The organism is Stenotrophomonas sp. 21LCFQ19 (genome assembly GCF_056861425.1).
The window spans coordinates 1-53,322 of the sequence record NZ_JBSPUF010000012.1 but is presented as its reverse complement, the minus strand read 5'-3'; the positions used below and the strand labels follow the sequence as shown (position 1 = coordinate 53,322).

At 63.5% G+C, this 53,322-nt stretch carries 67 protein-coding genes and 1 riboswitch (1 of these 68 only partly in view); of the genes, 34 read left to right on the top strand and 33 right to left on the bottom strand.

Translation table 11 applies throughout. From position 1 onward, the window contains the following. From AC13FW_RS14095 to AC13FW_RS14055, 9 genes are all read right to left on the bottom strand, one after another. Positions 1-1,164 carry the 5' portion of a phage portal protein gene (locus AC13FW_RS14095; RefSeq protein ID WP_482989471.1) on the bottom strand. The gene continues 363 nt to the left of window position 1, outside the view, so only the first 1,164 of its 1,527 coding nucleotides appear in the window; the start codon lies at positions 1,162-1,164; its stop codon lies beyond the left edge, outside the window. Further along, on the bottom strand, positions 1,161-1,436 hold the full coding sequence (locus tag AC13FW_RS14090) for a primosomal replication protein PriB/PriC domain protein (RefSeq protein WP_482989470.1): 276 nt from the start codon (positions 1,434-1,436) through the stop codon (positions 1,161-1,163). Before AC13FW_RS14090 ends, AC13FW_RS14095 begins: the two co-directional genes overlap by 4 nt. 85 nt (positions 1,437-1,521) lie before the next feature. Next, positions 1,522-1,857 carry a hypothetical protein gene (locus AC13FW_RS14085; RefSeq protein ID WP_482989469.1) on the bottom strand — a complete coding sequence of 112 codons (336 nt, stop codon included), beginning with the start codon at positions 1,855-1,857 and terminating at the stop codon, positions 1,522-1,524. Further along, positions 1,854-3,923, bottom strand: coding sequence for a phage terminase large subunit family protein (locus tag AC13FW_RS14080; RefSeq protein WP_482989468.1), 2,070 nt, complete (start codon positions 3,921-3,923; stop codon positions 1,854-1,856). Before AC13FW_RS14080 ends, AC13FW_RS14085 begins: the two co-directional genes overlap by 4 nt. Next, positions 3,920-4,438, bottom strand: coding sequence for a terminase small subunit (locus AC13FW_RS14075; protein WP_482989467.1), 519 nt, complete (start codon positions 4,436-4,438; stop codon positions 3,920-3,922). The genes AC13FW_RS14080 and AC13FW_RS14075 overlap by 4 nt, the downstream gene beginning before the upstream one ends. A 425-nt stretch (positions 4,439-4,863) precedes the next feature. Further along, a complete protein-coding gene (locus tag AC13FW_RS14070; RefSeq protein ID WP_482989466.1) occupies positions 4,864-6,258 on the bottom strand; it encodes a virulence-associated E family protein in 1,395 nt (464 codons plus the stop codon). Next, positions 6,255-7,301, bottom strand: a complete 1,047-nt coding sequence (locus AC13FW_RS14065; RefSeq protein ID WP_482989465.1) for a CHC2 zinc finger domain-containing protein — start codon at positions 7,299-7,301, stop codon at positions 6,255-6,257. Before AC13FW_RS14065 ends, AC13FW_RS14070 begins: the two co-directional genes overlap by 4 nt. A gap of 211 nt (positions 7,302-7,512) precedes the next feature. Then, positions 7,513-7,707: a hypothetical protein gene (locus AC13FW_RS14060; protein WP_482989464.1), complete on the bottom strand. Its 195-nt coding sequence runs from the start codon at positions 7,705-7,707 to the stop codon at positions 7,513-7,515. Continuing rightward, positions 7,704-8,291 (bottom strand): hypothetical protein, encoded by a 588-nt coding sequence (locus AC13FW_RS14055; RefSeq protein ID WP_482989463.1) that lies wholly within the window; start codon positions 8,289-8,291, stop codon positions 7,704-7,706. Before AC13FW_RS14055 ends, AC13FW_RS14060 begins: the two co-directional genes overlap by 4 nt. 35 nt (positions 8,292-8,326) lie before the next feature. Here AC13FW_RS14055 and AC13FW_RS14050 point away from each other — a divergent pair, with 35 nt between their 5' ends. Together AC13FW_RS14050 and AC13FW_RS14045 are read left to right on the top strand one after the other, a co-directional pair. Further along, the gene (locus tag AC13FW_RS14050) at positions 8,327-8,512 is read left to right on the top strand and encodes a hypothetical protein (RefSeq protein WP_482989462.1); all 186 of its coding nucleotides are present in this window, start codon (positions 8,327-8,329) and stop codon (positions 8,510-8,512) included. 101 nt (positions 8,513-8,613) lie between these two features. Continuing rightward, complete coding sequence (locus AC13FW_RS14045; protein WP_482989461.1) at positions 8,614-8,928, top strand: hypothetical protein; 315 nt, start codon at positions 8,614-8,616, stop codon at positions 8,926-8,928. 5 nt (positions 8,929-8,933) lie between these two features. Here AC13FW_RS14045 and AC13FW_RS14040 read toward each other — a convergent pair whose 3' ends face one another. Then, a complete protein-coding gene (locus AC13FW_RS14040) occupies positions 8,934-9,116 on the bottom strand; it encodes a hypothetical protein (protein WP_482989460.1) in 183 nt (60 codons plus the stop codon). Positions 9,117-9,432: 316 nt separating this feature from the next. Between AC13FW_RS14040 and AC13FW_RS14035 the strand changes: the two genes are divergently transcribed. The 13 genes from AC13FW_RS14035 (at position 9,433) to AC13FW_RS13975 (ending at position 15,405) form a co-directional block, all read left to right on the top strand. Continuing rightward, positions 9,433-9,999, top strand: coding sequence for a hypothetical protein (locus AC13FW_RS14035; protein WP_482989459.1), 567 nt, complete (start codon positions 9,433-9,435; stop codon positions 9,997-9,999). A 432-nt stretch (positions 10,000-10,431) separates the two neighbouring features. Next, positions 10,432-10,779: a hypothetical protein gene (locus tag AC13FW_RS14030; RefSeq protein WP_482989458.1), complete on the top strand. Its 348-nt coding sequence runs from the start codon at positions 10,432-10,434 to the stop codon at positions 10,777-10,779. A 233-nt stretch (positions 10,780-11,012) separates the two neighbouring features. Then, the gene (locus tag AC13FW_RS14025) at positions 11,013-11,423 is read left to right on the top strand and encodes an Lcl C-terminal domain-containing protein (RefSeq protein WP_482989457.1); all 411 of its coding nucleotides are present in this window, start codon (positions 11,013-11,015) and stop codon (positions 11,421-11,423) included. 31 nt (positions 11,424-11,454) lie between these two features. Further along, complete coding sequence (locus AC13FW_RS14020) at positions 11,455-11,688, top strand: hypothetical protein (protein ID WP_482989456.1); 234 nt, start codon at positions 11,455-11,457, stop codon at positions 11,686-11,688. 196 nt (positions 11,689-11,884) lie between these two features. Next, positions 11,885-12,169: a hypothetical protein gene (locus AC13FW_RS14015; RefSeq protein WP_482989455.1), complete on the top strand. Its 285-nt coding sequence runs from the start codon at positions 11,885-11,887 to the stop codon at positions 12,167-12,169. Continuing rightward, a complete protein-coding gene (locus AC13FW_RS14010) occupies positions 12,166-12,375 on the top strand; it encodes a hypothetical protein (RefSeq protein ID WP_482989454.1) in 210 nt (69 codons plus the stop codon). The genes AC13FW_RS14015 and AC13FW_RS14010 overlap by 4 nt, the downstream gene beginning before the upstream one ends. Then, positions 12,372-12,506 carry a hypothetical protein gene (locus AC13FW_RS14005; RefSeq protein WP_482989453.1) on the top strand — a complete coding sequence of 45 codons (135 nt, stop codon included), beginning with the start codon at positions 12,372-12,374 and terminating at the stop codon, positions 12,504-12,506. The genes AC13FW_RS14010 and AC13FW_RS14005 overlap by 4 nt, the downstream gene beginning before the upstream one ends. 295 nt (positions 12,507-12,801) lie before the next feature. Then, positions 12,802-13,092, top strand: a complete 291-nt coding sequence (locus AC13FW_RS14000) for a hypothetical protein (protein WP_482989452.1) — start codon at positions 12,802-12,804, stop codon at positions 13,090-13,092. Then, positions 13,089-13,331 carry a hypothetical protein gene (locus AC13FW_RS13995; RefSeq protein WP_482989451.1) on the top strand — a complete coding sequence of 81 codons (243 nt, stop codon included), beginning with the start codon at positions 13,089-13,091 and terminating at the stop codon, positions 13,329-13,331. Before AC13FW_RS14000 ends, AC13FW_RS13995 begins: the two co-directional genes overlap by 4 nt. Continuing rightward, entirely contained in the window at positions 13,328-13,615 is a 288-nt protein-coding gene (locus tag AC13FW_RS13990; protein WP_482989450.1) for a DUF6378 domain-containing protein, read from the top strand. The genes AC13FW_RS13995 and AC13FW_RS13990 overlap by 4 nt, the downstream gene beginning before the upstream one ends. Then, positions 13,612-14,184 carry a hypothetical protein gene (locus AC13FW_RS13985; protein WP_482989449.1) on the top strand — a complete coding sequence of 191 codons (573 nt, stop codon included), beginning with the start codon at positions 13,612-13,614 and terminating at the stop codon, positions 14,182-14,184. The genes AC13FW_RS13990 and AC13FW_RS13985 overlap by 4 nt, the downstream gene beginning before the upstream one ends. Further along, complete coding sequence (locus tag AC13FW_RS13980) at positions 14,181-15,173, top strand: hypothetical protein (protein ID WP_482989448.1); 993 nt, start codon at positions 14,181-14,183, stop codon at positions 15,171-15,173. The genes AC13FW_RS13985 and AC13FW_RS13980 overlap by 4 nt, the downstream gene beginning before the upstream one ends. Before the next feature lie 10 nt (positions 15,174-15,183). Beyond that, complete coding sequence (locus AC13FW_RS13975; RefSeq protein ID WP_482989447.1) at positions 15,184-15,405, top strand: hypothetical protein; 222 nt, start codon at positions 15,184-15,186, stop codon at positions 15,403-15,405. A 3-nt stretch (positions 15,406-15,408) separates the two neighbouring features. Here the strand turns inward: AC13FW_RS13975 and AC13FW_RS13970 are convergent, their stop codons facing one another. After that, entirely contained in the window at positions 15,409-15,552 is a 144-nt protein-coding gene (locus AC13FW_RS13970; RefSeq protein ID WP_482989561.1) for a hypothetical protein, read from the bottom strand. Here AC13FW_RS13970 and AC13FW_RS13965 point away from each other — a divergent pair. The 11 genes from AC13FW_RS13965 to AC13FW_RS13915 all read left to right on the top strand — a co-directional run bounded on the left by AC13FW_RS13965 (position 15,490) and on the right by AC13FW_RS13915 (position 21,180). Further along, positions 15,490-15,732 carry an Lcl C-terminal domain-containing protein gene (locus AC13FW_RS13965; RefSeq protein WP_482989446.1) on the top strand — a complete coding sequence of 81 codons (243 nt, stop codon included), beginning with the start codon at positions 15,490-15,492 and terminating at the stop codon, positions 15,730-15,732. The two genes, AC13FW_RS13970 and AC13FW_RS13965, sit on opposite strands and share 63 nt — an antisense overlap. A 35-nt stretch (positions 15,733-15,767) precedes the next feature. Further along, positions 15,768-16,211 carry an Lcl C-terminal domain-containing protein gene (locus AC13FW_RS13960; protein WP_482989445.1) on the top strand — a complete coding sequence of 148 codons (444 nt, stop codon included), beginning with the start codon at positions 15,768-15,770 and terminating at the stop codon, positions 16,209-16,211. Positions 16,212-16,235: 24 nt separating this feature from the next. Beyond that, complete coding sequence (locus AC13FW_RS13955) at positions 16,236-16,676, top strand: four helix bundle protein (protein WP_482989444.1); 441 nt, start codon at positions 16,236-16,238, stop codon at positions 16,674-16,676. Further along, on the top strand, positions 16,673-18,022 hold the full coding sequence (locus AC13FW_RS13950) for an RNA-directed DNA polymerase (protein WP_482989443.1): 1,350 nt from the start codon (positions 16,673-16,675) through the stop codon (positions 18,020-18,022). Before AC13FW_RS13955 ends, AC13FW_RS13950 begins: the two co-directional genes overlap by 4 nt. Beyond that, complete coding sequence (locus tag AC13FW_RS13945; protein ID WP_482989442.1) at positions 18,019-18,546, top strand: hypothetical protein; 528 nt, start codon at positions 18,019-18,021, stop codon at positions 18,544-18,546. The genes AC13FW_RS13950 and AC13FW_RS13945 overlap by 4 nt, the downstream gene beginning before the upstream one ends. Beyond that, entirely contained in the window at positions 18,543-18,830 is a 288-nt protein-coding gene (locus AC13FW_RS13940; protein ID WP_482989441.1) for a hypothetical protein, read from the top strand. Before AC13FW_RS13945 ends, AC13FW_RS13940 begins: the two co-directional genes overlap by 4 nt. Before the next feature lie 4 nt (positions 18,831-18,834). Next, complete coding sequence (locus tag AC13FW_RS13935; protein ID WP_482989440.1) at positions 18,835-19,092, top strand: hypothetical protein; 258 nt, start codon at positions 18,835-18,837, stop codon at positions 19,090-19,092. Further along, positions 19,085-19,690, top strand: a complete 606-nt coding sequence (locus tag AC13FW_RS13930) for a hypothetical protein (protein WP_482989439.1) — start codon at positions 19,085-19,087, stop codon at positions 19,688-19,690. Before AC13FW_RS13935 ends, AC13FW_RS13930 begins: the two co-directional genes overlap by 8 nt. Before the next feature lie 213 nt (positions 19,691-19,903). Next, the gene (locus AC13FW_RS13925; protein ID WP_482989438.1) at positions 19,904-20,254 is read left to right on the top strand and encodes a hypothetical protein; all 351 of its coding nucleotides are present in this window, start codon (positions 19,904-19,906) and stop codon (positions 20,252-20,254) included. 462 nt (positions 20,255-20,716) lie between these two features. Further along, positions 20,717-20,923, top strand: a complete 207-nt coding sequence (locus tag AC13FW_RS13920) for a hypothetical protein (RefSeq protein ID WP_482989437.1) — start codon at positions 20,717-20,719, stop codon at positions 20,921-20,923. Next, positions 20,920-21,180, top strand: a complete 261-nt coding sequence (locus AC13FW_RS13915) for a pyocin activator PrtN family protein (protein WP_482989436.1) — start codon at positions 20,920-20,922, stop codon at positions 21,178-21,180. The genes AC13FW_RS13920 and AC13FW_RS13915 overlap by 4 nt, the downstream gene beginning before the upstream one ends. A gap of 25 nt (positions 21,181-21,205) precedes the next feature. On the opposite strand, the gene AC13FW_RS13910 is transcribed toward AC13FW_RS13915, so the two are convergent. The 4 genes from AC13FW_RS13910 to AC13FW_RS13895 form a co-directional block, all read right to left on the bottom strand. Further along, positions 21,206-21,583: a hypothetical protein gene (locus tag AC13FW_RS13910; RefSeq protein WP_482989435.1), complete on the bottom strand. Its 378-nt coding sequence runs from the start codon at positions 21,581-21,583 to the stop codon at positions 21,206-21,208. Next, positions 21,583-22,065 (bottom strand): hypothetical protein, encoded by a 483-nt coding sequence (locus AC13FW_RS13905; RefSeq protein WP_482989434.1) that lies wholly within the window; start codon positions 22,063-22,065, stop codon positions 21,583-21,585. Before AC13FW_RS13905 ends, AC13FW_RS13910 begins: the two co-directional genes overlap by 1 nt. Then, positions 22,062-22,808, bottom strand: a complete 747-nt coding sequence (locus AC13FW_RS13900; RefSeq protein ID WP_482989433.1) for a TIGR04255 family protein — start codon at positions 22,806-22,808, stop codon at positions 22,062-22,064. The genes AC13FW_RS13905 and AC13FW_RS13900 overlap by 4 nt, the downstream gene beginning before the upstream one ends. Positions 22,809-23,304: 496 nt before the next feature. Next, entirely contained in the window at positions 23,305-23,652 is a 348-nt protein-coding gene (locus AC13FW_RS13895) for a DUF3307 domain-containing protein (protein ID WP_482989432.1), read from the bottom strand. 295 nt (positions 23,653-23,947) lie between these two features. Between AC13FW_RS13895 and AC13FW_RS13890 the strand changes: the two genes are divergently transcribed. Both AC13FW_RS13890 and pncA read left to right on the top strand, forming a co-directional pair. Continuing rightward, a complete protein-coding gene (locus tag AC13FW_RS13890; protein ID WP_343229761.1) occupies positions 23,948-24,280 on the top strand; it encodes an SMR family transporter in 333 nt (110 codons plus the stop codon). Positions 24,281-24,658: 378 nt separating this feature from the next. Further along, the gene (pncA, locus tag AC13FW_RS13885) at positions 24,659-25,279 is read left to right on the top strand and encodes a bifunctional nicotinamidase/pyrazinamidase (RefSeq protein ID WP_481614663.1); all 621 of its coding nucleotides are present in this window, start codon (positions 24,659-24,661) and stop codon (positions 25,277-25,279) included. Positions 25,280-25,307: 28 nt separating this feature from the next. Here pncA and purU read toward each other — a convergent pair whose 3' ends face one another. Beyond that, entirely contained in the window at positions 25,308-26,159 is an 852-nt protein-coding gene (gene purU, locus AC13FW_RS13880; RefSeq protein ID WP_482989431.1) for a formyltetrahydrofolate deformylase, read from the bottom strand. Positions 26,160-26,257: 98 nt separating this feature from the next. Beyond that, a complete protein-coding gene (locus AC13FW_RS13875; protein ID WP_296247555.1) occupies positions 26,258-26,521 on the bottom strand; it encodes a DUF2798 domain-containing protein in 264 nt (87 codons plus the stop codon). Positions 26,522-26,660: 139 nt separating this feature from the next. Here AC13FW_RS13875 and AC13FW_RS13870 point away from each other — a divergent pair, with 139 nt between their 5' ends. After that, positions 26,661-27,599, top strand: a complete 939-nt coding sequence (locus tag AC13FW_RS13870) for a LysR family transcriptional regulator (RefSeq protein WP_482989430.1) — start codon at positions 26,661-26,663, stop codon at positions 27,597-27,599. A 37-nt stretch (positions 27,600-27,636) separates the two neighbouring features. On the opposite strand, the gene AC13FW_RS13865 is transcribed toward AC13FW_RS13870, so the two are convergent. The 5 genes from AC13FW_RS13865 to AC13FW_RS13845 form a co-directional block, all read right to left on the bottom strand. Then, entirely contained in the window at positions 27,637-28,746 is a 1,110-nt protein-coding gene (locus AC13FW_RS13865) for an NADH:flavin oxidoreductase/NADH oxidase (RefSeq protein ID WP_482989429.1), read from the bottom strand. Positions 28,747-28,820: 74 nt separating this feature from the next. Continuing rightward, positions 28,821-29,681: an NAD-dependent protein deacetylase gene (locus tag AC13FW_RS13860; RefSeq protein ID WP_482989428.1), complete on the bottom strand. Its 861-nt coding sequence runs from the start codon at positions 29,679-29,681 to the stop codon at positions 28,821-28,823. 11 nt (positions 29,682-29,692) lie between these two features. Then, entirely contained in the window at positions 29,693-30,097 is a 405-nt protein-coding gene (locus tag AC13FW_RS13855; RefSeq protein WP_282267570.1) for an acyl-CoA thioesterase, read from the bottom strand. 431 nt (positions 30,098-30,528) lie between these two features. Continuing rightward, positions 30,529-31,548: a ribonucleotide-diphosphate reductase subunit beta gene (locus tag AC13FW_RS13850; protein WP_282267574.1), complete on the bottom strand. Its 1,020-nt coding sequence runs from the start codon at positions 31,546-31,548 to the stop codon at positions 30,529-30,531. Positions 31,549-31,720: 172 nt separating this feature from the next. Further along, positions 31,721-34,030 carry a ribonucleoside-diphosphate reductase subunit alpha gene (locus AC13FW_RS13845; protein ID WP_303749945.1) on the bottom strand — a complete coding sequence of 770 codons (2,310 nt, stop codon included), beginning with the start codon at positions 34,028-34,030 and terminating at the stop codon, positions 31,721-31,723. A 271-nt stretch (positions 34,031-34,301) separates the two neighbouring features. After that, a riboswitch (cobalamin riboswitch) is annotated at positions 34,302-34,518 on the bottom strand. Between the two features lie 270 nt (positions 34,519-34,788). On the opposite strand from AC13FW_RS13845, the gene AC13FW_RS13840 reads away from it, so the two are divergent. Then, complete coding sequence (locus tag AC13FW_RS13840; protein ID WP_482989427.1) at positions 34,789-35,598, top strand: DUF2884 family protein; 810 nt, start codon at positions 34,789-34,791, stop codon at positions 35,596-35,598. A 220-nt stretch (positions 35,599-35,818) separates the two neighbouring features. Here AC13FW_RS13840 and AC13FW_RS13835 read toward each other — a convergent pair whose 3' ends face one another. The 8 genes from AC13FW_RS13835 to pyrE all read right to left on the bottom strand — a co-directional run bounded on the left by AC13FW_RS13835 (position 35,819) and on the right by pyrE (position 45,748). After that, on the bottom strand, positions 35,819-36,529 hold the full coding sequence (locus AC13FW_RS13835; RefSeq protein ID WP_482989426.1) for a response regulator transcription factor: 711 nt from the start codon (positions 36,527-36,529) through the stop codon (positions 35,819-35,821). Then, positions 36,519-39,179 carry an ATP-binding protein gene (locus tag AC13FW_RS13830; protein ID WP_482989425.1) on the bottom strand — a complete coding sequence of 887 codons (2,661 nt, stop codon included), beginning with the start codon at positions 39,177-39,179 and terminating at the stop codon, positions 36,519-36,521. The genes AC13FW_RS13835 and AC13FW_RS13830 overlap by 11 nt, the downstream gene beginning before the upstream one ends. A 36-nt stretch (positions 39,180-39,215) precedes the next feature. Next, entirely contained in the window at positions 39,216-39,824 is a 609-nt protein-coding gene (kdpC, locus tag AC13FW_RS13825) for a potassium-transporting ATPase subunit KdpC (RefSeq protein ID WP_482989424.1), read from the bottom strand. After that, positions 39,821-41,932, bottom strand: a complete 2,112-nt coding sequence (gene kdpB / locus AC13FW_RS13820) for a potassium-transporting ATPase subunit KdpB (RefSeq protein ID WP_482989423.1) — start codon at positions 41,930-41,932, stop codon at positions 39,821-39,823. Before kdpB ends, kdpC begins: the two co-directional genes overlap by 4 nt. Before the next feature lie 8 nt (positions 41,933-41,940). After that, positions 41,941-43,659, bottom strand: a complete 1,719-nt coding sequence (gene kdpA, locus AC13FW_RS13815) for a potassium-transporting ATPase subunit KdpA (RefSeq protein ID WP_482989422.1) — start codon at positions 43,657-43,659, stop codon at positions 41,941-41,943. A gap of 11 nt (positions 43,660-43,670) precedes the next feature. Continuing rightward, a complete protein-coding gene (locus AC13FW_RS13810; RefSeq protein ID WP_054660392.1) occupies positions 43,671-43,763 on the bottom strand; it encodes a potassium-transporting ATPase subunit F in 93 nt (30 codons plus the stop codon). 605 nt (positions 43,764-44,368) lie between these two features. Then, positions 44,369-45,073 (bottom strand): hypothetical protein, encoded by a 705-nt coding sequence (locus AC13FW_RS13805; RefSeq protein WP_482989421.1) that lies wholly within the window; start codon positions 45,071-45,073, stop codon positions 44,369-44,371. Positions 45,074-45,088: 15 nt separating this feature from the next. Then, positions 45,089-45,748 (bottom strand): orotate phosphoribosyltransferase, encoded by a 660-nt coding sequence (gene pyrE, locus AC13FW_RS13800; protein ID WP_282270424.1) that lies wholly within the window; start codon positions 45,746-45,748, stop codon positions 45,089-45,091. Positions 45,749-45,945: 197 nt separating this feature from the next. On the opposite strand from pyrE, the gene AC13FW_RS13795 reads away from it, so the two are divergent. The 3 genes from AC13FW_RS13795 (at position 45,946) to AC13FW_RS13785 (ending at position 48,579) form a co-directional block, all read left to right on the top strand. Further along, on the top strand, positions 45,946-46,746 hold the full coding sequence (locus AC13FW_RS13795) for an exodeoxyribonuclease III (protein ID WP_296252818.1): 801 nt from the start codon (positions 45,946-45,948) through the stop codon (positions 46,744-46,746). Then, positions 46,743-48,272, top strand: a complete 1,530-nt coding sequence (locus AC13FW_RS13790; protein WP_296252815.1) for an AmpG family muropeptide MFS transporter — start codon at positions 46,743-46,745, stop codon at positions 48,270-48,272. The genes AC13FW_RS13795 and AC13FW_RS13790 overlap by 4 nt, the downstream gene beginning before the upstream one ends. Positions 48,273-48,351: 79 nt before the next feature. After that, on the top strand, positions 48,352-48,579 hold the full coding sequence (locus AC13FW_RS13785) for a hypothetical protein (RefSeq protein WP_296252813.1): 228 nt from the start codon (positions 48,352-48,354) through the stop codon (positions 48,577-48,579). A gap of 193 nt (positions 48,580-48,772) precedes the next feature. On the opposite strand, the gene AC13FW_RS13780 is transcribed toward AC13FW_RS13785, so the two are convergent. Continuing rightward, the gene (locus tag AC13FW_RS13780; RefSeq protein WP_482989420.1) at positions 48,773-49,897 is read right to left on the bottom strand and encodes an anhydro-N-acetylmuramic acid kinase; all 1,125 of its coding nucleotides are present in this window, start codon (positions 49,895-49,897) and stop codon (positions 48,773-48,775) included. A 73-nt stretch (positions 49,898-49,970) separates the two neighbouring features. After that, complete coding sequence (locus tag AC13FW_RS13775; RefSeq protein ID WP_296252809.1) at positions 49,971-51,428, bottom strand: peptidoglycan DD-metalloendopeptidase family protein; 1,458 nt, start codon at positions 51,426-51,428, stop codon at positions 49,971-49,973. Positions 51,429-51,595: 167 nt separating this feature from the next. On the opposite strand from AC13FW_RS13775, the gene tyrS reads away from it, so the two are divergent. Further along, on the top strand, positions 51,596-52,810 hold the full coding sequence (gene tyrS / locus AC13FW_RS13770; RefSeq protein WP_296252807.1) for a tyrosine--tRNA ligase: 1,215 nt from the start codon (positions 51,596-51,598) through the stop codon (positions 52,808-52,810). A gap of 324 nt (positions 52,811-53,134) precedes the next feature. Here tyrS and AC13FW_RS13765 read toward each other — a convergent pair. After that, positions 53,135-53,322: hypothetical protein (locus tag AC13FW_RS13765; protein ID WP_482989419.1), on the bottom strand; the 188-nt coding region annotated here is incomplete at its 5' end.

The window sequence follows — 53,322 nt, the reverse complement described above, 5'->3', positions numbered from 1 at the left end:
GATGGGGCGCACGATCTGCGAGATGACTTCGTACGCGAGCACGCCATAGGCACCGTACTGCTCCACCAGCTCCTGCCGCTGGGCGGAGTACGTGCCGTTGTAATTCTTGGACAGCGAGGAAAACGAAACGCGCATGCCGCCAGCAACAGCGCGCAGCTGGCCGTTGCGGTAGGTTTCAAGGTTCGGGTTGGGCCGGTTGGTATCGACGGTTCCAACGCTTTCGCCCTGCACCAGGTCATCAAACACCATGCCAGGTTGAAAGCGCATGCGCCGGCCGCTGGGCTTGTCTTCGCTCTCGCTGTAGCTCTGCGGATCGCCCTTGATGATGAAAGCGGCCATACTCGCCGCGATCTTTGCGGCGACGCGCTCGGACTCCTCATAGTCCTTCAGGTCATCCAACCGGGTGAGCACGGAAGCCAGCACGCTGACTCCGCGCACTTGTCCGATGCGATCCACCATTTTTGCGTGATGCACGAAATCCGCGCTGACGCGCTTGATCTCCGGCATCAGAACGTTGGGGTCGCCGGGATGCTGCTTGTATAGGTGGTAGGCAACGGGGCGACCCCACGCGTTGCGCTCCACGCCCTGGATGATGTTGCGCGTGGAATCATTGAGATCGAGCGGCATCAGGTCCGGTTCTATCATCTCGATGCTGTAAGGCACGGTGGTGCCGTGATCGAGAAAAGGAACCGGACCGATCAGGTCCTGATACAGGCACTCGCCATCCCGGAACAGGGTGCGGGCCATGAGCCGCTGCGCGGAGCCGAAGTCGTGGCACCAGCTGACTTCCGGGCGCTTCCAGAAATCACGTAGCAGCGGCGTGATCTGATCCACCAGCGATTCCACGATGTCGCCGTTTGCATCGCGTGGCTGCGGCTCGATGCCAATGCCGTCTCGGCCGATGACGTTCTGGACCATCTGGTTGAAGCCGTTGACCACGATGTCGTGGTTGCGGTCCAAGTGGCGGGCTTGAGTGCGGATGCGGACGGATCCGCTGGCCACCACGGCGTTTCCGGAACCGAAGTCGCGCGCGGACTCCCGCAGGCGCGTGGGGTTGGCCGCATCGTAGGCCGAGCTGTACGCGGCGATTTTTGCGCGGGCACGGGCGCGCATGGCGCCCCAGCCGGGCGAGATGGCGGCGATGGCGGAATCGAGCCGGTTCATTCGCGGCACCGGAAATCAGCCAGCGCGACCGACATGCGACTGCCGCCACGAGCTTCAGACGCGACACGCGCCTCCCACTCACGACGACCGGCGCGGATCTCGGCAAGATCGGCGCGGGTGAGCTGACGCTCGCCCATGCGCCAGGACTGACCCGACAGCACCGCCTGCTCGGCGTTGATGTAGGTCTGCAGCATGGTTTGTGCGGTCGTCGCCATGTTGCATAGCTTGAAGATCCGCCCGTCCCAACTGTTACCAGAAAGCTGGGACTGCAAGCCAATCTATTCCTTGAAAATCAGCAGCTTGAAAATCCATCGTCCCAGTCTTTGCCACTAGACTGGGACGGATGAGAAAGCTGCGCTATTTGACCGCTGCGCTATGCGCCTTTGGCAATCCGCCTGGGAACATGCGGTACAAGGCCGTGCGTGAAATGCCGTGGCGGCGACAGACTACCCGCCAGTGTGCGCCGGACTCGAGCTCGTGTCGGACGGTGTCCATGCGCGCCTGGATCGTCGCTGCCGCGGGCGGCTTGGGGATGTGTAACCGTTCACCCCCGAATTCTTCCTGCAGAACAGCCACAACCGCGGTGGCGTACGGCATGGCGTGCTCCTCGTTGAGACCGGTCTGTTCGACGATGCCACGCACGACCAAACGGCGCAGGTTCTCGACGGCGTCGATATCACGTGTATTACTCATAGACGGGCGCTCCACTGGCTGGAGCCGAAGTCCTGTTGCGATGTTTCACGGGAACCCATGGGTTTCCCCGGCACCCTGATGGCTGGCGCAGCCTTTGCGGAATCAGAAACCACCACGGGAACCGCCGCGGGCAGCGGTGCGCTGAACAGGTCATTCTCGGGCTGCACCTGCTCCTCCAGTTGATCCCACCATTTGGCTTTGCGGGGAGACCACAGGTCGAGGCGTTCTTCCAGCCATATTTGGTAGGTGCTGCAGTCCTTGACCTCATTGCGCTTGCGGATGGGGGTCCATCGGCTTTCAGTTCCAGCCTTGGTACGGCGCGTGGCGCGCACTTCGGCTGCCATCTGCTTGAACCACTCGGCTGTGAGCTCACTGGAAAAATGGACGTAGCCCGGGCCGGGCGCGACCACATCGAGCCGCGCCTGGAAGCGATCCTTCGCGAGGTTGGTGCTGACGTGCCAGAGTACGGGGCCGCTACGCTCGGTGCGACCGTTCCACTTGTAGCCGACGCGGGTGTTGCCGTTGTCGATGGCACGCTCTTGGCCGCTAGCGCCCTTTACGGCAAATACTCTCAGTGCCTTGAGCTTGTGGGCGAAAGCGTACACAGCGTCCGGGTGGTGGCCGCCCGAGTCGATGGCCGTGGCATAGATGCGCTGGCTGCGACCGCAGACATGCGTGTACTCGGCGGTGCGCAGGAAATCTTCGGCTTCGTCCCACACGGCCTGCTGCGCTGGGTTGCCAAAGAACACGCGGTGATCGATGGTCCACAGCTGGCCGCCACGGCCAACGCCCCACACGCCGAACTCGAGGCGGTTGCCCTGGGTGTCGCCGCCGCACAGCAGAAGCAGGCAGTCGCGCGGCATGTGACGCAATGGGAATGGCTCGGCGCGGGCCTGTAGCTCCTCGGCATCCGTGCGTTCGATCTCGCCTTCCCACGCCTCACCGCGCGTGGTATTGACGAAGGCCTTCATCAGCGAGTCGTCACCCTCCTGCTGCTTGGCATAGGCGGCGAAGAAGTCCTGCGCGATGGACAGCCAAGACACGGTCGGGCTGTATGCCGTCCACACGTGCAGCGCCACATGGGCGGGCGCAGCAACCGGTTCACCGCTGGGTGTGACAAAGCGGCCCTCATCCGTCAGCCAAATGTCACCACGCTCGTTGAGCCACCCGCCACGCTCGGCGGCGTTGAGGAAGTCGGCCTGTCGAAGTGGGAATGTGCAGTGCGGGCACAGGTGGTACACGCCCAACAATTCACCGGCCTCGCTCCTTTCAAACTTGAACCCGTGCGGCTCGTCCTTGCCACCCCAAGAGAGAGCATGGAAATCCTGGCATTGCGGGCATTCGATCTGGAACGTGAAGCGCTCATCAGCCTGGTTAAAACGGCGATCGATCAGGCTGAAACCCTTGAGCTTTGGAGTGCTGCCGCAGATGAGCTTAGGGAAAGTTGCGCCTTCCAGGCGCTTTCCCGCAAGGAAGTCCGGTGCGCCCTCCTTCTCGACGTCGTTGTCGAAAGCGTCCAGCTCATCGAGCATGGCCGTGTCGATGGAGATGCGGCGGTAGTTCTTCGCGGCCTTGCCACCGCGCACGCGCAGCATCGAACCGATGAACTTCTTCTGCTGGAGCGTGTTGTCCTTATGCCGCTGGAGGTACATGGGAAACACGCTGCGCATGACTTCCACGTCACGCAGCATCGGTTCGAGCTCGGACTTTACAAAGTCCTCGGCGTCATCGTCGGTGGGCTGCCACAGAGCCTGGTTACGGCGCCGGTGCTCGGCGTTGTAGCCAATGAGCGCCAGCAGAATCTTCGTGTAGCCAACGCGTGCGGACTTCTTGATATCGACGAAACGGACATCGTCGTTACTCATCACCGCCATCATGGCTCGCTGGAACGGCCAGGGCGTCCACGTCTGTTCCACGTAGCTGGATTCGGCGGACAGGTAGAAGTTCTCGCTGGCCCACCACTCCAGCGTCACCGGCTCTTGCGCCGCAAATGCGGCCAGGCCGCGTACAAGGTGGCGCTCAACGGCCTGCAGCTGCAACGGATCAACGCCCGCGAGTAGGCTCATTCGTCATCACCAGCAGCCGGACCATCGTCGACGGCTGCGTCATCGCTATCGACGTCCACATCGCTCAGCTTCAGCGACGCGGCGAGATTGCGGGCCTTGGCCACGATGCCGCTTACGACGGCGATGTCGTCGCCACTCAGCTGCGGCAGCCGGCGGCGCAGCGTGCCTGGAATCGTCTCCAGCAAACGGGCGGCTCGCGCACCGACGCGGGCGAGAACTTCCTCCAGCACATATGCAGGCGCGAGCTCGCCGCGCGTGACGGCGTTCTGCATCGCGATCTTGTCGGCCTGCTCGCGAGCCAGGCGCGCGCGCTCGGCCACCAGCTCAGCACCGCTCTCACCGCCGCGGCCAGCGGCCATCTCGCGCAGGTGATCGCAGTAGGCCAGCAGCCATTCGTCAGCACTGGCACCATCCGGGAGAATCTTGCGGCGGACCAGCTCGCTCACCGCCGGCTGGGTGATACCAACGAGATCGCCAAAGCGAGCCTGCGTCATGGGCAAGGTCAGGTCATGCATCAACATAACCCCCCTTGAAAACCCCCGCGACTAGCGTTTTGTCGGGGTCCGAATTACCCGTAGCCACCCCCTCTTGGGAGGACCCGCGAACCTGAACGCCCGAACCTGAACGGATGCGATGACGTCCCCCGTCGCGTGCTCCACGGCGAGATTCCCGTGAAACACCGATGAACCCAGCCGTCCCGACGTGTCCCGACCTTTCACAGAGGTCGGGACGGCCGAAACCATTGAAGCTATTGATCTGTCCCAACTGTCCCAACTGTCCCGACCTGTTATTGATTTTTAGAATTGTGAAAACTCCCAACCTGTACGTGCGCACGCGAAAAAGGTCGGGACGGTCGGGACACCCCTGCCCTGCTTGGCTAGAGGTCGGGACAGAGGTCGGGACAGGTCGGGACGGTCGGGACACCCGCCGTCGGCATAGGTCAGAAGTCAGGAGCATCGACCACCTCCTCCGCCCGCCGGCTCTGTTGCGACAACCAGTTGTCCACGTCGCCTATACGAAACCAGCGCCACTCGCGCCCGCCCCCTGGCCATCGCTTACGCTGCTGCTCCCAGCCTGACGTCTTCAGGATCGCAGCCACACGCATCTGTTCGGGCTTTCCATGCTTGCCCGCATCCAGCCCGATGGAATGCACCAAGATCTCGTCCGTTGTGGTCCAGTCCACTCGTGTGACGAACTTCAACCTGCCGGGATACCGGCCCTCATCAGCACGCATGTCCAGCCACGACTCCACTCTCCCTTCCCAGCTGTCACCCACGTACCGCTCGGCTTGTTGCTGGGCTGCATCTTCAGGAAGCGTCCACCACTCGAACCCGTCGCCGAACATATGCACCGCCTCGGCCCACAATTGGTCACGCAGCTCAGTGATTTTTTCGATCAGCACTTCGCCATCGGTGCGCACAGGCAAGAAGCGGCGGCCACCGGTGGGGTCGCGGAGATACTGGTGCTCGTTCGTGGTACCGGCGAACACGCACTCACGCCTGTACGCTCGTGGCACCCGCTCATAGGGCGCACGGAACTTGTCCACGCGCCGGGTTATCGCGGTCTTTACGCTGGTCACGTCAGCCTTGGAGAACGAGTCCATCTCGCCGATCTCCACGCCCCACGCCCCCTGGATCACCTGATAGAAGTCTTTCGCGCTGGGGGACTCACTGGTCTCAACGAACCACTGGCTGCCAAAGATCGCCCGCAGCGCGCTCGACTTGCGCTTACCTTGCTCGCCCTCCAGCACCAGCATGAAGTCAACCTGCGCACCAACGGCCGGCTGCTTCGTATCGAACCACAACACTCGCGCCACCGCACTCACCATGAAACATTGCGCTGCGCGTCGGCTGTAGCTGGTATCGGCCGCGCCGAACAGATCCACCAGCATCCCTTCAACACGCGGCACGCCGTCCCACTTCAGCGCTGACAGGTACTCGCGAATCGGGTGACGCCGGTATCGCCGGGCCACGGCGATGACAGCTTTGAGCACGGCATCGTCACTGCACTTCATCCGGTATCGATCAGGGTGCTGCAGCCACGCCGCAAGCTCATAGGCATCCGAATCGATGAACTCGTCTTGGTTGCCCCCACTCCATACCGGCTCACGGGACAACACCACTTGGTTGCTCGAGTCATTGAGCCACCACAGGCCGCGTAGCCTGTCGTCGTTTTCCATGATCAGGATCAGGTTGTGGAGCGTGCCCTCCACGTTGCCATCGCGGTTGTATGTAAGGCTTCCACGCCACGAATTGTCACGTTCTCCATCACCAGGCGGTGGCGTACCACCGCCCCCCTTGATCACTTTCAATCCCTTGCGCGCTGGCTCCGTCATGCCGTGACCACCACATCAGCAATGTGGTTCTGCGCCCAGGCTGCCAGCTGGCGGGGCGACCAGTTATCACCCAGCGCATCGGCAATGTCCCAACCCTTCGGCATGCCAGTCGGATCAACGGCGCGCAGTGAAGTTACGCGCTGTTCCCACAGCAGCTGCGCGATACCCGGTTTGCACTGGCCCGCGTCGTTTCTCCAGCCGAACATGGCCTTGTCTCCAGCCTCATCGGCGTCAGGCCAAAGCACCACATTCCTACCACGCAGCGGCGACCAATCGACCTTTCCGATTCCGTTGCTGCCGCCGGGCCACGCCATGACGACGTATCCCTTGAACGCGCCAGCGCCAGCCGCGCGGCATTTTTCGCCTTCCACGAGTAAAACCGGCGCGCCGGGGCGTGCGGCCAGATCATCCAAGCCCAACAACGGGCGAGGAGCAGGGAAGTGCTGTAAACACCATGCGAACTTGCCATCCGGACTCACGCACCAAGTCACCTGTGGCGTCCACTTCTTCTGGCCCCCCGTATCGCTGTCCGTGATGTTTGCACGCAGCACGTAGCCCAGTAGCTGCCCCCCGGCATCACGATAGGCGTCTACACGAACGGGCCGCATGCGCGTATTTTTCCCGCGCTTCGGGTTCCACAGCGGCACCGTCCATCCGCCGCCGGCCATCAGCTCGGGAGCGTCGTCGGGCACAGGCAGAACTGGCTCCCACTTCACCTCCAGCGGGGCATCCAGCTGCTTCTGCACACCTTCGAGCGCGGGGCCCAAGCACTGCGCGCCTAGCTGTTCGCACGCTTCAACGAAGGTTACACCCGTCATTTCCTGCACGAACCCGATTACGTCGCCGTGGGCACCGCACCCAAAGCAGTGGTAGAAGCCTTTGCTCGCGTTGACGGTGAAGCTGGCGCTGCGCTCCTCGTGGAACGGGCAGCGGGCCGTGTGTTCGCTTCCGTTTTTGCGAAGCTGCACGTACTGGCCAATTACGACAGCAATGTCGTTGTCAGCCTTAATGCGCTCCACATCAATCTTGTTACCCTCACTCACCTCCGTTTGCCTCCCTTCGCCTGCTCGCGCATTACCTGCGCTTTGAACTGCACCCGCAGGTAGTCAGCAGCGCGCTCACGGCATCCAACACCCCCGGTGCAAATGTCGGGGTGCGGGCAGTTAGCTGGCAGCGCTTCAATCTGCGTCTTCCACTCCACGCGCGGTGTGCGAGCTGCCCTTTCTGCTACGGGCAGCAGGCAACGGCTAACGCTCATTGCCCCACCACCAGATGCAACGCAGCCTGCGGAGAGTGCGCAGCAGCTTCCTCTCGCCGCTGTTGTTCCAGGATCGCAATCGCCTCTTCTCCGGTAGGACCGTGCGCACCCTCAGAAAGCGCCAGGGCCGCGCGCTCGATCTCGCGCTGGCAGGCTTGTGGGTTGGCCGGCACCCATGCCTTGTCGGTCATTGCGCACCAGCCTTTTCTGTCACTAGCGCTTGCACCTGCCTGCGCATCGCCACAACAGCGCAGATGAGATCGTCTGACGCATCCAGAATGCGCCCAGCGTGAGGTAGGTCTGCCGCATCAATTCGCCCGTCAGCGAGTGCCGGCGCATAGGCCGACATCAAGTCACCAAACTCAGTAGCCATTCGCGCGACACCCACTGCGTGAGCAGCCTCGCCGTCGATCGGCATCCGAACCGCTAGCATCTTGCGACGACGCGCCAGGTCGCGCTCGCAGTCAGAGCGATAGGGCTCCGGCAGACTAAGTACCCATGCATCTTCAAGATCGGCTGGCAACTTCCGCACGACACCATCCAAGTACCTCCCAAGGATCTGGCCGTTGTGCTTCTTGTCGCCATCAGCTGCACTGCCACCTCGCGTGATGCGAAAGGCAACATCCTGGTCATCCTCAGCCACTAGCTGCAGATACTGCTCGGCAACAACCATCGCGAACGTGCGCCGATTTGTACCGGTTTCACGCAGCATCCGCTCGGTGTAGTGGTAGATCACGCTCTGCCTGGGTGGCAAAAACTGAAGCGCGGGCTTCATGCGCGACGCTCCCGTTGCGAGGAGCATGTCGAACCATGAACCAGCGCCCCTCCCTTCCCCTGAAGTTCACTGCCCTCCGGCGCTTCGACGTCCGCTTCGGCCCCGGCGTCGTCGTGGCTGTCTTCTTCCAGCCGACCAACACCGCCGGCCGCAAGGAACCCGATGCCAAGAGCCAAGAACAGGGTCGCCAGCGCAAACCGCAGTACCTTCGCAGTGTGTAACGTCCGCATGTCAGTTTCCCTCGCCTCTGCGGTCGGCCCTGTGACTAGCTTCGGCTATCCTGTCCAGCCGCCAGCGAGCGGCGACATGGACGGAGAGCGCGATGACGGACGAGGCCAAAAGGCCCAATGCCAACCAAGCAGAATCGGCGAACAACCCCGCCGCCATGGATGCAAAAAGAACCCACGCACTCAAACGAGCAGTCATCTTCACCATCGGCGGCGTCGTGCTATCAGTGCTGGCACTGTTCTTCATGGACGCACCTCCGAAAGTGAGCGAGACGGTGTGGCGGATTGCTCGAACTGGGTATGTAGCGGTGGCGTGCGGCTACCTGGCCATGAATGTGTGGCTGTTGCGCCAGCATCTCCGGCGTACCCGCGAGAGAGAAGAAAGGGCTCGCCAACGGCAGCGCGAGTAGTCATCTCAGCGCACCTCTGCAAGGTGCAGCGGTCGACCGGCGGCCTGGCGCTGCTGGATAAGGGAGGACCACTGGTCGCTTGTGAGGCACGGCTCGAAACCGGCGGCGCCTTCGATCAAGGGCCCGTCCAGCACCGCGCCGACTTCGGCGTTGCTGAGGTCATCGGCCAGAATAATCACCTGCTCCATCTACGCAGCCTCCATACCAGCACCCCAGAGATCGGGGCGAATCGCTTCCAACGGAACCTGCTCCGGACCGATTTCCAATGTGGCTCTGGCAATCGCTTTCGCGAGCTCAGGAGAAGCCTTTTTCCCTCGCCACCCGGTGGCCACCTGCCACAGGTATCCCTCGGAGGAGCCCGTGAGCGCGGCAAGCAGACGCTTGCGATCGGAGTCGGAAATGAAAGTGAGTAGGTCCATATGCGGGATATTTAGCCACGAGCTACATCCCGACGTCAAGCTGTCAGCTAAACAAAACAGATTAGCTGCTGGCTACTCTGAGCGCATGGACGTGATCAGTACCCGGCACTCGAACTTCCGCACACTCGTGGACGACCGGACTCAACAAGCGCCGGCGGGTCGCAAGATGACGAAGAAGGACGTTGCGATTAGCTTCGACCTTGCCCCGTCCTTCCTGAGTCAGCTCTACGCTGGAAAGAAGATGGGTGATGACGTAGCCAGGAAGCTGGAGCTCATCATTGGCCTGCCGCACGGCTGGATGGATTGTGCCCACGGTATTCAGGCAGATGCGCCCCAACTTCTTACGGTCTCCGAAGCGTCAATTCCGCACCTATCGTCTCGCACTTTGCGACCTACGGCTGCAACACTGGCCTCGGCAATCGCACTCACTTCCCATGCGTGCAGCAACCTCGACCTTCCGTTCGACCCAACGGATGTTGACGACGCAGAGCTGGTGCTGTTGGCGATCGATTACCTGCAAGCACGGGATGAAAGCGCAGTAACCGTGAGTAATGTCGTGGATTTCACGCAACGGCTTCGGCAGAAGATCAGGGGGATGAAAAAAGAAGATGGAACGGGCAGCACTGGAAGCACTGGCCGAAGCACTGGCTAGAAAGGCAGCACGGCACGTCGGCGGACGGTCACCGTCACTGGCGGTTTTGCAGCATCCCGGGGCAACCAGTAGCGCCCGTGCCATAGCACTTGATCACATCACTCGGCGGTCCATTCTGAAACGAATTCGACTGCTGGCCAGTAGCTACCAGCTGCAATGGCTGGTGGATCAAGAGACATTCGCCTCGGTAGGGCCAGAAGCAGTTGACGACGCTCGGCTCACGCAATTACTTCAGGACATGGAGGCTGCACGGCAGTGCATTGTCGATGGCGACAGTTTTGACGACATAGGCCTGGTTCGAGATACCAGCCTGCGCTTCCGATAGCTTAAAGAGCCAATGAAACAGGAGGCGCTATGAATGGATGTTTAGGGGTAGTTCGATCTGGACTGATTCTTTTGCTCGGCGGATCATTCGCTGTTGCCGTTGTGCTGATGTTCTGGTTCACCGGCCATCCGACAACCACTGCTACACCAGCACAGGGCAGTGATCGCCCTATAGACAAGGCGCGGCTCCGCGCCCAGATTGATAACGAAGTGTTCGCGCCCTACGACAAGGCCCAATACCCGAAGCTATCCACCAAACTGGAAGATCGCTGGGACATCATCCAACCATTGCGCGAAGCTGCCGCCCACAAGGCCATTACTGAAAAAGGCTGCAAATACGTGGACGTTTCGGAAGCTAGCGTTGACCGCAGCTCAAAGCAGAACATTCGAATTTTCGTCTACTGTGACGATTCGTTGAGCCGAATCGACTTCAACGAAGCAGACCTCACCCCATAGCGGCACACTAGGAGTGTGTCTGGCTCAAATTCTGAGCGCGCAAGACCTCGTCCCATAAATTTAGCTGTTAGCTATTGTAATTGGATTTAGCCTGTGGCTAAATCACCCCGCCGGCCCCAAAACCGGCGGGCGACCGGCGGGTCGCCACCCTGCCGGCCCCTCCCCTGACCGGCAGCAGGCCACTCCCCAGGCCGCAATGACCCGCCGGCGCCCTCCTTCTTCCGGAGAGCGCCATGAAAGCCGAGCAGAACCGCTTTACCCAGACCCACGACGCCGCCGGCGTCCTGCTGACCGTTATCGACAGCACCACCGGTCTGGAATGGACGGCCAAGCCGCTGTCCGACGACTACATCACCCACCAGGCCGCTACTGACGCAGCGGCGGGCTGCCGCGTGGGCGGCCACGAAGACTGGACCCTGCCGAGCCGTCAGCAACTGCTCACGCTGGTCGACTTGACCCGCTACGGCCCCGCGATCGACACCGACGCGTTCCCTGACTTCCCGTCTCGCTGGTTCTGGACGAGCGACCTGTGCGCCTGGTCCTCGGCGTCCGCGTGGTTCGTCAATTTCGGCAGCGGCCTCGTCTCCAGCCACCACCGCAACCTCGGCGGGTTCGCGTTGGCCGTGCGTCGTGCCGGTCAGTAATTGGCCTTTTTGATGCCCTGAGGACTCAGCCATGGCCAACCGCAACTACATCGACGCCAACTCGGCACGCATGCAACTGCCGCTGTTGGTCATTCATTGCCTCTTGGGCATCGCGGCCCGCGAGCACGCGCGCGCCAATGTTCTCCGCCAGCGCAGTGCCGGCGAACACAGCCGCAACCAGAAGCGCCGCAGCCGTCGCATGGGCGTTGCCAGCCGCATCGCCGAAGCAGTGGCGCGCGATATCAGTGCCGAGGTGCGCCAGTGAGCACTGTCAACGTTACATGCACCGATATCCAACAGCTGCAGCAGCTTGGCCTGCGATGCGAGGTCCACACGCGCGACGCCGCTCGTTGTTTGGCAGCTGACAAGCTGGGACCGTCCAAGGTACACGCCGATCTGGCGCGCAGCTATTCCAAGCAGGCCTTCGCCCTTGCGAGGCGCGTGCACGCCAGGGGAAACGCATGAGCGCCACCGCATTGCCGGTTGAGGCCGCGTTTCCAACCGGTACAGGCAACCAGACGTTGGTGCTCCTGGTGTGCGCGGGCTTCATCTGGGCCGGTCGATACGCCGATTGCACCAACCGAACTCCGGACGAGATCGGCGTAACAACCTCTCGCCGCGCAACTGCACATCGCAGCGCCCTGCAGCTGGGCCGCAAGCGCTTCGCGCTCCATCCGCGTGCTTTGAAGCGCGCTTGCCGCTGGCTCAGCCGCCAGGGCATCACCATCAAGGAGCAGCACTCATGAGTTCAAACATCCTGAGTTTCAGCACGTTTCGTGATGTTCGCGCCCATGCCGTCCGTGCCGGGCTCCCTTATCTCGATGCCTTCGCAAAGGTGCGTGAGGCTCAAGCCAAAGGTCTGTCGGGCCAGTCGGTGCTGAATGATGTCGCTGGCGCCGCCCGCGCTGCGCGCCAGGCACTGCGCACACCAAAGACGGATGGTGCCGCATGAGCCGTGACCGGAACTATCGGGACCCGGAAGGCAGGGATTCAGCGTTGGCAATGGTGATCGCCCTGCTGATCAACCTCATCGCCGCTGCAATGGTCGCTGGCTCAATCCTCTGCAGCGGCGGTAGGTGCTGACCATGCGCCAGACATCACGCCCGCTGCCAGATGACGTACCGCTCTGTGCACCCGGCCACCGGCCGCAGATTGTGGAAACCCACGGAGCACCCGTTGGCCATGCAATTGGCCAGCCGTGTCCGCCGATGTTCCACATCGAGTGCCAGCGCTGCGGGATTGCGACAGAGCCGCACCCCAACTTCGCACTCGCCGAAGCCCGCTGGACTGACCAGCACACGCACAAGCGCGTGCCCATATCGCTGCTGCCGCGCGCCCGCGAGCAGGCCTACGCCGCACTTCGCCAGGGAGCCCGCTAGTGCACCTTCAACCCAAGGCTATCGCCGCACTGCTCGCCGCCTACGCGTCTCAAGGCAAGCGCCTTCGCCGCACCCGTGGCGGGTTTGCAGGCCTACCCGCTGAGATCAAGACAAGTTGCGCGGTAACCACCCAAGTCTTCACCCGCCGCGTCATCAACTGGCTGGATGACGCCTATCTGGTGACGTTCGATGACCCCGACTTCCCGCACACCGTAACGCTCAATGCCCGTGGCGTCGCCCACGCAGAGCACCTACTGGCGCAGCACGCCGCCATGGAGAAAGCATCGTGAGCAAGCGCTCCGTAATCGTCTGCGGTCCGAAGGGCTGCGGCAAAACCACGCACGCCGAGCAGCTGCGCAAGCATTTTGGCCTCACCAGCATTGTTGATGACTGGGACGGCAGCCGCCCCTATCCCACCTTCGATGCGCTGGTACTGACCAGCAATCCAGATCCGCGCATCGCTGCGCGTGGCAACTATCACGTGTTCAACAAGGCCCTGCTTGAGCGCGCAAAGGCGGTGACTGCGTGAGCGCCATTACCGCCGATCAGATCCTTGCAGCCGCCGGGGCAGATATCGCCCAGCGCGGTCCTCTCCGCGACCAACCCAACGGCGAACGCTCGATGAGCCGTGCGATTGCCGCCTTCAATGCGCTGCACGGCACGGCGCTCACCGAGGTGCAGGGCTGGCAGTTGCAGGCCCTGCTGAAACTGGCACGCGCCACTGGCGGGAAGCACCATGCGGATGACTACCAGGACGGCTCCGCCTACTTCGCGCTGGCTGGCGAAGCAGCAGCACGGGAGGCCGCCAGGTGATTGGCCCTCTCTCCACTGCACTCATCAGCCGCGTCGCTGGTCGCCGCCCTGCAGACTTCGTGGTTGGCGCGAACGATCCTGCCGGTGCTTACCTACTCCGGTGGTACCTCACCCCTTGGCGTGGCTGGTACCGGTCGATTCCGGAGGACCAGCGCACCCGCTGGCAGCGCTTCGCCGTCTGGCTGAGCATGCGGCTCCCCAATGTGTATCTGCACAAGTTCCTGAGAAGCGATGACGACCGGGCGTTGCACGATCACCCATGGGCATGGGCTTCCCTGCTGCTTCGCGGGAGCTACGTTGAGCACACCATCAGCGCTGGCGGCATCCATCGGCGCACAGTCCGCACGCGCGGTAGCCTCAAGCTGGCCGGCCCCCGTGCTGCGCACCGCGTAGAACTGTGGAACTCGCTCAGCAATGGCCCTTCTCCATGCTGGACGCTGTTCATCACCTCACCCGTAGTTCGCGATTGGGGCTTCCACTGCCCCCAGCGCGGCTGGGTGGGCTGGCGCGAATTCACCGCCGCCGGCGAAGGGCGTCGTGGTGAGATCGGTAAGGGGTGTGACGAATGAGCGCGCCCCTGTTGCAGCCTTGCGACATTCGCGGCACCACCAATCGCTCTGCAGGCATCCGCGCGTTCTTGCGCGATAAGGGCCCCAGTACGGCGAAAGAGGTGTGCCTCGGTCTTGGCATCACCGACAACTACACGGGCGGTGTTGTACGCGCGTCCCTTCGGTCCATGACCCTCGATGGGATCCTGGCGCGGCACAACGAAACCAATCCATGCAAGTACAGCGTCATTCGCGAACCAGCTGTTCGCTCTGCCACACCGCGGGCTGAGCGCAGGGCTGAGACGTACCGGAACAAGGCCGCTGTCGCATACCAGAACGCTGAGGCCGCCTATCGAAAGTGGCGGGAAGAATCCGCAAACAACCCGATGACCATCAGCGAGCGCATCCGCGAGATCGTCAAGAGGCTGGGAACCGCCAGCGCGGATGACATCTATAGCGGCCTCGGCCTCACGGCCACAGTCGGCAGGGTGCGCCTGTACTCGATCGTTCATGGCCAAGTGCGTGACGGCTTGCTGGGACGCACCGCGGACCGGCCTTATCGCTACCACTGGCTACGCGACGCAGATCCATCGCTGCGCCCTAAGCGCCCACCAACCGCGAAGGCCATTGACCGCGCCGCCCAGCGCGAAGCACGGGACGCACTTCGCGAACAGAAGCGGCTGGCCAGGAACAAAGCCCGGATCGAGAAGTTGGAGGCGCACCGCACGGAAGTGGAGGAACGGCGTCAGCAACGCAAGCAGGAAGCGATGGCCAGAGCAGAAGCTAAGGCCAAGGCTCGCGCCCCGCACATAGCCGTCATTGCGGCCGCAGCGGAGCGGAGGGCACCCAAGGCTGTAGCCGCTCCTGTCCAGGTCGAGGCCGAGACCATCGAGGCGTGGATGCAACGAACGGGAAAGCGCCCCGAGATCCTCCCTCACAGCTTCGATTCGCCAATAACCAGCTTCCCCGGCCGCCGGCCAACCCTGTCCAAAACCGCAGCAATTTCGTGAGGCAAAGACCGTGACCCAACTCACCATCAACATCAAGAACGTCCACATCTCGCGCACCACTCTCAGCGAGGTTCTTCCGAAAGAAGACCTTCGCGTTACAGGAGCACTCGTAGTTCCGATTCCCCGCTTTACGAAGCTCCTGGCCGACGGCACGCAGCTTCCGGCAGAAAGCGACCGCACCGACCACTCTGCCGTCCTGGACCACAGCACCGGTCTCATGTGGTCCGTTTAGTCGCTAGGCAGCGAGGATGACGCCGACGACGGCATCACCCAGGAAGCGTGCGAAGCCCGCTGCCGCGAGCTGACCCTGCTGAGCGTGAATGACTGGCGCCTGCCAACCCGCGCCGAGCTCGCCGCCCTGGTCGATGACACCCGACACGAACCGGCAATCGACACCTCGCTGTTCCCCCGCGTGAAACCTCGCTGGCACTGGACCAGCACGCCCTGCGCCTGGTCCTCGGCGTCCGCGTGGGGCGTCGATTTCGGCAGCGGCGGCGTCGGCGGCGACCACCGCGGCGGCAGCGGGTTCGCGTTGGCCGTGCGTCGTGCCGGTCAGTAATTGGCCTTTTTGATCATCACCAGGAGCACTACCGCATGAGCAACATCAAGTTCATCAAGATCGGCGCCGAAGGCCAGCAGCTGCCCAGCGACGCCACCGACTGGGTAGCCGTGGAGCTGCCGGAGCATGGCCTTACCTTCACCGCCGCCAGCATCGTCGATACGGACGTACCGCAGGAGCAGTGCGAGGCCGCTGCGAAGGCCCTGACGCTTGCGGGCCACAGCGGTTGGGATCTGCCCACCATCGAGGAGCTGTCGTTGTTGGCGGACCGCACCCGCTACGCACCAGCGATCAATACCGACTTCTTCCAGAACATCCAGAACGATTGGTACTGGAGCAAGACCCCGTGCGCCTGGTCCCTTGAAGAAAACGGGTCCTCGGCGTCCGCGTGGTCCGTCAGTTTCGACGGCGGCAACGTCAGCGACCTCCACCGCGGCGGCAGCGGGTTCGCGTTGGCCGTGCGTCGTGCCGGTCAGTGATTTGACTCTTTGCTGAGCTGACCAATGACATCCCGCTTCCAGCCCCCACCCATCATCAAGGCCGCAGAGCGTCTTCTGGACGAGATTGAAAAGGCCGTGCGCCAGTTCCCGCGCTACCACCGCTACGCGGTGGGCGCGGATCTGCGCCGGCAGGCCATGACCGTCAACATCAATGCAAACCGGGCATGGCGCGACCGAGACCAACAGGCCGCACTGGTGGGACAGCTGGTGTGGGATGTCGACGCACTCAAGCAATACCTGCAGGCGGCAATGCGGTTGCGAGCTTTCAACAGCTTCCGCCGCTTCGAAATGCTGGCACGCCTTGCTCACGAGCTGGGCGCCCAAGCTGGCGGGTGGAACCGCCGCATCAGCACTCCCAATGCCCAGAATGCGCGAGCCAATGGCGTAGCGCAGCGTGGCGAGAAACTGAGTACCCGTACCGCCCCTGCGAGGGCTAACTCATGACGAAGCAGCGCTATCCACATCCGGGCTGCGCTGCCTGGTCGCAAGTGTATGGGGGGGCGGCCGCCTGGTCCTCGGCGTCCGCGTGGAACGTCAATTTCAACAACGGCAACGTCAACAACAACCACCGCAACAACAACGGGTTCGCGTTGGCCGTGCGTCGTGCCGGTGAGTTTCAGGGAGATGTAAGCCTGCAGGAGTTGTATCAGGCATGGCGGCGCGCACGCCGCCAGAAGGTTCCAAGCTTCAATCAGCTGCGCTTCGATTACCGGTGGGCCGATGGCCTGCTGGAACTGCAACGTCAGCTACAGGCCGGGCAATGGCAGCCGAGTCCATCCACGTGCTTCGTCGCACTGCGCCCCAAGGCGCGCGAGATCCACGCTCCCGATTTCGCCGACCGCGTCGTGCACCACTGGCTGGTGCCGCAGCTGGAGGCGATCTGGGAGCCCACCTTCATCCACGATAGCTACGCGAACCGGAAAGGCCGCGGCAGCCACGCTGCTGTGCGCCGGGCCCAGGAGTTCACCCGGCAGGTTCACAGCGGCCAAGGTGGCGGCTGGTATCTGCAGCTGGACGTGGCCAACTTCTTCAACAGCATCCACCGCCCTACGCTGTGGCAGATGCTGCGCAAGCGCATCGCCGCACGCAGGGTGCCAGCTCGCGTGCAGAAGGCCACCCACGCGCTGCTGCGGCGCTCGCCGCTGCATGCCGGCGTGCAGTGCCGGGCAACCGCCGCTGAGGTAGCGCAGGTTCCGCCGCACAAGCGGCTTGCCAACGCACCGGCGGGGCGCGGCCTGCCGATCGGCAACCTGTCCAGCCAGTTCTTCGCCAATGTCTACCTGGACGCGCTGGACCAGTTCGTAAAGCACCAGCTCAAGGCCAAGCGCTACCTGCGCTATGTCGACGACTTCGTGCTTTTCCATCACGACCGGGAGCAGTTGGCGGCTTGGCGTGATCAGATCGAGAAGTTCCTGCAGGAGCGGCTTGGCCTGCAACTGAAGGCCGAGCAGAAGCTTTGCCGCCTGACCGATGGCTTGGACTTCCTTGGCTACGTCATCTACCCGACCCACTCCCTCACCCGCCGCCGCGTTGTGGCCCACCTGCAGCAGGCCTTGGCCGAGTGGGAAGGCAAGCACGTGCAAGGCGACACCGTGCGAGCCACGCCGGCGGATCTGCGCGATATCGCCGCGCGAGTCTCCAGCTTCGACGGGCATCTGCGGCATGCCAACGCGCACCGCCTCATGGCGAGCGTGCATGCCCGATATCCCTGGCTGCGGACCGCAGCACAGCCCCGCAAATTCTCCGCCCACCGCGAAGGTCGGCGCGTCCAACTGAGGATCAAGAAATGACCAACACGAACGCAGAAGCCACCCTGAGCGGCGCACTCCAGGAGCCCATCTGCCGCCTCGATGGCTGCACGCAGGGCCCTCGCATTGAGTGGTTCAAGCACTGGGAGGAGATCCCTGCAGGAACTCTGTTCTACGCCGCCCCCGTCGCCGCAGCGCCGGTTGATCTGCGCGAACGCATCGAAAACTTGCGGGTCTACGCAGCTGGCTACTACCTTCGCCGAGATGAAGTCTTGGCCGCTATCGAAAGCACCGCCGCAGCGCCGGGGATCGACCTCGATTCGATGCTCGCCGTTGCGGTGCGTGCTTGGGGTGAACATCAGGCCAACTGTCGCTTCACTACCTTGGAAGGATCGCTGCGCAAGGTGTGCGAGGCCCTGCTTGACGCCAGCTCCAAGGGCGACGTGTGCAGCAAGTGCCGAGGCACTGGCGAAGTGTGTACGGGAACGGTTGATGGCGTGCCCGAACTGTTCGACTGCGATAAGTGCAGCGCAATGCAGGCCACCAGCGCCGAGGTGGGGGCGTGAGCCAGATCATCGTATTCCCGCGCGGTCAGCTCTCCGCCGAAGACCGCGCCCGTGTCGAGGCAATCGGAATGGTGGCCGTAGAGGCTGACGACCCCAAGGCTGTCGTAGTGACGGTGCCTGGCGTCCCACTGGCATCTAGCGATGATCTAGCCTTCGCCGCGCTAACCGCGGTTGTCGGGTCACGCCACGACAGTGTGGGAGCAGAGTTTGCGCGTGAGCTGCACCGCCTCATCAAAGCAAAGCAGCCGCCCACCAGCCACGGCGCGGGGGTGTCGGATGAGTAACGGGATGTTCGACTTCCCATGCTGCTGGCCGCGCTATTGCGCGCATGACACGAACCCGCTGCGCAAAACCTACATCGAATGGGCGGGTGCTGGATTCTGGTTCGAGGGGACGCTACTGCGGCGCGATGACGGCCTGCTGGTGTTCATAGACAAGGATGGGAGCGCATACCCGATTCAACGCTTCATGGAGGAAGACGCACCGACTGTGAGTCCGAAGGTGTTCTATCCGCCCTATCCGCAACAGGAGGTGTCCAATGGATGACCAGCAGCGCGCCAGGGAGTTGCTGGCGGAGGAGTACGAGCGCGTCGGATCGCTGGAAGCTGCCCGCAGCTTACGGGCCAACGATGCCATCTGGAACGACAGCGCGACGGTCGCGGCCATCGCGTCAGCACTGGCGCACGCCGCCCTGCGCGCCGCGCCGGTGAGGTTCGGGTCACTGTCGCCCGTCGATCATGTCCGCTACTGGGCGGAAGCCTACGGGCCACAAGCAACGGAGCCGCACTTTCAAGGGCACGCCATGGTCGCAGACTTGCTGGCCGAGTACGCCGATCTGCTGGAACGTCTCGCCGCCCGCCGGCTGGGGGTGAGGGTGTCTAAACCTTGCGAATCGACATGCGAGAAGTGTGGCGGAAGCGACGTCCATCTGCTGTTTCGCCCTGCTGGTAGCAACTACAAGGCCGAGGCCTATGGCCTTGGCGGGAATCGGTTCGCGTCGGTTAGTAGCTGGGTGGTCAGCGTGCGTCGAGATCATATCGACTACACCTGCCGCACCTGCAAGTTCCGCTGGCAGGACCTGCCGATGAAGAAGCAACGCAAGACCAAACCGACGGACAGCCCGCAGGAGGCGAACGATGCGTAAGACCTGCACCAAATGCATCCGGTCCCTGCCGCTGCAGCAGTTCAACCGCGCTGGGAAGCAAGGCCGGTCCGGAGTGTGCGTGCCGTGCACCAATGACATGCGCAGGTTGCGCGTGCCTTTACCGCCTATCCCGCGCGATCCCAAAGAGATCAACTGGAACAACCTCACAAATCTCTGGTTTGGGTTTGTGCGGCCGAACCCGAGGCATGTGATATGAGCGCCGCCTACGATGGCGTCACTTATCAGGCTGATACGCCAACCAGGAAACACAAGCTCGCCCTGCCGGTAGCGGAGGTGCGAGTCGCCCAAACCGAGGATGGCCGTTGGATGTGGGCAGTGTCGTTTCACAGCAGCAACTGGGGTTTCGGCTACGCACCGCTGGTGAAGTGGGGAAACTTTGCTGCCGATCGCTCCGCCGCCCTCGCCGCTGGCATCGCCGAGTTGTTGGCAAAGCTGCGGAATGCGACGCATCACAAGGCCCCGCCAGCAGTCATCGCATGGCTGGAATCGCTGCAGATCCAAACGAAGCCGGCGCAGCCCGCCCAATTGGAACTATTCGCATGACCGCCCCGCAGCTATTCCCCAGGCCGGTCACGCGAATGAAGCCGCCGCACAAGCACCCGTTGCCCCACAGCTACCTTGGCCGGTCCTCGGTCGCTCTGGTGCGTTCCTGCAGCTCGCTAAGCACGTCCATCCCGATCGCGGTCACCACTGGTGGCGTCCCAACCGCGTACCCCCACATCTCTAGATCAACCAGCAGAGGTGGCGTATCAGGCTCACCCCCTTCTGCAACCGCGCTCAACGACGACATCAAAGCTCTTTCACCCAGTCGCAATTGCCTTTACTCCTTCGCGATTTCCCCTGCCGGGATTATCAATTTCGGTGATGGCTGCAGCCACTCGACTAAAGGTCAACCTCGGCGGACTTGGGTCACAAAAGCCGGCATCAAAAGAACTGAGCTTGTCAATGCGGCGCTGGAAGGAGTGAATTCGTGAAGCAGATGCCCACCCAGCTGGACCCGTGCGCATGAGGAGCGATCGTGGGCAGCTCGACATCTTTGAACATGACCCGCGGCGAAAGGCAGATGCCAACCGCGCTGCGGCCGACGAGGCGCGCAAGGCCTATCAGTTCCCTCCGGTCATCCGACAGGAACGCGTCAATCACTACCTGGCCGAGGCAGCGAAGTTCGATGCCCTGGCAGACCAATGCAGCAAGCAAGGACACAACCAATGACCACCACTACCGTCTTCCTGCTGCTCGCTGAGTTCGGTACCGGACACATCCCCCTGGAGAAGTGCTGCCAGCACTTTGGGATGAAGCCAGAGGAAGCGAACAAGCGCGCTGCGCGCCAGTCGCTTCCGGTTCCAGTGTTCCGTCTCGGCAGCCAGAAGTCACCCTGGCTGGTTGCTGCCGACGTTCTGGCCGCTTACATCGATGGTCAGCGCGATGAGGCGACGAAGCAGTGGCAGAAGCTACAGAGGGCGTCGTAGCCTGCGCCTAATCGCATCAGCTTGACTATGCCCTTGCGTGGTACCGCTGCATCCCGTGGAGGGCTTGGGCAAGCGCAGTTTGAGCCTCCTCGGTGGGTGGCCAGTCGATTATGTTGACGTGACGCTCAGGAACCCAGTCCGCATCCGGATTAAGACCTTGCTGCTGAATTCCAATAATCCCAAGCTCGGCCCTGCCGACTGCGGGCTTGTCCAAGTGCTGGTCCAAGAGGCCCCATACTCCGCCATCGTCAAGCTCATCAACGCAGAACGAAGACAGCTCAAGACGGCCCTGATAGAGCCGCGGCTTGAAATTACGCACTTTCGCCTTCGGAGTAGCGTCGTGCTTGCTCTTCTCGTTGAGCCCTATTGCAACGAGATCTCGCGTACCTGCTGCTTGGCGCATCAATTAACTCCGCAGAACCTCATGTCCCGAACAACCCATCGTTCCACCACCCGATCAATCGAGTTTCCTAGGCTGCCTGCGAAGTAAATCGAATCATGAATTTGTTCGCCACCGAAGTAGGCTGCATAGCCCACATGGCCATCGCCTTTGATAATCAGCGAAAGTGTGTTGTCAGGATTGTCGTCCCAGTCCAGGCAAACAGAACCTGCGTGAGACACGTAGGCATCAACTTCAGGCAACCCAGGCGGCAGGAGCGCGAACACTCGCTTCAACAAGTCCAAAGTGACCGAAGGATGTACCTGATCGCCGGATGCAACAACCTGCGCCCAAGCGTTGCGCGCACGGCCATACATCTGTTCGACGATTAGACGACGCCCCGGAGTAAGCTCCACAGGAAGCTCGACAGACTCAAGCCACTCTGAAGCAGATGGCGGAAAATCGTAGTCAAACGCCGTGTACCTCAATGCGTATGCCCCATTCATACGTATTCCTCCAAAGCAGACTCTCGCAACGTACCGAAGAAAACTGCGTTCTTGACTGATCGAAGATCGTCCAAAGCTCGCGTCATCTCTTCGCTTCCCAGCTCAGTAGAACATTCCTTTGTCACATCGATATCGAGCAGTAAGCCTTTCGATGCCGGGCCCTCCTCCGTCATCGAGCGATTCCTCACTGTTCCGAGGGTAATACTGATCGCATGCCCCTTCTCGTCCTTGTACACCCTACGCCCCATGTAATCGTTCATGGTCCACGTGGGATCGATTGCAGCCGGAGGATCTTCGAGAAGGTTGGATGCGGGACCATTCAGCTTAAGGATATTAATAAAGCGAACGCCAATGCGCTTAACCGCAGTACTTCCTGCTACCGCGCAAAATGGGACCGCCGCTTCAATACTAGCCTGCGCTAGATCCTCCCAACGCGTGTAAGCGCCGACAAGACTGGCGGTGACTCGGTTGGCTCGATACTGGACCACAGTTCCAGCTCCACCGTCTTTGCTGCTCTGCAGTCGAACGCCCTCAAAAGCTTGCGATTGCTTAAAAGTTTCACCAGCCGAAAAGTTGATCGTCGCTTCAAAGTTGTTCAACTCACTCTTCAGCCAGCCGCCTCGGCGATCCGCCTCACTCTTTCCAAGGGCACGAACCTGATCATCAGTGATGGCGACATCGAACAGAAAGTCGACGATAGCCTCATTGATCGGTGCGTTCTTAAGATGTCGTTCCTGCGCCATCAGTGCCTCTGAAAGTGATCGTTCTGCGCTTAGACGGGTAAGCCCGGACTAATCGTGATGCGGATAGTACCAAAGTGAATGGAACGAAAGTGTAGGGGTTATCCCTACCATCACCACGAGATACAGTGCCACGAAAATGCCACCAAGTCAGATTGGTTGACACTAAGCAATTGATATTAAATTAATTTCTCAATACATGTATCCAATCCATCATCGGGGCGACGGACAGGCGCAGGGAGTCGGCGTAGCGGGTGTTTTGGGGCAGGGATGGCATGCAGCGCGGGGTCTTGTGATGCGTGGATCGGCTATTTTCGCCCAAGTCCCGCGTTCACGCTGGCATATCGGTACTGGCTTTCAGCTTGCGACCGGGTTTGTGTGCGGCCGTTTGGCTGCAACCAGTGTCAAAAGCAGTCGGATCACGGCACGCACCGCAGCTCGGACGAACCGCGGCGCAGCATCTGGATTGCGCTCATCAGGGCAAGCCACGCAGCCTTTATCAGGGTAGCTCAGGCATCAGCAACAACAACGCCAGCCACAGCACCTTGCAGGCCACGTGCAGGGCCTGGTCCAGGTTGTAGCTGATGCGATGGCCACACTTGAGGTCATCTATCAGCATGTGGCTCAGGGTTTCCAGCACCGCAAGCACGATGCTGCCGGTGATCCAGCCCACCGCGCCGCCGTGGATCACACCATGCGCGGCCAGTGCCTGGTACCACGGCACATCGGGCACCGGCGCATGCCGGTTCTTGGCCCGCGACAGAAACTCACCCTGCAAGGGGTAGTCGGCCACGACATGGGCAAAGATCAACAACCCAAACATCTGTAGCAGCGTGTAGTAGGTCATCTAGGGTGTGCGTTGGGGCGTGGATCGGAGTCTGGCATCACTTGGGGTACCGGCGCGATCTGTGCTGCACAAACTTCCGGGGATCCATATCCGGCGACATGCAAGCCCGGCACGCCCCCTGCGTGCGCTCTGCATGCCGACTCGACAGCACTCGCGCTGCCTGGCCACTTACCCACCTGTGCTTGTTGTCTTGGCGCCTGCCATGCGGACCGCGGTCGTTATGGCAGGTCCAGTCTAGACCGGTACCGTAAGAACAGCGCCGCTAGAATTGACGGCCCCTTATTCGAGCTTCGCCATGAACGCCTACGCCCTGCTGGCCTGCGCCATCGCCCTGGAAGTGCTCGCCACCTCCCTGCTCAAGGCTTCTGATGGCATGAGCCGGCTATGGCCGACCGTTGGTGCCCTGGCCGGTTACAGCGTGTGCTTCTGGTTGCTGGCGCTGGTGATGAGGACGATACCCACCGGTATCGCCTATGCGATCTGGTCCGGTGTCGGCATCGTGCTGATCTCCTTGATCGGGTTGTTCGTGTTCAAACAGAAGCTTGATGCGGCCGCCATCGTCGGCATTGGCCTGATCTGCGCCGGAGTGCTGGTGATCAACCTGTTCTCGCGCTCGTCGGCGCATTGAGCGGGCATGGCTCCGGGCTGGTAAGGCCCCTGCCGAGCATGGCTCGGCACTACCGCTTCGCTCCCTCCCTTTTGCGTAGCAAAGGGGAGGGTTGGGTAGGGGTGCTTTGGCTCTTGCCTGCTTCGCGGCTTACGCCGCTCCTACTGGGATTGCTGGTAGTGCCCCTGCCGAGCATGGCTCGGCACTACCGCTTCGCGCCCTCCCTTTTGCGTAGCAAAGGGGAGGGTTGGGGAGGGGTGCTTTTGAGGTTGCTTGCTTCGCGGCTTATGCCACTCCAACAGGTGATCTGGTAATGCCCCTGCCGAGCGTGGCTTGGCACTACGTGGCATTGATCGGCACTGCCTTAAACTGTGCGTCCCCCGCGTCAGGAAGTTGTCGATGTACGGAACAGACGTTGCGCTGCTGGTTATCGATCTGCAACCGGATTTCATGCCCGGCGGTGCCCTGCCCTGCCAGCACGGCGATGCCATCGTGCCCGCCATCGCTGCGCTGCTGGATGCGCGTGAATATCAGACCGTGGTTGCGACCCAGGACTGGCATCCAGCCGATCATGCCTCGTTCGCCAGCCAGCACGCGGGACACAAACCCTTCGACTCCATCCAACTGCACGGCCAACCACAAACGCTGTGGCCGGATCACTGCGTGCAGGGCAGCGCAGGTGCCAGCCTGGATGCGCGCGTGGACTGGAAGCATGCAGACCTGATCCTGCGCAAAGGCACCCAGCGCGACGTGGACTCATATAGCGCGTTCCGCGAGAACATCGGCCCACAGGCCACGCGCGCGCCCACCGGACTGGCTGGCTGGCTGCACGAGCGCGGCATCCGCGAAGTCCATGTCTGCGGACTGGCACGTGACTACTGCGTGCTGTGGAGTGCGCAGGATGCTGCCATCAGCGGTTTTGCCGTGCGCTTCCTGTGGGAGCTGACCCGTCCGGTGTCGGCAGCCAACGATGCCGCCACCCGCATCGCCTTGAACGAATGCGGGATCCACATCGACTAAGCCCGATCTGCGGATCCGGCTCGACTGATCAGCGGAACACCACGGTGCGGTGACCATTGAGCAGGATGCGGTGCTCGACATGGCGGCGCACCGCACGCGCAAGCACCTGCGACTCGGTGTCACTGCCCAGCTGCACCAGATCACGCGGCGTCATCGCGTGATCCACCCGCGCAACGTCCTGCTCGATGATCGGACCTTCGTCCAGGTCCGAGGTCACGTAATGCGCGGTGGCGCCGATGATCTTGACCCCTCGCGCATGCGCCTGGTGGTACGGCTGTGCGCCCTTGAAGCTGGGCAGGAAGCTGTGATGGATGTTGATCGCGCGGCCCGACAGCGCCTGGCATAGACGCGGCGACAGGATCTGCATGTAACGCGCCAGCACCACCAGATCGATGCGTTCGCGCTCGACCAGGTCGATGATCTGTTGTTCCTGCTGCTCGCGGTTCGCGGCGTCCACTGGCAGATGATGGAACGGCACAGTGTAGGAACCGGCCAGCCCGGCAAAGTCGTTGTGGTTGGATGCCACCGCAGCGATATCCACCTTCAGCTGGCGGCTATGGGTGCGGAACAGCAGGTCATTGAGGCAATGGCCCTGCTTGCTGACCAGCACCAGCAGGCGCGCGCGGCGACGCGCATCATGCAATTCCCACTGCATCGCGAACTCTTCGCCCAGGCCCTGCAGCCTGGCACGCACCACCGGCTCATCCCCGCTGGTGCTCATGTCGAAATGCACGCGCAGGAAGAAGCGGCCGCTTTCATCGTCACCAAACTGCTGGGCATCGAGGATGTTGCAACCCGACTCGAACAGCAGGCCGGACACGCGATAGACGATGCCGGTGCGGTCCGGGCAGGAAAGGGTGAGGATGAAATCAGGACGCATGGCCAACAACATTTATCAGTGGGGTCGTGGAAAGTAACCGTTCCAGTCGATTCCCAGCAAAGACAGTTGCAGCTGACACGGTCTGCCCGTCGGCCTGTTCAGTGCGGATGCACCGTCAACGCCACCAGCCGCATCACCAAGGGCCGCACCAGCAGCACGCAGCAGAAGGCGGTCGGCATCGCCAGGCAATAGGCGGACAGCACCCGCGCCGGGAACTGGCCATCGATGCCGGCATTGGCGGCGGTGATCACCAGGCACATCAGCATGGCCATGATCGAGGCCATGAAGAACGCGAAAACAACAGGCGTGGTGCGCGCATGCAATTTCCAGCGGGCAACGGCGGTGGGACGGGGGTCGAGCATCCAGCGGGATCCAGGCAGGCAGCAATCAGGCGCTGCGGGCCGGGCACGATAGTCGGCGAACCGGGGGACGGCTAGATCGCGTCGGCTTGGGGCTTTATAAAGATTTACTTTGCAATCCTCCCGGAAAATGCCAACCGGCATGAACATTCTCCAATCCATCCGCAGTTTCATCCGCACCGCCGACGCCGGCAGCCTGGCCGCTGCCGCGCGCACCCTGGGCATCAGTGCGGCAGCGGTGGGCCAGAACATCGCCCGTCTGGAAGCCCATCTGGGCGTGCGCCTGTTCAACCGCACCACCCGCCAATTGGCCCTGACCGAGCGTGGCGCGCTGTATCTGGCGCAGGTGCGGCATATCGAGCGCGACCTGCAGCGGGCCCAGGCAGCAGTGACCGATCCCGACGCGATACCGGCTGGCCGCCTGCGCATCGCCAGCAGCGCTGCGTTTGGCCGGCATGTGCTTGCGCCATTGCTGCCGGCCCTGCAACAGCGCTACCCACGACTGGAAATGGAGCTGCTGCTGGCCGACCGCAGCGTCGATCACGCCCATGAGGGCGTCGATGTCAGCATCCGCATCGAACCGCAGTTGGAAGAGGGATTGGTGGCACGGCCCATCGCGCAGGTGCCGTTCGTGTTCTGTGCCGCGCCGGCCTATCTGGCCATCGCCGGCACGCCGCGTTCGCCCGATGAGCTGCGCGAGCATCGCTGCCTGTTGTTCCGCTACCCGCTGGATGGGCGCTACCTGCGTTGGGGCTTCGTCCGCGATGGCCTGCGCTTCGATGCCGAAGTGCAACCGGCACTGGTCAGCGACGACATCGATGCACTGGCGGCGATGGCGGCGCGCGGCGGCGGCATCACCCGGCTGGCAGCCTTTGTCGCCGCGCCCTACCTGGCCCGCGGCGAACTGCAGGCCTTGTTCCAGGATGAGGCCAGCAGCGATACGCGAGCCTCACCGGAGCCGATGCGCCTGTTCCTGTGCGTCAGCGACCGCCGCGACCTGACCCCGAAAGTCCGCTCGCTGCTGCAGCACATCCTCGATGCCCTGCCGCCGGCCTGGCGCATCGACATCGATCACGCCTGAGCGCCAGCAGCCAAGCCGCTGGCGCCTCCGCCGAACGTCAGCCCTGCCTGGCGGGCTTGAACAGACCGCGCACTTCATGTGGTTCGCAACGCAGGTACTGCGGCGACACCGTCAACTGTGCGCCCAAGGCCGCGGCCGCATGCCACGGCCAACGCGGGTCGTAGAGGATGCCGCGGGCGATGCCGATCGCATCGGCCTTGCCATCGACGAGGATTTCCTCGGCATGCGTCGGCTCGGTGATCAGGCCCACCGCGATCACCGGCGTGCCGATTTCAGCCTTGATCGCAGCGGCCTGCGGCACCTGGTAGCCGGGCTCGACCGGAATCTGCTGGCGCGGATCCAGCCCACCGCTGGACACATGCAGGAAGTCGTTGCCGTGCGCTTCCAGCGCCTTGGCCAGTTCAATGCTCTGGGCAACATCCCAGCCGCCGTCCACCCAATCGGTGGCGGAGATGCGCACGCCCAAGGCCACATTGGCCGGCACCACCGCGCGCACCGCATCGAATACCCGCAGCAGCAGGCGCATGCGGTTTTCCAGCGAGCCGCCATACGCATCGTCGCGCTGGTTGCTCAACGGCGATAGGAACTGGTGCAGCAGATAACCATGCGCGGCATGCAGCTCGATCAGCTCCAGACCCAGCCGCACCGCGCGCCTGGCGGCAGCAACAAAGTCTTCAACCACGGCATCGATGCCGGCCTCATCCAATGCTTCAGGCGTGGGATCGCCGGCCTTGAACGGCAGCGCCGACGGCGCCAACACCTGCCAGCCGTGTTCCTGACCCGGGGCGATCGCGCCACCACCGTCCCACGGGCGCGCAGTGGACGCCTTGCGTCCGGCATGCGCCAGCTGCACACCGATCGGCATGCTCGACCAGCGTCGCGTCGATGCCAGCACCTTGCCCAGCGCCGCCTCGGTAGCGTCGTCCCATAAGCCAAGATCGGCCCAGCTGATACGTGCACGTGGCTCGACCGCAGTGGCTTCGATGATCAACAGGCCAGCGCCGGACTGCGCCAGCTGACCCAGGTGGATCGTGTGCCAATCGGTGGCCTGCCCATCCTGCGCCGAGTACTGGCACATGGGCGCGATGACGACGCGGTTGGAAAGGGAAAGCGGGCCTAGCGACAACGGTGAGAAAAGCTGGCTCACGTGGGGGACGTCCATCAACAGTGGGGGCGCCCATTGCACGCCGCACGGGCCGTTGATTCAACCGGCGGGATGGATCACTGCGTCTTGATGCCGTCCAACAGGAACGCAAGTGCCTGCGCGCAGGGCATTTCAACCTTCAACGACAGCAGGTGATCGGCGCGTGTGCGGCCAAGATTGACGGCAGCTATCGGCAAACCGGCCTTGGCGGCGGCATCGACGAAGCGGAAACCCGAGTACACCATCAGCGACGAACCCAGCACCAGCACCGCGTCGGAACGCTGCAGGTGCTCATGCACCGCCGCGACCCGCTCACGCGGCACGTTCTCGCCGAAGAACACCACGTCAGGCTTCAATACGCCGCCACATGCGTCGCAGGCCGGCACGCTGAAGGCAGAGAAATCGGCTTCCAGATCGGCATCACCATCGGGCGCGATGCCCGCCTCCAGCACGTCCCAGCCCGGGTTGACATCCAGCAGGCGTTGCTGCAGCAACTCACGCGAGCTGCGTGCTTCACAGCCCATGCAGCGCACCTGGTCCAGGCGACCATGCAGGTCGATCACGGTCTGGCTGCCCGCCGCCTGGTGCAGGCAGTCCACGTTCTGGGTAAGCAGCAGCTCAATGCGACCATCGGCTTCCAACGCCGCCAGCGCACGGTGCGTGCCATTGGGCAGCGCTTGGCCGAAGCGTGGCCAGCCCAGCAGGCTGCGCGCCCAGTAACGCTTGCGGGTTGCTTCCTCGCCCATGAAGGCCTGGTAGGTCACCGGCGGCGTGCGCTTCCATTGACCATCGCGGTCGCGATAGTCGGGGATGCCGGAGTCGGTGCTGCAACCGGCACCGGTGACCACGAACAGGCGCCGATGGCCGGCGATGAACTGCGGCAGTTCGGTGATCACTGCTGGCGCCAAGCGCCCCGTCTGTGCCGATGAAGCGGTCATCGCCGTGCGGCTCAGGCCTGCGTCGGCAGCGTCGGCACGGTGGTCGGATGACCTTCGCCATCGAGTGCGATCATCACGAAGGTGCCCTTGGTGCACAGCGCACGTTCGCCGTTGTGCAGGTCCTCGGCGATCAGTTCGACTTCCACATGCATCGAACTGCGGCCAACCTTGACCACCCGGCCGATGGTTTCCACCATCTGCCCGATGCGGATCGGCAGCTTGAAATCGACCTGGTCCGAGCGTGCGGTGACCACGGTGCAACGCGAATAACGGGCGGCGGCAAGAAAGGCCGCCTTGTCCATCCACGCCAATGCCTGGCCACCGAACAGCGTGCCCATATGGTTGGTGTGGTTGGGGAACACGATTTCCGCCATGCGGACTTCGACCGGCGGATTGGTTTCGACGATGGGGGTCATGGAGGCATCACCTGTAAGTTGGCGCAGATGATACGCCCGCGAAGCTGTGCAGCTTGTGTACGCAGCTGCAGGAGCTTTTGTAGGAGCGGCGTGAGCCGCGAAGCTGATAAAGCCTCAGAAACCTGCAAAGCCCCCCTCCCCAACCCTCCCCTTCACCTCCGGGGAAAGGGAGGGAGACAAGCATGCTCCACCGCGCCTTGTGCATGGGGAGAGAAACAACGCCGCGGCACTTCGCTCTACCCCCCTCCCTTCGGCGCAGCCGAGGGGAGGGCTGGGGAGGGGTGCCTTTGCTGTTGCTGTTGCCGGTGGCTTCCGCAAAAAAGCTGCAATCGAGCGCTACGTGCAGAGCCCAAAGCACCCCTCCCCAACCCTCCCCTGCGCTTCGCGCAAGGGAGGGAGACAAGCGCGCTTCGCGCAAGGGAGCGCGTCGATCAGAACGCCATATCAAACGCCACTTCACCCTGCACGCCGACCTGGTAGGCAGAAGCGCGGCGCTCGAAGAAGTTGGTCAGCTCCTGCACGTCCTGCAGCTCCATGAACGGCAGCGGGTTGCGCACGTTGTACTTCTTGGCCATGCCCAGCTTCAGGAAATGGTTGTCGGCGCAGTGCTGCAGGTACTCGCGCATGTCGCGGGTGGAAATGCCCGCCACGCCGCCGGACAGCACGTCCTCGGCGAACTGCACTTCGCAGTCGATGGCCTCTTCCAGCATCTGGTAGACCTCCTGCTCCATCTTCGCGTCGAACAGATCGGGTTCTTCGGCGCGGATCTTGCGCACGCACTCGAACGCAAACTCCATGTGGCAGCTCTCGTCACGGAACACCCAGTTGGTGCCCGAGGCCAGGCCCGGCAGCAGGCCGCGCGAACGGAAGTAGTACACGTAGGCAAACGCGGCGAAGAAGAACAAGCCTTCGATGCAGGCAGCGAAGCAGATCTGGTTGAGCAGGAACTGGCGGCGGTCGTCGCGGGTTTCCAGGCGCTTGGTTTCCTGCAGCGCATCGATCCACTTGAAGCAGAACGCCGCCTTCTTCTTGATCGAGTCGATGTTCTCCACAGCGGCAAAGGCCTTGAAGCGCTCTTCCGGGTCCGGCAGGTAGTTGTCCAGCAGGGTCAGGTAGAACTGCACGTGCAGTGCTTCTTCGTACAGCTGGCGCGACAGGTACATGCGCGCTTCCGGTGCGTTGAGGTGCTGGTACAGGTTCAGTACCAGGTTGTTCGACACGATCGAGTCACCGGTGGCGAAGAAGGCAACCAGGCGGTGGATCAGGTGCTGGTCGGCCGGCGACATCTTCTGGTGCAGGTCGGTGATGTCGATCTGGAAATTGATCTCCTCCACCGTCCAGGTGTTCTTGATCGCGTTGCGGTACATCTCGTAGAAGTCCGGGTAACGCATCGGACGCAGGGTCAGCTCGAAACCGGGATCGAGCAGCATTTGACGGGATTCATTGGACATGGGGGCTTCTCCTTTCCCTTCTCCCTGCGGGAGAAGAGCCTGTCCCCGCGAAGGCGGGGATGCCCCGAAGGGGCGGATTAGGGTTGGTTCTTGAAGGGTTGGGTCTGCTTGCTTTCAAAGCGCCCTCACCCCAACCCCTCTCCCGCTTGCGGGAGAGGGGCTTATGCAGTGCTTATTGGCAGGCTTCGCAGGCTTCCGGGTTTTCCAGCGAGCAGGCCACGGCTTCCACCGGGGTGTAGCTGCTGACCGTGGTCTTGGCGATCTTGGTGGCCGGACGCGAACGCAGGTAATACGTGGTCTTGATGCCCTGCTTCCAGGCGTACATGTACATGGACGACATCGCGCCGATGTTCGGGCTTTCCATGAACAGGTTGAGCGAGGCCGACTGGTCGATATAGGCACCGCGCGCGGCGGCCATGTCGATCAGCGAACGCATCGGCAGTTCCCATGCGGTGCGGTAGATGTGGCGCAGGGTTTCCGGGATCTGCTGCAAGCTCTGGATGGAACCGTCGGCCAGCTTGATCGCATCGCGCACTTCCGGTGTCCACAGGCCCAGCTGCTTCAGCTCGGCCACCAAGTGGCGGTTGATCTGCAGGAAGTCGCCGGACAGGGTCTCGCGCTTGAACAGGTTGGATACCTGCGGCTCGACGCACTCGTAGCAACCGGCGATGGAAGCGATGGTTGCGGTCGGCGCGATCGCGATGATCAGCGAGTTGCGCAGGCCGTGCTGCTTGATGCGCTCACGCAGTGCGTCCCAACGCTCGACGTCGTCCGGCACCACGTTCCAGGCATCGAACTGCAGCTCGCCGTGAGCAGCGCGTGTGTCATTGAACGACGGGTGCTTGCCGCGTTCCTGGGCCAGTTCGCAGGACACTTCCAGCGCGTGGAAATAGATGGTCTCGGCGATCTTGGTCGACAGCGTGCGTGCTTCGGCGGAGTCGAATGCCAGGCGCTTGCGGAAGAACACGTCCTGCAGGCCCATGCAGCCCAGGCCGACCGGGCGCCAGCGCAGGTTGCCACGGCGTGCGGTTTCGATCGGGTAGAAGTTCAGGTCGATGACGCGGTCGAGCTGACGCACGGCCAGGCGCACGGTCTCGGCCAGCTTCTCGAAATCGAAGTCGCCATGCGCGTCGAGGTGATTGCCGAGGTTGATCGAGCCCAGGTTGCAGACCGCGGTCTCGTCGTTGGAGGTGATCTCCAGGATCTCGGTGCACAGGTTGGACAGGTGGATCACGTTGCCGGCGCGCAGGGTCTGGTTGCTGGCCAGGTTGCACTTGTCCTTGAACGTCATCCAGCCGTTGCCGGTCTCAGCCAAGGTGCGCATCATCCGCGAATACAGCTTGCGTGCCGACACGGTCTTGCGTGCCTTGCCCTGGGTTTCGGCCTGCACATAGGCCTGCTCGAAGGCCGGGCCGAACAGGTCGGTCAGCTCCGGCACCACGCGCGGATCGAACAGCGACCATTCCTGGTCGGCCTCGACGCGCTGCATGAACAGGTCCGGCACCCAGTTGGCCAGGTTGAGGTTGTGCGTGCGGCGCGCGTCATCACCGGCGTTGTCACGCAGTTCGAGGAAGTCCTCGATGTCGGCGTGCCAGGTTTCCAGGTAGACGCAGGCCGCGCCCTTGCGCTTGCCGCCCTGGTTGACCGCAGCCACCGAGGAATCCAGCGTCTTCAGCCACGGCACGATGCCGTTGGAGTGGCCGTTGGTGGACTTGATCAGCGAGCCACGCGAACGCACGCGGGTATAGCTGACGCCAATGCCGCCGCTGAACTTGGACAGCTGGGCGATGTCGGCATAACGGTCGTAGATGGATTCCAGCGAATCCTGCGGCGAGTCCAGCAGGAAGCACGAGGACAGCTGCTCGTGGCTGGTGCCGGCATTGAACAGGGTCGGGCTGGACGGCAGGTAGTCCAGGCTGCCCAGGCGCTGGTACAGCGCCAGTGCTTCGGGCACGTCCTCGCTCAGCGCGCTGGCGATGCGCAGGAAGAACTGCTGCGGGGTTTCGATGACCTTGCGCGAATGCGGATGCCGCAGCAGGTAGCGGTCATACATGGTGCGCAGGCCGAAGTAATCGAAGTTCAGGTCATAGGACGGATCGATCGCGTCGTTGAGCTTGCGTGCATTGACCTGCACGAAGTTGAGCAGGCGGTCGTTGATCAGGCCGACTTCGTGGCCACGGCCAACCGACTGCGAGAACGCATGGATTTCCTGGCCGGAGACTTCCTTGCCGATGAAGTTGGCCAGCAGGCGTGCAGCCAGGCGGCCGTACTCGGGCTCTTCGCCGATCAGCAGGGCGGCGGTACGGATCGACAGCTCGTCCAGTTCCTGGGTGCTGGCGCCGTTGTACAGGCCGGAGATGGTGCGCGTGGCCACCCGCATCGGGTCCACCGCGTGCAGGCCTTCGCAGCAACGCTGGATGGCGCGGACGATCTTGTTGAGGTCTACCGGCTCGGTGCTGCCATTGCGCTTGGTCACGCTCATGGCGGTGGCGGTCGGCGGCGGGGTCAGTTCAAAACCGGCTTCAGCCGGAGCGACGTCAGTATGAGTGGCAGTCACGACGATGGTGTCCTTGCAAACGTTATGCACGCAGCTCCTGCCCGCGCAGGAAGCAGAGCCGGTACGGAGCAGCGAGCATGGAAGGACGGCGTCGCAGCAGCCGCGACAGCGCACGACCAAGAGTCGGCAGCAGCCACGGCACCACGTCACCAGCCGTCTTCCCCTCGAAGACACCGCAGCCGGCACCACGCGGTGTGCATCGCGTGGCTGTCGGCAGGTCTTCGGACTCATGGGCAGGAAGGCGGGGGCCTTCTCCTACTCCGCCGCTTCCCAAGGCCTGTGCCTCAGTGCTGTTGGCGGGGTCGTTCCCAATTACCGCTGCGGGGCAGTGCCGGACTAGCCTTGAAGGCATCACCGGCTTCCCTATTAATCCGACGGAAAATTCCGCCAGAACCGACGGAGCACAAGATAGTGGGGGTGTATTACAGGGTCAACACCAAATCTAGTATTTCTTTGCCAAGCCTTGTGGCACAAGGCTTGGACTGTCTGGCGCCCGGACCGGACACCGGAGCCTGCTCGAACGGCGTGCGCAGTCAAGCCTTTTGCAGAGTTTTTTTGTAGGAAAACCACCTGACTTGATAACGTAAATTTCTGATGAAATTTCGGGACGTGACTTCCGGCCGGCGCAGCCCTTGCCGCGAGCGGCCAAGCTGGCCGCATCCTCCTGCCACGAGCTCGCCGCCATGCGCCTGCTGCCCATCGCCACTTCGCTTGCCCTGCTGCTGCCGCTGGCCGCCCAGGCAGGCACGGTCAAGGCGCCGGAGCTGTCTGCCGACCAGTGCGGTGTGTCCACCGACTACAACGTGCTGGTCGACGGCGGCGGTATCTGGTTGCGTCGCGATACGCTGCCGATGCGCGAGATCGTGTTCCATGACGGCCAGCTGAGCATCGACAACCGGATGCAGACGGTCTCAGCGGAAGATGCACAACGGCTGCGCGCACTGGAGAATGGCGTGCGCCGGCTGATGCCGGCGGTGACCGGCATCGCCACCGAGTCCGTTGGCATCAGCTTCGATACGTTGGACTCGGTTTACGAAGGCCTCACCGGCAACGCCAACTCCCGCAAAGTGCGCAAGTTGCGCAAGGAGGCCGAACGCTTTGTCGAACAGACCATCGGCCGCGGCCGCTGGGACCAGGACCTTTTCAATGAAGGCTTCGAAGCACGCGTGCAGGATGCCGCCGAGAGCCTGAGCGGCTCCATCGCCCGCAGCATGCTGTGGGCGGTATTCACCGGTGGCGAGGACAAGCTGGATGCACGCGCAGACAAACTCGACGCCGAACTGGAGCAACGCCTGGAAGGGCGCGCTGCCGCCCTGGAGCAGCACGCGCGTTCGCTGTGCACGCAGGTACAGGCGCTGGATAGGCTGCAGTCGGCACTGGAGTTCCGCCTCGACGGTCAGCCGTTACAGATGATGCGCGTGAGCGGCGATGGCGCGACGATGGCGGCGCGCGAGCAAGGCCAGGACGACAGCATTCCGTTACCAGCACGGTAAAACCCGCTTTTGGTAGTGCCGAGCCATGCTCGGCAGAGGCATTACCGATAAAGCCCATGCCGAGCATGGCTCGGCACTACAGGACCTGGCGTTGTGGGAGCGGCGTAAGCCGCGAAGCCACTGCACCTTCCGCTTCAAGGCGACTGCAATCGCCGATTGCTTGGCGGCCGTTGCTTCAATGGCTTCGCGGCTGACGCCGCTCCCACAACCACCACAACGATCACGCCCCACCAAACCGCAGACCAACCCCCGGTTCGGTGAACAGATAACGCGACTCCAGCGCCGAATCGCCCAGCTTGTGCCGCAGCCGGCCCACCAGGATGCGAAGGTAGTGCGTGTCATGCCGATGTGTCGGCCCCCAGATTTCCTGCAGGATCTGCGGCTGGGTCACCACCCGCCCGGCACTGCGCAACAGCAAGGCCAACAGTGCGTATTCCTTGCGGGTCAGTGCAATCGCTTCGCCATCTACGCGCACATCGCGGCGTGACAGGTCGATATGCAGGCGGCCGTCATCAAACACCGGCACCTGGCCTTCGCTGTCGGTGCTGCGACTACGCAGCAAGGCACGCACCCGCGCCATCAACTCCTGGGTGCCGAACGGCTTGGTCACGTAGTCATTGGCGCCGTTGTCCAGGGCGCGCACCTTCTCCGCTTCGCCGGCGCGCACGCTGAGCATGATCACCGGCACCTGGCTCCATTGCCGCAACTCGGCCAGCACATCGTGGCCTTCCATGTCGGGCAGGCCGATATCCAGCACCACCAGATCGGCGCCGTCCTCGGCCAGCCGCTGCAGACCCTCGGCGCCGTTGGTGGCCTGGCTCACCGCATAGCCCTGCGCGCGCAGCGAAATATCCAGAAAGCGCCGGATCTGCACTTCGTCATCGACCACCAGCACACGCGGCGGCGGAATGGCCGGCGCTTCAGCCATCATCGCGCGGGCTCTCGGGGTGCGGCTGGAGCAGGGGCAGGGTCATGCGGATCAGGGTACCGCGTCCGTCGCGTCCAGGCAGCGCTTCGACGCTGCCACCGTGCGCGCCGATCATGCCCTGGCAGATGGTCAGGCCCAAGCCGGTGCCCTGGCGGCCGCGGTCGCCACGCTCCACGCTGTAGAACATGTCGAAGATGCGCGAGCGCTCGGCATCGGGAATGCCAGGGCCGGCGTCGATCACCTCGATACGCAGCTCGTTGGCCTGCTGTCGCGCGCGCACTTCCACCGGCACGCCGGGCGGCGAGAACTTGGCGGCGTTCTCCATCACGTTGAACACTGCCTGCTCGACCAGCGCCGGGTGCACCCAGATCGGTGCCATGTCGGCTGGAATATCCAGCTGCAGGCGCACGTCTGGTTGGTAGCGCTGCAGGCGTCGCGCGGCCGAGCCGATCAGCTCGTCCACGCCGATCCAGTCACGGTTGAGCTTCAGCCCGTCGTGGCCGAGCCGGGTCATGTCGAGCAGGTTCTGGATGTAGCGGTCCAGCCGCTCGCCCTCGACCACGATGGTGTCGAGCAGGGCGCGGCGGTCGTTGGCATCCATCGCATCGGCGTAGTTGGACAGGCTGTCGGCCGAGCCGATCATCGCTGCCAGCGGCGAGCGCAGGTCGTGCGAGACCGAGGACAACAGGGCCGAGCGCAGGCGCTCGGTTTCGTTGTGCAGGTGCGCGGTTTCCAGATCGACGACCAGCCGTGTGCGCAATGCGGCCTGGGCGATGTCGTCGGCCATCGCTTCCACCAGCTGGCGCTGTTCCGGGGCCAGGCGTGGATGTTGATGATCGAAGCGCAGGCCGGCCACGCCGATTGTGTGCGCTTCGCCGTCAAGCAACGGCAGGAACCACCAGCCGGCGCCGGCCAGCGTGTCGGTGAAACGGCCGGCAGGTTGCCCGTGCCGCAGTGCCCAATCGGCTGCCGCCAGATCGGTATCGCCCGGTGCTGCCGTGCCACTGGTACTGGTGTCATCACCCAGCCGCACCCACGCCGGTGCATCCAGCGCCTGCTCCAGGGCCACGCGGCCAGCATGCGCGACCTGGGCGTTGTCGGTGGCACCGACAAGCTGCCGGCCCAAGGTCTGCCGCACATTGGCATGGCGATTGGCCGCACGCAGCGCCACCACCTGCATGCGCAGGCGCGATGCCAAGCGGCCGGCAACCAGTGCGGCGGCGAGGAACAGGAAGACGGTGATCACGCCTTGCCGCGCGCTGATCGCAAAGGTGAAGCGTGGTGCGATGAAGAAGAAGTTGTAGGCGAGGAAGCACAGCGTCGCTGCCAGCACCGCTGCACTCATGCGGGTACGCGCGGCCACCAGCACCACCGCGACGATGAACACCATCGCCAGATCGCTCAGGCCGATCCAGTGCTCGCCCAGCCATGCGGCCAGGCAGGCGCCGGCGGTGGCCAATACCGCCGTCATCGCATCCTTGCCCCAGCTGTCCGGGGCCAGCGACAGGCCGAAGCGACGCGCGTTGGCGCGTGCCTGCGGCGTGCTGATGATGGTGATTTCGTAGTGCGCGCCGCGCTGGATCAGCTGCTGGGTCAAGGTCTGGTTGAACAGCCGCGCCAGCGGCCGCTCGCGGGTGCGGCCGAGCACCAGCGACGACACCGCGTTGTGCGCGGCGTAGTCGAGTAGTGCATCGGCAATGCCCGGCCCGTGCAGCAGCTCGGCATCGCCGCCCAACCGCCGCGCCAGTGCGAACGCATCGTCGATCTCGCGGCGGGTGGCCTCGTCGTGGCGGCGGTGCTGCACGGTCACCACTGTCCACGGTGCATCGCGGCGTTCGGCGATGCGTCGCGCCACCCGCACCAGATATTCGCTCTGGCCGCCGCCGTCGATGGCGACCACAACGCGCCGACGCAGCGGCAGATTGCCTTCGCCGCGTGCGGCGCGGGTCTCGCGCAGGCTGCTGTCGACGCGGTCAGCGGCTTCCTGCATCGCCAGCTCGCGCAGGGCGGTGAGGTTGGCCGGGGAGAAGAATGCCTGCAGTGCCTGCGCGGCCTGTTCCGGGACGTAGACCTTGCCCTGCTGCAGGCGTTCGATCAGCTCGCGCGGTGGCAGGTCGACCAGCACGATGTCGTGCAGACGGTCGAACACGACATCGGGTACGGTCTCGCTGACGCGCACGCCGGTGATGCGCATCACCACATCGTTGAGGCTTTCCAGATGCTGGATGTTGATCGTGGTCCATACGTCGATGCCGGCATCGAGAAGTTCCATCACGTCCTGCCAGCGCCGTTCGTGACGGCTGCCGGGGGCGTTGCGATGGGCCAGCTCGTCGACAAGTACCAGTGCCGGCTTGCGCGCCAGCACCGCATCCAGATCCATCTCCTGCAGCTGATGGCCGTGGTACTCGACCGAGCACATTGCAATGCGCGGCAAGCCCTCAAGCAGGGCGGCGGTGTCGTTGCGGCCGTGGGTTTCAACCACGGCCGCCACCACATCCACTCCACGCCGCAGCTGTTCCTGAGCGCGGGTGAGCATGCTGAAGGTCTTGCCTACGCCTGGTGCGGCGCCGAGGAACACGGTCAGCTTGCCGCCGGCATCGCGTTGCAGGGCCTCGGCCAAGGCATCAGCCTGGCGGCTACGAGAGTCGTTCATGGCTGCGATTGTGCGCTGTTGCTGGTGCGGCCGACATCACGGCGCATGCGCGGCCTGATCCAAGGCCCGGTTGAGGGCAATCACGTTGATCCGTGGCTGTCCGAATATGCCCCATTGGCGGTCCTGCACTTGGGCATCAACCAGTGCTTGCACCTGTGCCGGTGACAAGCCGCGCGCAGCGGCCACGCGCGCCACCTGCACCTGTACAGCAGCAGGCGACAGCTCCGGATCCAAGCCGCTGGCCGACTGCGTGACCAGATCGCCCGGCACGGTGGCCGGATCGATCTTCTCGCGCGCTGCGGCGGCAGCAGTGGCTTCGCTGACGCGCTTGACCAGGTCCGGATTGCTGCGCGCCATATTGCTGCCGGCCGCAGCCATCGGGTCGTAGTTGGCGGCCGAAGGACGGGTCTGGAAATAGCCATCGCCAGCAAATGGCTGTGCCAGATATAGCGAGCCACGCACCTGTCCATCGGCATCGCGGATCAGGCTGCCGTCGGCCTGCGCCGGGAACAGCGAGCCGGAGATGCCGGTCGCCAGCACCGCATAGACCAGGCCGGTGCCGAGCAGACCGAACAATGACAAACCAATAGCCGGCCGCCACAGCGGGTTGCCGGCACGACGGGAGGAAGTGTTGGAGGTGTTCATGCGCCAAATACCAGGACAAGAAGGAGGTCGATGACCTTGATGGCCGCAAACGGCAGCAGCACGCCGCCCAGGCCGTACACCAGCATGTTCCGCCGCAGCAGCGCGGTGGCGGTGGCCGGACGGAAGCGCACACCACGCAGGGCCAGCGGAATCAGGGCCGGAATCACCAAGGCATTGAAGATCAGTGCTGCCAGCACCGCATTGCGCGGGCTCGACAGCTGCATCACGTTCAAGGCCGCCATCGACGGGATGCTGGCGGCGAACAGGGCCGGCAGGATCGCGAAGTACTTGGAGACGTCATTGGCCAGCGAGAAGGTGGTCAGCGCACCGCGGGTGATCAGCTGCTGCTTGCCTACTTCCACCACTGCCAGCAGTTTGGCGGGGTCCGAATCCAGATCGACCATGTTGCCGGCCTCCTTGGCCGCCTGCGTACCGGAGTTCATCGCCAGGCCAATATCGGCCTGGGCCAGTGCCGGCGCGTCGTTGGTGCCGTCGCCGACCATGGCGACCAAACGGCCACCGGCCTGCTCGGCACGGATGCGCGCCAGCTTGTCTTCCGGCCGGGCCTGCGCGATGTAGTCATCAACGCCGGCTTCGGCGGCGATGGCGGCGGCGGTGAGCGGGTTGTCGCCGGTGATCATCACCGTGCGGATACCCATCGCCCGCAGCTGCGCGAACTTCTCACGCATGCCGTGCTTGACCACGTCGGCCAGCTCCACCACGCCGAGTACGTGCTTTCCTTCGCTGACCACCAGCGGCGTGGCACCGCCACGGGCAACCTGATCCACCCGCGCCTGCAGCTCGTTTGGCACGCTGCCGCCCAGCGCCAACACATGTGCGGTGATGGCATCGGCGGCACCCTTGCGGATGCTGCGGCCATTGTCCAGGTCAACGCCGGACATGCGGGTTTGTGCGGTGAAGGCGAGGTAATTTAGGACCCCGCACATGGATGTGCGGGCTTTTGCGGAGGGATCCGCATGAACGTGGTCGGGCTCGGCGGTGGTGCAACCCTGCTCGCGGGCCAGCCGGACGATGGATTTACCTTCGGGTGTCGGGTCAGCCAAGGACGACAGCAGCGATGCTTCACGCAGCTGCGCAGCGTCGATACCGGCCAGTGGATGGAAGTGGGTTGCCTGGCGGTCGCCGTAGGTGATGGTGCCGGTCTTGTCGAGTAACAACACATCGACGTCGCCGGCCACTTCCACCGCCTTGCCGGATTTGGCCAGCACATTGGCCGACAACGCACGGTTCATGCCGGCGATGCCGATGGCCGGCAGCAGGCCGCCGATGGTGGTCGGGATCAGGCACACCAGCAGGGCGATGAGCAGCAGCGGATCGACCGTGACGCCGACAAAGCCCGCAATCGCCGGCAGCGTTGCCACCACCACCAGGAAGGTCAGCGACATCGCCGCCAGCAACAAGGTCAACGCGATCTCGTTGGGCGTCTTCTGCCGGTTTGCGCCTTCCACCAGCGCGATCATGCGGTCGAGGAAGCTATGGCCCGGTTCGGCACTGACCCGCACCACGATCTCGTCGGACAGCACCTTGGTGCCGCCGATCACGCCGGAGCGGTCGGTGTCGGCCTCGCGCAGTACTGGAGCGGATTCGCCGGTCACTGCTGCCTCGTTGATGGTGGCCAGGCCGCGCACGATCTCGCCATCGGCCGGCACGAACTCGCCGGCACTGACGATCACATACTCACCCGGGCGCAGCTCGGCAGCGGGGACGCGGCTTTCGGCAGCACCTTGCAACGGCGTGGAAACACGCCGTGCGACCAGGTCCTGGCGTGCACGGCGCAGCGACGCGGCCTGGCCACGGCCACGCGCCTCGGCCACGGCTTCGGCGAAATTGCCGAACAGCACCGTCACCAGCAGGATCGCGGTGACGGCCAGGCCAAAGCCCAACGGCGCGGTGCCGCTGAGGGTGACGATCAGCGCCAGCACGGTGCCGGCCATCACCACCGCCATCACCGGGTTGTGCAGCAGGTGCAGCGGCGACAGTTTGCGGACCGAGTCGAGCAGCGCACGGCGCAGGCCGGTGGCATCGAGCAGGGCGTGGCGGCGCGATGCCGCAGGAGAAGATGCCGCAGGAGAGGCGGAGCGGTTCATGGGGGCGTTCACGGTGAGGGGGCTCCCTGCAGGGCCAGCAGGCTCAGGTGTTCGGCCACCGGGCCAAGCACCAGCGCTGGCAGGAACTGCAGCACGGTAAGGACAATGACCACGCAGATAAGCGTCAATGCGAAGGTCGGGGTTTCAATCTGCAGGCTGCCCGCGCTTTGCGGCACCTGCCGCTTGGCGGCCAGCTGGGTGGCGATGACCAGCGGGATGATCAGGATCGGGAATCGACCCAGTGCCAACACCAGCGCGCAACTCAGGTTCCACCAGACGGTGTTGTCAGCCAGCCCTTCAAAGCCGGAGCCGTTGTTGGCATAGGCCGAGGTGAACTCGTAGAACACCTGGCTGATGCCATGGAAGCCGGGGTTGGAGGTGCCGGCCAGGCCGGGGATGGCCAGGGTCAACGCGGTCAGGCCAAGCAGGGTGATCGGCTGCAGTAGCACCAGCACTGCGAGCAGACGTACCTGCGGTGTTTCCAGCTTGCGGCCGAGCAGCTCGGGTGTACGACCGGTCATCAAGCCGGCCAGGAACACCGCCATCATCAGATAGACCAGGAACTGCTGGATGCCGCAGCCGATACCGCCCCAGATCGCACTGATCAGCATGTTGACGATGGGCATCATGCCGCCGAGCGGGCTCAGCGAATCATGCATGCCGTTGACCGAACCGTTCTGCACCTGGGTGGTGATGGACGACCACAGCGCCGTGCCATCGGCACCGAAGCGGGCCTCCTTGCCTTCCATCAACAACGCACTGGCGGCGCTGGCGCTGTGGCCTTCCAGCCACAGGCTGGCGCTGGTGGACAGTATCGACATGGTCAGCATGCAGCCGAACACCAGCGCACCAAAGCGACGCCGGCCGGTGAAGCTGCCGAGCATGCAGATGATGGCCATGGGGATCAGCAGGATGCCGATCATTTCCAGTGCATTCGACAAGGGCGTCGGGTTTTCCAGCGGGAAGGCGCTGTTCGGGCCGTACCAGCCGCCGCCATTGGCGCCGAGCTGCTTGGCTGCGACCATCGCCGCGACCGGGCCGAGCGGGATCTTCTGCGTGTCCATGCCGGCACTGGCATCGATCGGCGTCGCCTGCGGGCCAGCGGCCAGCGTGGAAGGCACGCCCTGCCAGTTCAGCAGCAGCGTCCACACCAGGCACAGCGGCAGCAGGAAGCGCAGGCACAGGCGCACCACGTCGGCGTAGTAGTTGCCTACGGTGACTCGTACGGGGACATTGCCGGTGTCGTTGCTGGCAGGCTTCATGAACAAGGCACGCAGCGTTGCCACTGCCAGTGCCAGCCCCATCATCGGGGTGATCACCTGCAGGCCGGTGATACCGGTCATCTGCGCGAAATAGGACAGCTGCGCCTGGCCGCTGTAGTGCTGCTGGTTGGTGTTGGTCAGGAAAGACACCATGGTGTGCAGCGCGGTGTCCCAACGCATGTTGGGAATGTTGTCGGGGTTCAACGGCAACCAGGCCTGGGTCATGAACACCGCCTGGGTCAGCACCGCCAACACCAGGTTGCTGATCAGGAACGCGACCACATAGCCACGCCAGGACATGGAGTGGTTGGGATCAACCCCGAGCACGCGGTACAGCGGTTTTTCGACCCAATGGAAGAGGACGTCGATGCGCATCGGCGTACCGCGCATCAGCCGCGCCAGGTACAGGCCGAGCGGCCATGCCAGCGCCAGGCTGGCCAGAATGATGAGGATGGGTTCAATCACGATGGCGCTCCTCAGAACGACTCAGGTCGTAGGACCGCGTACAACAGGTAGGCAGCGGCGATCAGCACCACTACGCCGCACAACAGAGCAAGCCAGCCGGGCATGGAAACCTCGAATCAGGATCAGGACGCGGCCGGGGCTGCCGGAGTACGCGTCGGTGGACGGGTAGGGCGGCAGGCAGGCGCGAGCGACAAGTCTGATCACCCCGATCAGGCCGCTATCGTCCGCCCGGGGGGCGTAAACGATCGACGCTGCCGGGCTGGGGCTGGCGTAAAAGGCACGTAAAAAGTGGGGTTTGGGGTTTGGGGTGGGGGGCTGGGATTGTGATGGGAGCGACGCTGTGGCAGAGGCCAGAAGCCGGAAGGCCAAGCGCAGGAGCCAAGCGCAGGAGCCAAGAGCCCCTCATCCGCCCTCCGGGCACCTTCTCCCGTAAACGGGAGAAGGGATTGCGGCCATGGCTTGCGACCGGCTCTGCTGTTGCTCGTTGACTTTCAGGCGCTCGTAGACTTGCAGCAGCTCGCGGACTTTCAGACGCAGGGAGTCAATCCCTTCTCCCGCGAGCGGGAGAAGGTGCCCCGAAGGGGCGGATGAGGGGAAGCCTTTGACTGAAAGTTTAAAAAAAGCGGCCCGAAGGCCGCTTTCATTCTGAATCCGACAATTTACCGGGAGAGCCCTGTCGAGCATGGCTCGGCACTACCGCCTGCGCCGCTCAGCCTTTGGTTGGCTCTGCGCTGGAAGTAGGAGCGGCTGCAGCCGAAGCCGGCGCAGCAATCCCCTTGAGCTCGCGATACCGCGCCAGGCTCTCGGCAATTTCAACTTCCAGCGCCTGTCGCTGCTGCTCAAACGCGGTCTGCAGGCGCAGCTGTGCCAACAGCTCGTTGTGACGCTGACGGATCTCGCCGGCCTGCTTGTCCGGCACCTTCTGCCCGGCCAGCTCCCTGTTGCCGGCCGTGGCGAGCTGGGAGGCCAAGGCGCCACGCAGGCTGGTCACGTTGAAGATGGCGGTCTTGACGTTGTTGTCGACAATCGCCGTGCGCTCACTGAACACACGGCGCAGATCATCTTCAGTGGCGTACGTGGACAGCATCGCCTGCTCGGTACGCTTGCGCGTATCAGCCGCCGCTGCGTCCACTTCTTCCTGGGCTTTGGCCAGGGCCGCGTCGGCACGTTCTTCGGCGGTGAGCGCGCGCTGCACATCCGCACCGCGGATGCCGCTACGGGCGTTGAATTCCTCGCGCGCCTTGTTCACCGCTTCCGGTGGCAAGGTGTCCGAACAGATGCGCTTGCCGCCTTCATCCCAGCAATACAGCTTCTTGCCGGTGTCGGCTGGCTTGTTCTGCGCCAGCGCCGGCAGTGCCAGCGCTGCCAGCGTCAGCACCAACGCAGCGGCGGTTTTGGACGGATTCGGCACCATGGCAGCCCCCTGCTATCAGCCTGTCGGATTGCTCCCGTAGTGGCCACGGTAGGCCAGCAACGGTTCGCGATAGCCAACAAGTTCCGGGTTCCCGGACGCGAATGCAAGCAGGTCGGCCAGATTGGCCACCGCGATCACCGGAATACCGGTCTCCGCGGACACCGCCTGCGCGGCTGAACGGCGGTCTTCTTCCGAAGCGATCTCCTGGCGGTCCAGTGCCACCACGATGCCGGCCGGGATGCCCTTGGCCTCGCGGATGATGGCCAAGGCCTCGCGGATGGCAGTACCGGCGGTGATCACGTCGTCAACGATCAGGATGCGCTTGCCGGCCATGTCGGCGCCGATCAGGGTGCCGCCTTCGCCGTGGTCCTTGGCTTCCTTGCGGTTGAAGGTCAACGGCAGGTTGCGGCCGCGGTGCGAGAACTCGCAGGCAATCGAGGTAGCCAGGGGGATGCCCTTGTAGGCCGGGCCGAACAGCTGGTCGAAGGCAATACCGGCGGCATCGATGGCGTCGGCGTAGCAGTTGCCCAGTTGGGCCAGTGCCAGGCCGGTGTCGAAACGGCCGGCGTTGAAGAAATACGGGCTTACCCGGCCAGACTTGAGGGTGAACTGGCCAAAACGCAGCGCGTCGGCGTTCAACGCCAGCTGCAGGAAACGGGAACGGTGGTCACTCATGTAAATACGCTGTCTTATCGTCTATTGAGGCTCCTAGGGTAAAGCATGGCCCTTGCAATTGCTGCGCTGCGGGTCGGGGCAGGGCCCCCGCAGCGAACCGGGCTGCTGTCAGGGGAAAGCTGAGGCCCGGTTTGTCGGCCGCCCCGGTCCGGGCGGTATGCTGTGCCGGTCTTGAGCTTTCCCAACAGCGGTCCTTCATGCGTATTACCAGCTTCAATGCCAACGGCATCCGTTCGGCCACCACCAAGGGCTTCAACGAGTGGTTCCTGGCCCAGCAGGCCGACGTGCTCTGCATCCAGGAGACCAAGGCGCAGGAGTCGCAGCTGACCGACGCGCTGTTCCGCCCGGACGGCCACCATTGTTTCTACCGCGACGCCATCACCAAGAAGGGCTATAGCGGCGTAGGTATCTGGAGCCGGCGTGAGCCGGACGAGGTGCGTACGGCACTGGGCTGGGCGCCGTTCGATGACGAAGGCCGCTACATCGAGGCACGCTTCGGCAACCTCAGCGTGGTTTCGTTCTATATCCCCTCCGGGTCCTCGGGCGAGCTGCGCCAGGGCTTCAAGTACGAGGTGATGGAATGGTTGAAGCCGGTCCTCGACGAATGGCTGGCCAGCGGCCGTGATTACGTGCTGTGCGGCGACTGGAACATCGTGCGCAGCGCGCTGGACATCAAGAACTGGAAATCCAACCAGAAGAACTCCGGCTGCCTGCCGCAGGAGCGCGACTGGATGAACGGCTTCTGCGCCGACCAGGCCGAGCTGACCGACACGGCCAACGGCCGCGGCTGGGTCGATGCCTATCGCGCGCTGCACCCGGAAGGCCAGGACTACACCTGGTGGAGCAACCGCGGCGCGGCCCGCGCCAACGACGTCGGTTGGCGCATCGACTACCAGTTCGTCACCCCCGGCCTGCGTGATCGCCTGCGTGGCAGCTCGATCTATACCGGCCAGCGTTTCTCCGACCACGCCCCGTTCACCGTGGACTACGACCTGTGAGTGAAGCGGTAGTGGAAGCCCCGCCGGCCGGGCTGCAACGCCTGCGCCGGTTGTTCGTGATCCTGCTGCTCGGTTTTGCCTCCGGCCTGCCGTTGGCGCTGACCGGCGGCGCGATGCAGGCCTGGCTGACCGTGGACGGGCTGGACCTGGTCACGCTCGGCTTCCTGTCACTGATCGGTATCCCGTACACCTTCAAGTTCCTGTGGGCGCCGCTGATCGACCGCTTCGACCTGCCACTACTCGGGCGCAGGCGCGGCTGGATCGTACTGATGCTGTTCGCGCTTGGCGTGGCGTTGACCTTCATGAGCACGCTGTCGCCATCGCGCAACCTGGCGTTGTTCGCGTCGGTGGCGGTGCTGGTGGCCTGCTTGTCGGCGACGCTGGATGTGGTGATCGATGCCTATCGCACCGATCTGCTGGCGCCGGCCGAGCGCGGCCTGGGCGGTTCGCTTACCGTCCTTGGCTATCGTCTGGCGATGGTTCTTTCTGGCGGCATCACCCTTATCTGGGCCGAGCAGTGGCAGAGCTGGCCGCAGGTCTACCGGGTGATGGCCGGCCTGTCGGTGGCAGTGGGCGTATTGGCCCTGCTGTTGATGCCGCAGCTGCCGGAGCGCTTCAAGGCACCGGTCTCCAAGGCCGGCGGTGAGCTGCGTGGTTTCCTGGCGCTGGTCGCCGGCGTGGCGCTGGGGGCATGGCTGGCCCACCAGGCGCTGGTGTTGTTCGGGCTTGATCCGGACAGCACCGACCGCTGGGTGCGGCTGGTGTTCGTTGTCACCCAGATCGCCGCGGCCATGGTGTTGGGGCTGGGCGTTACCCGTTGGGTGCGGTTCGAGACACTCAACGCATCGCTGCGCAGTTATTTCGGCATGCGTGGCGCGGGGGCATTCCTGGCCTTGGTGGTGCTGTACAAGGTGGGCGATGCGTTCGCGTTGAGCCTGTCCACCCCGTTCCTGCTCAAGGGCATGGGTTTCAGCCAGGCTGAAGTGGGGCTGGCCAACAAGACCATCGGCCTGCTGATGACGATTGTGGGCGCCATCGTCGGCGGCTTCTTCCTGCTGCGTCTGCGCCTGTCGACCGCGGTGATCGGCTTTGGCGTGCTGCAGCTGGTCTCCAACCTCGGCTTCTACCTGCTGGCGCGGGAAGGAGCAGGGGCCTGGGGCACGGTTGAGGTGCCGGCGTTCAACCTGTTGATCGTCCACCTGGACCAGCCTACGCCGATGGATGGCCTGCTGCTGTTTGCATTGAGCCTGGACAACTTCGCCGGTGGCATGGGCACGGCCGCGTTTGTTGCCCTGCTCAGTGGTCTGTGCGGGACGCGTTTCTCGGCTACCCACTACGCTTTGCTATCGGCATTTGCGACCTTGGGGCGGGTGTTTGTCGGGCCGTTTGCGGGGGTGTTGGCCGACGCCTACGGCTGGCAGATTTTCTTCCTGGTATCGGTGGTGGTGGGCCTGCCGGGCCTGCTGATGGCATGGTGGCTGCGGCGCGAGGTCGATGCCACTACCCAGCTGTCGCGCGCTGGTTGATCCCGCGCGCTGATTGAATCCTCCGGCGGTGTCGTTGATGATGCCGCCGGGGGGCTTCGCCGACAGTAGTGTGGTGCACATGGCTGACGTGACTCTGCGTGATATCGATCCGCTGCTGATGGAGCGCATCCGCCGCCTGTCGGTGGCGCGCGGCTGGACCCGCGAGGAAACCTGCCTGGCTTTGCTGGAACAAGGCTTGTTCACCAGCGAACACCACGTACGTGGCGGCTTCGAAGAGCCTGAAGTGGATGTCCTGTCCGAAGCGATCAAGGCCCTGCAGGCGCTGCCGACCGGCAGCGACATCTGAGTACTGTAGAGCCGAGCCATGCTCGGCTGAAGCCTTCCAGGCAATGCCTGAAATGCCTGTAGGAGCGGCGTAAGCCGCGAAGCTGACCCTGCGTCCACGCGACGTGCATACAGAATGCCCGGATTGCCGGGCATTTCCGCAACCGGGCCGACCAGTGGCTTCGCGGCTTACGCCGCTCCTACAACCCCGGGGCTCATGCCAGATGAATTGCGCCCAGAATCCTCGGCCCGCGCGCACCGCTGACGCTGGGCAGATTGCCCGGCCGCCCCGCCAGGGTTTCCTGCGCCAACCACGCAAAGCCCATCGCCTCCATGTAATCGGGATCCAGTCCGTGTTCGGCACTGGAGCCGATCAGCACGCCTGGCAGCCGTGCCTGCAACCGTGACAGCAACTGCGGATTTCGCACCCCACCGCCGCAGACCAGCACGCGCCGCGCCGCCGGCAGCTGTGCCAGCAACGCCTCGGCCACCGTGGCTGCGGTCAGCTCCAGCAGCGTCGCCTGCACATCCGCAGGTGCCAATGCATTCACGCCCAGCTGCGCCTCCACCCATTCCAGATGGAACTGCTCGCGACCGGTGCTCTTCGGCGGCGGCAAGGCAAACCAAGGCTCGGCCAGCAGCCGACCCAACAATGCTTCATCCACACGGCCACTGGCAGCAAATGCACCATCGGCATCGAACGCGTGACCAAGATGGCGCTGGCACCAGCCATCCAGCAAGGCATTGGCCGGGCCGGTATCAAAACCGCGGATGCTACCGTCGCGGGCAATCAGGCTCAGGTTGGCGATGCCACCGAGGTTGAGCACCGCGCGATCTTCGTCGGCACTGCCCAGCATCGCCAGATGGAAGGCCGGCATCAGCGGTGCGCCATGCCCGCCAGCAGCCACATCGCGGCGGCGGAAATCGGCAACGGTGGTGATACCGGTCAGCTCGGCAATACGGTTGGCATCGCCGATCTGCCAGGTGAACGCCGGAGTGCTCAGCGGCCGATGACGGATGGTCTGGCCGTGCGAGCCGATTGCCCGCACCTGCTCGCGGCGCACGCCGGCATCTTCCAGCAGCTGGTTGGCGGCAACGGCGAAGGCGATGCCAACACTGGCATCCAGCTGCCCCAGTGCATCCATCGATGCGGGCTCGCTGCCTTGGCCCAGCGCGATCAGGGCATCGCGGGTCGCGCCGTCCCAGGCATGGGTATGGCCGTGCACGAAGCGGCATCCACCGCTCTGCGGAAACTGCACCAGCGCCGCATCGATGCCGTCGGCGCTGGTGCCGGACATCAGGCCAAGAAACAGCGGCAGCTGCGGATCAACAGAGGTCATGGCGGTCGCTAAAAAGAAACGGGCAGGGAAGCTTCAAGCTCCCTGCCCGGATCGTCAACGGTGTTGCGCTGGCTCAGCCGCGCTTGCCGCCTGCTGCCGGTGCGGCAGCGGCAGTCTGCGTTGCCGCCGGCTTCCTGCTGTCACCGGCATCGGCGTAGATCAGTTCTTCCATACCCTGGATGCGTGCCATCGCCGGTGCGGTCTGTGCACGGAAGGCGGCCAGGTCGGCGCCCTGCAGCGGCTGCGGCGGCGGCATCGTCACCGACAGCGGGTTGCGGTGCACGCCGTTGACGCGGAATTCGTAATGCAGGTGCGGACCGGTCGACATGCCGGTGGAACCCACGTAGCCGATCACCTGGCCCTGGTTCACGCGCTGGCCGGCACGGTAGGGGCCCAGACGCGACATATGCCCGTACAGCGTGGTGTGACCGCTGCCGTGGTCGAGGATCACCACATTGCCGTACCCGCGCTGGGTGCCGGCGAACTGCACGCGGGCGTCGCCGGCGGCCATGATCGGGGTGCCGGTGCGTGCGGCGTAATCCACGCCCTTGTGGGTGCGCATGGTGCCGAGGATGGGATGGCGGCGGGTGCCGTAGTTCGAGCTCAGGCGCGCGAACTGGATCGGCGAACGGATGAAGCTCTTCTTCAACGAACGTCCATTGAGGTCGAAGTATTCGGACTTGCCGGCGCGATCAAAACGGAAGCCGGTATAGGTCTTGCCGCCGGTCCGGAAGGTCGCCGCCAGGATCTTGCTGGTGTCGATGCGCTCGCCTTCGCGCCAGGTTTCGTCGAGCACCACGCTGAAACGGTCGCCCGGCTGCAGGTCCTTGGAGAAGTCGATGTCGTACTTGAATATCTCATCGGTCATCGTGGCGATGGCCGACGGCGACAAGCCAGCCTTGCGGGCGGCGTTGTACAGCGAACTGGTGATCTCGCCGCTGGCCACCACGGTACGGGTGCTGGTTGCCCGCTCGCTGACCTTTTCGCTGATCTGGTCGCCCTGCAGGGTCAGCTCCACGCGGTGATTGCCATCGCGGTCGAAGCGGATGCTGCGCAGGCTGCCGTTGACCGGCAGGTCGAAGGCGATTTCCGCGCCCGGGCGCAGCTTGGTCAACACCTCGCGGGTGCCCGGATGGTCCAGCACCTTCTGCATGGTGGTCGCCGGTACGCCGGCGGCTTCGAACAGGTCACTCAGGGTCTGGCCGCGCTCCACCCGCTGGATCTGCCAGCTGTCGCCGGGGGTTTCGCCGCGCCGCGCCAGTGACAGCGGCGGCAGGGGCAGGGCAAGCGTGGAATGCGACGACGGCAGGTTGCTGTCAATGGAATTGGAAAAACCGGGGACGATCGTGGCCGCCAGTGCACCGATGGTGACGAACAGGCTGGCGTGGATCCAATGCCGCCGGTTCCAGCGTTCGTTGAACGCGGCGGGCAGATGTTCCTTCAACTTCCGATGCAGGGCGTTGTCGTGCAGGACGTGGAGTCTTTCCTGGAAGCGCTGTTTGCGCGCGGAGCCATGATCGGGTTGGGACATCGGTCGGTTCTCTGGTCGACCCGGATCGCGGGCCCAAACGCAGGTAACATAGACACCTATCAATACCGCGTCAAACCATTGAGCCGCATGGCTTTTCAATCGGTTAACGTGGTTAACTTGTACTTAACACCATTCATGTTTTTGACTGCGAAGTCGGGAGTTTTAGCGTGTCCTCGATTGATGAAGCCCTTGCCCTGATCGGTCGCGGAGCCGATGAAATCCTCAAAGTGGAAGAACTGCGCCAGCGTCTGGAAAGCGGCCGCCCACTGCGCGTGAAGGCCGGCTTCGACCCCACCGCACCGGACCTGCACCTCGGCCACACCGTATTGCTGAACAAGCTGCGCCAGTTCCAGGACCTCGGCCATCAGGTCATTTTCCTGATCGGCGACTTCACCGGCATGATCGGCGACCCGTCCGGCAAGAGCCTGACCCGCAAGCCGCTCAGCAAGGAAGACGTGCTGGCCAATGCGCGCACCTATGAAGAGCAGGTGTTCAAGGTGCTGGACCGCGAGAAGACCGAAGTCCGCTTCAATTCCGAGTGGTTCGGCAAGATGAGCGCGGCCGACATGATCCGCCTGGCCGGCCAGCACACCGTCGCCCGCATGCTCGAGCGCGACGATTTCGCCAAGCGTTATGCCGCCCAGCAGTCCATCGCCATCCACGAATTCCTCTACCCGCTGGTGCAGGGCTACGACTCGGTGGCGCTGGAGGCGGACGTCGAGCTCGGCGGTACCGACCAGAAGTTCAACCTGCTGATGGGGCGCGGCCTGCAGGAGCACCACGGCCAGAAGCCGCAGATCGTGCTGACCATGCCGTTGCTGGAAGGCCTGGACGGCGTCAACAAGATGTCCAAGTCGCTGGGTAACTACATTGGTATCAGTGAACCGGCGATCGACATCGTCACCAAGACCATGAAGGTGGACGACACCTTGATGTGGCGCTGGATCGACCTGCTCAGCTTCGATATCTCGATTGATGAGGCCAAGCAGCTGCGCGCCGACGTCGAGGCGGGCAGCATCAACCCGCGCGAGATCAAGCTGCGCCTGGCGCGCGAGCTGGCCACCCGCTTCCACGACGCCGCTGCTGCCGAGCAGGCCATCACCGGCTGGAATGCCGCGGTAACCGGGCAGGGCGACATCACCCAGCTGCCACTGCAGGAAGTTGCGATCCCGGCCGAAGGCCTGCGTATCGGCGCGCTGCTGACCGCTGCCGGCCTGACCCCCAGCAACTCCGAAGCCTCACGCAAGCTCAAGGAGCGTGCGGTAAAGGTGGACGGCGAGGTAGTCGAAGACGCCCAGACCGTATTGCAGCCCGGCTTCGAAGGCCTGCTGCAGGTAGGCAAGCGCACCTTCGCCCGCGTCCTGCTGGTAGCAAGCGCCTGATGCTTGAAGCCCCTCTCCCTCCGGGAGAGGGGTTGGGGAGAGGGTGCGGCGAAGCCGGTTTCCTTGGTGCTGCCCTGAAGCCAATCAGCACCTCGGGAATGCTTTGCTTCCGCACACTAATAAGGTGCAAGCAAAGCACTCCCAGCTTCTCCAGTGGCCCAATGAACGAAAGTTGGAAAAAACATCCAACACCCCCTTCACAAACCCCGCAAAGAAGCACATACTTCTCCTCCCCCGACGCAGGGGCCTCGCAAGAGGCGCAAGCGGAAGGAAAGCTTGAAGTCACCGCCTCGAAATGAGGTGTTGACGAAGCAGAAAAGCCGGCTATAATGGGCGGCTCGCTACGACGGAAACGTCGCAGCCTACGAAGAAGGCGCTGAGGCCCGATTCGAAGTTCTTTGAAAGTATGCGCAGGTATCTTGTGAGGACGCCTGCAGGAATGGATGACTGTCCATCTTGCAGACGTTTAATCAAGCAATGATTCAATTGTTTTAATGCAAGCGAAACGTTGC

What these genes read in the sequence shown, in the direction of transcription:
- AC13FW_RS13805 (WP_482989421.1), bottom strand. Translation starts at nt 45,073, where the DNA reads ATGGTGCCGAATCCGTCCAAAACCGCCGCTGCGTTGGTGCTGACGCTG.
- kdpC (WP_482989424.1), bottom strand. Translation starts at nt 39,824, where the DNA reads ATGAACACCTCCAACACTTCCTCCCGTCGTGCCGGCAACCCGCTGTGG.
- kdpB (WP_482989423.1), bottom strand. Translation starts at nt 41,932, where the DNA reads ATGAACCGCTCCGCCTCTCCTGCGGCATCTTCTCCTGCGGCATCGCGC.
- AC13FW_RS13780 (WP_482989420.1), bottom strand. Translation starts at nt 49,897, where the DNA reads ATGACCTCTGTTGATCCGCAGCTGCCGCTGTTTCTTGGCCTGATGTCC.
- AC13FW_RS13890 (WP_343229761.1), top strand. Translation starts at nt 23,948, where the DNA reads ATGAACGCCTACGCCCTGCTGGCCTGCGCCATCGCCCTGGAAGTGCTC.
- AC13FW_RS14025 (WP_482989457.1), top strand. Translation starts at nt 11,013, where the DNA reads ATGAAAGCCGAGCAGAACCGCTTTACCCAGACCCACGACGCCGCCGGC.
- AC13FW_RS13875 (WP_296247555.1), bottom strand. Translation starts at nt 26,521, where the DNA reads ATGCTCGACCCCCGTCCCACCGCCGTTGCCCGCTGGAAATTGCATGCG.
- pncA (WP_481614663.1), top strand. Translation starts at nt 24,659, where the DNA reads ATGTACGGAACAGACGTTGCGCTGCTGGTTATCGATCTGCAACCGGAT.
- AC13FW_RS13950 (WP_482989443.1), top strand. Translation starts at nt 16,673, where the DNA reads ATGACGAAGCAGCGCTATCCACATCCGGGCTGCGCTGCCTGGTCGCAA.
- AC13FW_RS13860 (WP_482989428.1), bottom strand. Translation starts at nt 29,681, where the DNA reads ATGACCGCTTCATCGGCACAGACGGGGCGCTTGGCGCCAGCAGTGATC.
- AC13FW_RS14005 (WP_482989453.1), top strand. Translation starts at nt 12,372, where the DNA reads ATGAGCCGTGACCGGAACTATCGGGACCCGGAAGGCAGGGATTCAGCG.
- AC13FW_RS13955 (WP_482989444.1), top strand. Translation starts at nt 16,236, where the DNA reads ATGACATCCCGCTTCCAGCCCCCACCCATCATCAAGGCCGCAGAGCGT.
- AC13FW_RS13915 (WP_482989436.1), top strand. Translation starts at nt 20,920, where the DNA reads ATGACCACCACTACCGTCTTCCTGCTGCTCGCTGAGTTCGGTACCGGA.
- purU (WP_482989431.1), bottom strand. Translation starts at nt 26,159, where the DNA reads ATGCGTCCTGATTTCATCCTCACCCTTTCCTGCCCGGACCGCACCGGC.
- AC13FW_RS14030 (WP_482989458.1), top strand. Translation starts at nt 10,432, where the DNA reads ATGTTCTGGTTCACCGGCCATCCGACAACCACTGCTACACCAGCACAG.
- AC13FW_RS13870 (WP_482989430.1), top strand. Translation starts at nt 26,661, where the DNA reads ATGAACATTCTCCAATCCATCCGCAGTTTCATCCGCACCGCCGACGCC.
- AC13FW_RS13935 (WP_482989440.1), top strand. Translation starts at nt 18,835, where the DNA reads ATGTTCGACTTCCCATGCTGCTGGCCGCGCTATTGCGCGCATGACACG.
- AC13FW_RS14035 (WP_482989459.1), top strand. Translation starts at nt 9,433, where the DNA reads ATGGACGTGATCAGTACCCGGCACTCGAACTTCCGCACACTCGTGGAC.
- AC13FW_RS13840 (WP_482989427.1), top strand. Translation starts at nt 34,789, where the DNA reads ATGCGCCTGCTGCCCATCGCCACTTCGCTTGCCCTGCTGCTGCCGCTG.
- AC13FW_RS14045 (WP_482989461.1), top strand. Translation starts at nt 8,614, where the DNA reads ATGACGGACGAGGCCAAAAGGCCCAATGCCAACCAAGCAGAATCGGCG.
- AC13FW_RS14085 (WP_482989469.1), bottom strand. Translation starts at nt 1,857, where the DNA reads ATGAGTAATACACGTGATATCGACGCCGTCGAGAACCTGCGCCGTTTG.
- AC13FW_RS14040 (WP_482989460.1), bottom strand. Translation starts at nt 9,116, where the DNA reads ATGGAGCAGGTGATTATTCTGGCCGATGACCTCAGCAACGCCGAAGTC.
- AC13FW_RS14055 (WP_482989463.1), bottom strand. Translation starts at nt 8,291, where the DNA reads ATGAAGCCCGCGCTTCAGTTTTTGCCACCCAGGCAGAGCGTGATCTAC.
- AC13FW_RS13850 (WP_282267574.1), bottom strand. Translation starts at nt 31,548, where the DNA reads ATGTCCAATGAATCCCGTCAAATGCTGCTCGATCCCGGTTTCGAGCTG.
- AC13FW_RS13795 (WP_296252818.1), top strand. Translation starts at nt 45,946, where the DNA reads ATGCGTATTACCAGCTTCAATGCCAACGGCATCCGTTCGGCCACCACC.
- AC13FW_RS14080 (WP_482989468.1), bottom strand. Translation starts at nt 3,923, where the DNA reads ATGAGCCTACTCGCGGGCGTTGATCCGTTGCAGCTGCAGGCCGTTGAG.
- AC13FW_RS13900 (WP_482989433.1), bottom strand. Translation starts at nt 22,808, where the DNA reads ATGGCGCAGGAACGACATCTTAAGAACGCACCGATCAATGAGGCTATC.
- AC13FW_RS13960 (WP_482989445.1), top strand. Translation starts at nt 15,768, where the DNA reads ATGAGCAACATCAAGTTCATCAAGATCGGCGCCGAAGGCCAGCAGCTG.
- AC13FW_RS13810 (WP_054660392.1), bottom strand. Translation starts at nt 43,763, where the DNA reads ATGCCCGGCTGGCTTGCTCTGTTGTGCGGCGTAGTGGTGCTGATCGCC.
- AC13FW_RS13855 (WP_282267570.1), bottom strand. Translation starts at nt 30,097, where the DNA reads ATGACCCCCATCGTCGAAACCAATCCGCCGGTCGAAGTCCGCATGGCG.
- AC13FW_RS13920 (WP_482989437.1), top strand. Translation starts at nt 20,717, where the DNA reads ATGAGGAGCGATCGTGGGCAGCTCGACATCTTTGAACATGACCCGCGG.
- AC13FW_RS13980 (WP_482989448.1), top strand. Translation starts at nt 14,181, where the DNA reads ATGAGCGCGCCCCTGTTGCAGCCTTGCGACATTCGCGGCACCACCAAT.
- AC13FW_RS13925 (WP_482989438.1), top strand. Translation starts at nt 19,904, where the DNA reads ATGAGCGCCGCCTACGATGGCGTCACTTATCAGGCTGATACGCCAACC.
- AC13FW_RS13945 (WP_482989442.1), top strand. Translation starts at nt 18,019, where the DNA reads ATGACCAACACGAACGCAGAAGCCACCCTGAGCGGCGCACTCCAGGAG.
- AC13FW_RS13930 (WP_482989439.1), top strand. Translation starts at nt 19,085, where the DNA reads ATGGATGACCAGCAGCGCGCCAGGGAGTTGCTGGCGGAGGAGTACGAG.
- AC13FW_RS13785 (WP_296252813.1), top strand. Translation starts at nt 48,352, where the DNA reads ATGGCTGACGTGACTCTGCGTGATATCGATCCGCTGCTGATGGAGCGC.
- AC13FW_RS13895 (WP_482989432.1), bottom strand. Translation starts at nt 23,652, where the DNA reads ATGACCTACTACACGCTGCTACAGATGTTTGGGTTGTTGATCTTTGCC.
- AC13FW_RS13905 (WP_482989434.1), bottom strand. Translation starts at nt 22,065, where the DNA reads ATGAATGGGGCATACGCATTGAGGTACACGGCGTTTGACTACGATTTT.
- pyrE (WP_282270424.1), bottom strand. Translation starts at nt 45,748, where the DNA reads ATGAGTGACCACCGTTCCCGTTTCCTGCAGCTGGCGTTGAACGCCGAC.
- AC13FW_RS14060 (WP_482989464.1), bottom strand. Translation starts at nt 7,707, where the DNA reads ATGACCGACAAGGCATGGGTGCCGGCCAACCCACAAGCCTGCCAGCGC.
- AC13FW_RS14050 (WP_482989462.1), top strand. Translation starts at nt 8,327, where the DNA reads ATGAACCAGCGCCCCTCCCTTCCCCTGAAGTTCACTGCCCTCCGGCGC.
- AC13FW_RS13775 (WP_296252809.1), bottom strand. Translation starts at nt 51,428, where the DNA reads ATGTCCCAACCCGATCATGGCTCCGCGCGCAAACAGCGCTTCCAGGAA.
- AC13FW_RS13845 (WP_303749945.1), bottom strand. Translation starts at nt 34,030, where the DNA reads ATGAGCGTGACCAAGCGCAATGGCAGCACCGAGCCGGTAGACCTCAAC.
- AC13FW_RS14070 (WP_482989466.1), bottom strand. Translation starts at nt 6,258, where the DNA reads ATGACGGAGCCAGCGCGCAAGGGATTGAAAGTGATCAAGGGGGGCGGT.
- AC13FW_RS14075 (WP_482989467.1), bottom strand. Translation starts at nt 4,438, where the DNA reads ATGCATGACCTGACCTTGCCCATGACGCAGGCTCGCTTTGGCGATCTC.
- AC13FW_RS13835 (WP_482989426.1), bottom strand. Translation starts at nt 36,529, where the DNA reads ATGATGGCTGAAGCGCCGGCCATTCCGCCGCCGCGTGTGCTGGTGGTC.
- AC13FW_RS14010 (WP_482989454.1), top strand. Translation starts at nt 12,166, where the DNA reads ATGAGTTCAAACATCCTGAGTTTCAGCACGTTTCGTGATGTTCGCGCC.
- AC13FW_RS13910 (WP_482989435.1), bottom strand. Translation starts at nt 21,583, where the DNA reads ATGCGCCAAGCAGCAGGTACGCGAGATCTCGTTGCAATAGGGCTCAAC.
- AC13FW_RS14020 (WP_482989456.1), top strand. Translation starts at nt 11,455, where the DNA reads ATGGCCAACCGCAACTACATCGACGCCAACTCGGCACGCATGCAACTG.
- AC13FW_RS14015 (WP_482989455.1), top strand. Translation starts at nt 11,885, where the DNA reads ATGAGCGCCACCGCATTGCCGGTTGAGGCCGCGTTTCCAACCGGTACA.
- AC13FW_RS13830 (WP_482989425.1), bottom strand. Translation starts at nt 39,179, where the DNA reads ATGAACGACTCTCGTAGCCGCCAGGCTGATGCCTTGGCCGAGGCCCTG.